Below are 57,671 nucleotides of genomic sequence, written 5' to 3' on the forward strand. Positions count from 1 at the left end.
ACCTTCGACCCTCAGAGGTCATCACCGACCTCCTGTTGCACTGACCGCCCGAAAGCGCCCCGGTCGGCCGGGGAAACTGCCCCCCGGCCCCGCGACACGCGCCTGTGACGCCTGATATCCCTGTGACGGGTGGGACGGTGTCCTAGGTTGGTGACATGGCGACCCGTACGTCTTCCCCGCCGGGTTCGCGGAGCACGTCCAGCAGCACCTCGGCACGAGGTGGGTCGAGCACCCGAGCACGGAGTACCGGCAGTTCCACCACGAGCGCGCGCAGCACCGCGCGGGGCAAGCGCCCCGCGCCCAAGCGCGCGCCCGCGAAGGGGAGGAGCTCCTCGGCCAAGCGCCCCGCGCCCCGCGCGGTGCGCTCGGGGCCGAGTCCGGTCGCCCGGGTGCTGGGGGCCGCGCTGCGCGGCATCGTCGCGCTCTGGCTCGGCATCGCCCACGGCATCGGCGCGCTGACCCGCGGCATCGGCCGCGGCGCGCGCGACCTCGACCCCGCCCACCGCCGCGACGGTGCCGGACTGCTGCTCATCGCGCTCGCGGTCGCCACCGCCGGCGCCGTGTGGTTCCAGATCGGCGGCAGCCTCATGGGCGGCCTCCAGACCGCGGTCGCCGGCTCGGTCGGCAAGCTGGGCTGGTTCGTGCCGCTCGCGCTGGTCGTCGGCGGCTGGCGCATCATGCGCGACCCCGTCGCCACGGGTCCGGCCGGCCGCCAGGTCATCGGCTGGGGCGCCCTGCTCTTCGGCCTCCTCGGCCTGGTGCACATCGCCAACGGCAGCCCGCAGCCGGTCGACGGCGACTCCACGCCGCTCCAGCAGGGCGGCGGCGCGATCGGCTACGTCGTGTCCTCGCTGCTGCTCGACCTGCTCCAGTCGCGCCTGGTCGTCGTCCCGCTGCTCCTGCTGCTCGCGGCCTTCGGCGTCCTGGTCATCACCGCCACCCCGGTCTACCAGGTGCCCGCCCGACTCGCCGACCTGCGCGATCGCGCGCTGGGGCGCCACCTCGAGGACGACGCCGCCGCCACGGGTCGCGGCCGCGCCCTCGACGACACGATCGATCCCGCGATGGGCGACCCCGCCTACGACTCCCCGGTGCTGCCGGTGCGCGAACGGCGCACCCGCAAGCGCAAGGACGCCCTCGACGTCGCCCTGGAGGAGGGCACCGAGGCGGCCGAGGGTGCCGACGTCGGCCTCGACCTCTTCGCACCCGACGAGCCCGCCGCCGACGCAGCCGCGACGCCGTCCGATCTCCCGGTCGCCTTCGAGCCCGACCTTCCGGCCGCGAAGGTCGAGCTCGAGCCGCCGCCGCACACGCCGCTGCCGCCGCGGGTGGAGCAGCTCGCGCTCTCCGGCGACATCACCTACAGCCTCCCCGACAGCGAGGTCCTCAAGCCCGGCTCGCCGCACAAGGCGCGGTCCAAGGCCAGCGACGAGGTCGTCGGCCGGCTCACCCAGGTGCTCGACGAGTTCGGCATCGACGCCCAGGTCACCGGCTACACCCGCGGCCCGACCGTCACCCGCTACGAGGTCGAGCTCGGCGCCGGGGTGAAGGTCGAGAAGATCACCGGCATCCAGAAGAACATCGCCTACGCGGTGGCCTCGGCCGACGTCCGCATCCTCAGCCCCATCCCGGGCAAGTCGGCGGTCGGTGTCGAGATCCCCAACCTCGACAAGGAGATCGTCTCCCTCGGCGACGTGCTGCGCTCGAACACCGCCCGCTCCGACCACCACCCGATGGTCGCCGGGCTCGGCAAGGACGTCGAGGGCGGCTTCGTGGTCGCCAACCTCGCCAAGATGCCGCACCTGCTGGTGGCCGGCGCCACCGGCTCGGGCAAGTCGAGCTTCATCAACTCGATGATCACCTCGGTGCTCATGCGGGCCACGCCCGACGAGGTGCGCATGATCATGGTCGACCCCAAGCGGGTCGAGCTGAACGCCTACGAGGGCGTGCCGCACCTCATCACCCCGATCATCACCAACCCGAAGAAGGCCGCCGAGGCGCTGGCCTGGGTCGTGCGCGAGATGGACCTGCGCTACGACGACCTGGCCAACTTCGGGTTCCGCCACGTCGACGACTTCAACAAGGCCGTGCGCGCGGGCAAGGTCGAGGTGCCGCCGGGCAGCGAACGCAAGCTCGAGCCCTACCCCTACCTGCTGGTCATCGTCGACGAGCTCGCCGACCTCATGATGGTCGCCCCGCGCGACGTCGAGGACGCCGTCGTCCGCATCACCCAGCTCGCCCGTGCGGCCGGCATCCACCTGGTGCTGGCCACCCAGCGCCCGAGCGTCGACGTCGTCACCGGCCTGATCAAGGCCAACGTGCCGAGCCGGCTGGCGTTCGCGACCTCCAGCCTCGCCGACAGCCGGGTCATCCTCGACCAGCCCGGCGCGGAGAAGCTGGTCGGTCAGGGTGACGGTCTCTTCCTGCCGATGGGCGCCTCCAAGCCGATCCGCGTGCAGGGCTCGTGGGTCACCGAGGCCGAGATCGCCCAGGTGGTCAAGCACTGCAAGGCCCAGCTGGAGCCGAGCTACCGCGAGGACGTCACCGCCCCGGCGAAGTCCGACCGGGTGCTCGACGACGACATCGGCGACGACCTCGAGCTGGTGATCCAGGCGATAGAGCTGATCGTCTCCACCCAGTTCGGGTCGACCTCCATGCTCCAGCGCAAGCTCCGCGTGGGCTTCGCCAAGGCCGGACGCCTCATGGACATCCTCGAGAGCCGCGGCGTGGTCGGTCCCAGCGAGGGCTCCAAGGCCCGCGACGTCCTCATCAAGCCCGACGAACTCGACTCCGTCATCGCGACCCTCCAGGGGGAGATGTGAACATCGAGGTGCGCCGCAACACCGCCGTCGCCGGCGGCGTCGGCATCGCCGCGAGCGTCGTGGCGCTCGCCTACCTGCTCCGTGCGCTCCAGGACGGCTCGGCGCGCGACTGGATCCTGCTGGTCGTGCTCGCGGCCATCGCCGTCGTCTACCTCCAGTCGCTGTGGGACGCGCGGACGCCGCTGTTCGTCGCCGACGAGGTCGGCGTGCGCATGCGCACCGGCAAGGAGTGGCGCGGGCTGGCCTGGACCGACATCGAGGCCGTCGAGGTGCTGCGGCGCCGCGGCTGGCGCGACGGCGCGCTCGACGTGCTGCCGCGCGGACCGGTCGAGGACGCCGACCCGATCTCGATCCCGCTCTCGCTGGCCACCCGCATCGGCGGCATCGAACCCGCACCGGGCAGCGACCGCGTGGCCGCGCTCGTCGAGGGTCTCAACGCCCTGGCCGACGGGCACGCCGAGGTCGCCGAGATCGAGGGCTACGAGTACGTCGACGAGGACGAGTGGGCCGCCGCGCACGACGAGCCCTCGCTCGAGGATGCCGGCGTCCACCTCGACGAGCTCCCCGACGCGACGCCGGGCGGGGCTGCGGCGTTCTCCCGCCCGCTGCCCGCGGCACCCGTCAGCGAGGACCTCCCGGGCGCCCCCGAGCCGACCCGTGTCTTCCGGCCGCTGCTCGACCGGGTCACCAACGCGCTCGCCGAGCGCCGGCCGCGCCGTCCTCTTGCCGAGCCCGCGGTCGAGCCGGCCACCGGTCCGGCGCCCGCGCCGTTCGTGGGCGTGGCGGCCCCGGTCTCCGTCGGCGGTGCTCCCGTGGTGGCGATGCTCAGCGCCAGCCCGACGCCGAGCCCGCTGCGCGCACCGATCGTGGCCGTCCGCGCCGAGGTCGCCAGCGACCTGGCCCGACTCGACCTCGTCGAGGGTGCCACCGCGCTCGCCCCGCAGGCACGCGAGGACGACGACGAGCGCCGTCCCGCCCTGCCCGAGGCCCGCGAGCTGCGGCGTCCCGGCAGCATCGACCTCGTCGAGGACACCCTGCTGTGGAGCCAGACCGCCTCCGCGGCGTCGGCCGCATTCGTCGACGCTGAGGACGCCGACGCCGGGGACGTCGTCCCCGAGGCCGAGCCGGCACCGGTGCGCACGCCGATCATCGGCCCGCAGCTGGCGGCCGCCCGCGCGCGCCTCGAGCTCAGCGTCGACCAGCTGGCCGAGCGCACCCGCATCCGCCCCCACGTCATCGAGTCGATCGAGATCGACGACTTCGGCCCCTGCGGCGGCGACTTCTACGCCCGCGGCCACCTGCGCACCCTCGCCCGGGTGCTGGGCCTGGACGCCGCCCCGCTCGTCGCCGCCTACGACGACCGCTACGCCGACGCCCCGATCGACCCGCGCCGGGTCTTCGAGGCCGAACTGGCCGGCGCCGCCATCCGCGGCACCCGCGGCGGGCCCAACTGGTCGGTGCTCATCGCCGGGGTCATGGTGGTCGTGCTCGGCTGGTCGATCATGCGGCTGGTCACCGACGCCCCGACGCCGGTGCGCGAGCCGCTCGGCGCCTTCGCCCCCGCCGGCAGCACCGCCGGCGGCACGGGCGGCTCGGTGCCCGTCGTCCTCACCGCCGCCGGCGGCGGCGCCCGGGTCTGGGTGCGCGACGCCGAGAACAAGCTGGTCTTCCGCGGCACCCTCGCCTTCGGCGAGACCAAGGTGCTGCGCGGCGTCGCCCAGCCGGTGCGGGTGCAGTCCAGCGACGGCTCCCTCGAGGTCACCGTCGACGGCACCGACCACGGCGCCCTCGGGCGCACCGGACGTCCTGCTCAGGCCACCTTCGTGGCGTCCGACTGAGCAGGTGGAGGACCCCCGCGCCCCGGGGTGACTCGATGATCGGCCCGGTCGACCGCCCTCGACCGGGCCGATCCCATGTGCGGAACCGGCCCTCAGGGGTTTCGCCCTGCGGTGCACGGGGCGTCATACTCGGAGGCGATCATGACGAAGACGAGTGAGAGCGCCCCCCTGTCGGTGGCGATGGTGACCCTGGGCTGCGCCCGCAACGAGGTCGACTCCGAGGAGTTGGCCGGGCGGTTGGAGGCCGGGGGATTCCGCCTCGTCGACGACCCCGCCGACGCCGACACCGTCGTGGTCAACACCTGCGGCTTCGTCGAGGCCGCCAAGAAGGACTCCGTCGACACCCTGCTGGAGGCCGCCGACCTCAAGGTCGAGCACGGCGGCCGGGCCCAGGCCGTCGTCGCCGTCGGGTGCCTCGCCGAGCGCTACGGCCACGAGCTGGCCTCCTCGCTGCCCGAGGCCGACGCCGTCCTCGGCTTCGACGACTACCCCGACATCGCCGCCCGGCTGCGGTCCATCGTCGCCGGCGAGCAGCACCAGGCCCACACCCCGCAGGACCGTCGCCTGCTGCTGCCGATCACCCCGGTCGAGCGGTCGCTCTCCGACGCCGCCGTGCCCGGCCACGCCTCCGGGCCCGCGAGCGTGCGGCGCCGGTTGGACGCCGGCCCGACCGCCGCGCTGAAGCTGGCCAGCGGCTGCGACCGACGCTGCACCTTCTGCGCCATCCCGAGCTTCCGCGGCGCGTTCGTCAGCCGCCGTCCCACCGACGTCGTCGCCGAGGCGCGCTGGCTCGCCGAGCAGGGGGCACGCGAGCTGTTCCTCGTCAGCGAGAACTCCACCTCCTACGGCAAGGACCTCGGCGACATCCGCCTGCTGGAGACCCTCCTGCCGGAGCTGGCCGCGGTCGAGGGCGTCGCCCGCGTGCGGGTCTCCTACCTGCAGCCCGCCGAGACCCGCCCCGGCCTGATCGAGGCCATCGCCACCACGCCGGGCGTCGTCCCGTACTTCGACCTCAGCTTCCAGCACGCCTCGGCGTCCGTGCTGCGCCGCATGCGCCGCTTCGGCGACCCCGACTCCTTCCTCGGCCTCCTCGAGCAGGTGCGCGCGCTGGCCCCCACCGCCGGCGTCCGCTCCAACGTGATCGTGGGCTTCCCCGGCGAGACCGAGGAGGAGTTCGCGACCCTGTGCGACTTCCTCGTGGCCGCCCGCATGGACGTCACCGGCGTGTTCGGCTACTCCGACGAGGACGGCACCGAGGCCGCCGGGTTCGAGGGCAAGCTCGACGACGACGAGATCCGTGCCCGCACCGAGCACGTCTCCACCCTCGTCGAGGAGCTCAACGCCCAGCGGGCCGAGGAGCGCATCGGCGAACAGGTCGAGGTGCTCGTCGAGAGTGTCGACGCCGGTGAGATCGTCGGCCGCGCCGCACACCAGGGCCCGGAGGTCGATGGCACCACCATGCTCCTCGACGCCCCCGAGGCTCGGGTGGGTGACATCGTGGCCGCCGTCGTGGTCGCCACCGACGGCGTCGACCTGATCGCGGAGGTCGCGCGCCAGTGAGCGAGCGCAGCGAGCGAGCGATCAGATGCGTCGTCGCGACCGGAGCGCCAGCGGAGGTGACGCGATGACCACGCCCGCCTCGCCGGCCAAGCCCTCGAACCTCAACGTGCCGAACGCGCTCACCACCCTGCGCATCGTGCTCGTGCCGTTCTTCGGGTGGGCGCTGCTCGTCGACGGCGGCGAGAACGCCGTCTGGCGGGCGATCGCCTACCTGATCTTCGCCGTCGCGATGATCACCGACAAGATCGACGGCGACCTCGCCCGCAAGCACGGCCTGGTCACCGACTTCGGCAAGATCGCCGACCCGATCGCCGACAAGGCGATCACCGGGATGGCCTTCATCGGCCTCTCGATCGTCGGCGACATCTGGTGGGTGGTCACCATCGTGGTGCTGCTGCGGGAGTGGAGCGTGACGCTGCTGCGGCTCTCGATCCTCCAGCGCGTCGTCATCGCGGCCAAGGACCTCGGCAAGCTCAAGACGACCGTGCAGGGGCTCGCCCTCGGCGGGCTCACGCTGCCCTGCCTCGACCCCGACCTCCCGGGCTGGCTCGACCTGCCCGGGCAGATCACCTACTGGCTCGCGCAGGGTCTCCTCGTGATCGCCGTCGTGCTGACGCTCTGGTCGGGCTACGAGTTCTACCGCGACGTGTGGCGCCAGCGCCGCGAGCTGCGCGCCGCCTGACCGACCCTTTCACCGCAGTCCCTTCACCGCCGCGCGGCGGTCTCGTGGCGGTCTCGCCCCTGCGGGGGTGGCCCGATTGTCGGTGGCCCTGTCTAGGGTGCTGCCCGAGGGCGGAGGACGCCGTCCTCGTCTCGGAAATCTCGGAAGGGTCAGTTCGTGCCTCGTCACTCTCGGGTGAGGCCGGGCATCGCGGCGTCCGTCGCGCTCCTCGGTCTCGGTGTCCCCACGCTCGCCGTCACCACGGTCGCCGGGCCGGCGCACGCCGCCGCACGGGTGACCGTCAACCTCCTCAACATCAACGACTTCCACGGTCGCATCGACGCGAACACCACGAAGTTCGCCACCACGATCGAGCAGCTCCGTGCGGCCGCGGGGGAGGCGAACACCCTGTTCCTCTCCGCCGGCGACAACATCGGCGCCTCGCTGTTCGCCTCCTCGGTGCAGCAGGACACCCCGACCCTGCGGGTGCTCGACGCGCTCGATCTCGCGACCTCCGCGGTGGGCAACCACGAGTTCGACCGCGGTGCCGACGACCTCACCGGACGCGTCTCCGACACCGCCGACTTCGACTACCTCGGCGCGAACGTCTACCGCACCGGCACCACCACGCCCGTCCTGCCGGAGTACCGCACCTTCGAGGTCGCCGGTGTCACCGTCGGCGTCATCGGCGTGGTCACCCAGGAGACCCCCACGCTCGTCTCGCCGGCCGGCGTCGCCGGACTCACCTTCGGCGACCCGGTCGCGGCGGTCAACCGGGTCGCGACGAAGCTCTCCGACGGCGATGCAGCCAACGGCGAGGCCGACGTCCTGGTCGCCGAGTACCACGAGGGTGCCGGTGCCGGCACGCCCGACGGCGCGACCCTCGAGCAGGAGGTCGCCGCGGGCGGCGCGTTCGCCGACATCGTCGAGAAGACCTCGCCGCTGGTCGACGCCATCTTCACCGGGCACACCCACAAGGAGTACGCCTGGGACGCGCCCGTGCCCGGTCAGGCCGGCCGTACCCGCCCGGTGCTCCAGACGGGTTCCTACGGCGAGAACATCGGCCAGATCGAGCTCAGCGTCGATCCCGACACCGGGCAGGTCGCCTCCTATACCTCCCGCAACGTGCCCCGCGCGAGCACCGAGGACCTCACCTTCCCCCGGGTCGCGGCCGTCAAGACGATCACCGACGCCGCGCTCGCGAACGCCGCGGCCGTCGGCAACACCCCGGTGGGCAGCATCGCCGACGACATCACGACCGCCTACAGCGGCGGCGGCTACACCGCCGACGGCTACACCGGCGGCACCCGCGACGACCGCAGCCGCGAGTCCGCGCTCGGCGACCTCGTGGCCGACGCGCTGCGCGACGGCGTCCGCGACTTCGCGACACCCGATCTCGGCATCACCAACTCCGGCGGCCTGCGGGCCGAGCTCTTCTACGCCGGTGACGTCACCTCCAACCCGGCCAACACCGACGGCGTGGTCACCTACGCGGAGGCCAACGCGGTGCTGCCGTTCAACAACACCGTGGCGCTGGTGAAGCTCACCGGCGCTCAGCTGCGCGCCGTCCTCGAGCAGCAGTGGCAGCCCGCCGGCTCCTCGCGGCCCTATCTCCAGCTCGGCCTGTCCGACAACGTCCGGGTGACCGCCGATCCCACCGCCCCCGCGGGCTCGCGCATCACCTCGGTGCGCATCGACGGCGCGCTGCTCGACCCGGCCCGCACCTACACCGTCTCGACCCTGTCGTTCCTGGCCGCCGGCGGCGACAACTTCACCGCCTTCGCCGACGGCGACGCGGTCGACACGGGGCTCCTCGACGCCCAGCTGTGGCGCGACTACCTGGCCGACCACCCCTCGCTGGCACCGGACTTCGCCCGCCAGCAGGTGTTCGCGACCGGTCTGCCGACCGCGGTCACCGCCGGCGCCCCGATCACCGGCACCATCGGCATCGGCGAGACCGCCGCCCCGGTCTTCCCGATCAATGCCAAGACCCTCGACCTGACCTCCCTCGGCGCGCCGTCCACCACGGCGCTGCGTCCCTACCTTGTCAAGGGTCGCCAGGTGATCGAGCTCCCCGAGGTCGCCGTCACCGACGGCATCGCCACCCTCGACCTCACCGCGCCGGCCGACCTGGCCGGCACCTGGCAGTTCGGCGCCGTCGCCGTCCCGACCGGCACCGTCGTGGGGGCGGAGCTCCCGGGTGGTTCGACGAGCTCGATCCTCGTGGGCGTGCAGCCGGCGACGATCCGTGCCGACCGGTCACGGGTCACGGTACGGGTCCGCGTCACCGGCGACGGCGAGCCGGCCACCGGCAAGGTCGTCATCCGGGGCAACGGCAAGGAGCGCACCGTCCGGCTCGTCCAGGGCAGGGTGAAGGTCGCGATCGGCCGCTACGCGACCCCGGGCGTCAAGAGGATCGTCGTGCGCTACCTCGGCTCCGACACCGTCGAGCCGAGCAGGCTCGTGGTGAAGGTCAAGGTCCGGCGATGAGCGCACGCCGGGTGACCCTCCTCGGATCCTCGCTCGGCGTGACGGTGGCCCTCGGACTGGGGCTCTCGAGCCTCGGGCCGGGGGCTGGCCGTGCCGCGGCGACGACCGTCGTCCCCATCGCGTCCGTCCAGGGCGTGGGGGACACGACGCCGCTGGCCGGGCAGACCGTGACCACCACCGGTGTGGTGACGGCCGCCTATCCCGACGGCGGGCTGTCGGGGTTCTACCTCCAGACCGCAGGGGTGGGCGGTCCCCGCACCCCCGACGCCGGCGCGGCCTCCGACGGGCTGTTCGTCTACCAGCCGGCGAACGCCGGACCGATCGCCGTGCGCCCCGGCCAGCAGGTCGAGGTGACCGGCCGGGTCGGCGAGTACGCGGGGCAGACCCAGATCACCGTCGCCGCCGGAGGCGTCGTGGGCCTCCCAGCCGACCAGCAGGTCGAGCCGATCACGCTCTCCCGCTGGCCGGCGAACGCCGCCGAGCGGGAGTCCCTCGAGGGCCTGCTCGTCCGCCTCGACGAGCGCTTCACCGTCGCCGACACCTACACCACCGACCAGTACGGCGAGATCGGACTGGCTCTCGGCGAGCGGCCCCTGATCCAGCCCACCGACGCTGCCCGCCCCGGGTCCGCCGCTGCCGCCGAGATCGCGGCCGACAACGCCCGGCGCGGGATCGTCCTCGACGACGGGGCGTCGCTGAACTACCTGGCGTCGGCGAACCAGGCTCTCAGCCCGCCGTACGTCTCCACGACCCGGCCGGTGCGGGTCGGGGCGCCGGCCCGGTTCACCGCCCCCGTGATCTGGGCGCAGGGCGGTTCTCCGAGCGCACCCACCTACCGGCTCCAGCCGACCGCCCGGGTCGTCGGCCCCGACTCCTCAGGTTCGCCCATCGACGTGGTCGACACCCGCACCCCGGCGCCCGATCGGGAGCGGCTGACCGTCCGCGGCGTCCCCGGGGTGACGGTCGCCTCCTTCAACGTGCTCAACTACTTCACCACCCTGGGCGACGCCGACGACGACAACGTCGGTGACGGGCCGGCCGGCGCGCAGTGCACGCCGTACCGCGACCGCACCGGCGACGGCACGAGCGTCGCGGGCGGCTGCCTCCAGCGCGGCGCCTGGGACCCCTCCGACCTCGCCCGCCAGCAGCGCAAGATCGTCCACGCGATCAACGCATTGGGGGCCGACGTCGTCGGACTGATGGAGATCGAGAACTCGGCGCGGCTGGGGGAGCAGCCGGACGAGGCCCTGCAGACCCTGGTCGCCGCCCTCAACGCCGAGGCGGGTGCCGGAACCTGGGCCGCGGTCCCCTCCAGCACCGACCTGCCCGACGCCGCCACCCGCGATGTCATCACCAGCGCGATGATCTACCGGCCGGCAGCCGTCACGCCGGTCGGCCGCTCCCGGGCGCTCGGTGACCAGAGCGGCGACGACCAGGCGTTCGGCAACGCCCGCGAACCGATCGCGCAGGCCTTCACGGTGCCGGGCGCGGCGGCGCCGTTCCTCGTCGTCGTCAACCACTTCAAGTCGAAGGGGTCGGCCGGTCCCTGGCCCGGGGATGCCGACACCGGCGACGGCCAGGGCGCCTCGGTGGAGTCCCGCGTCCGCCAGGCGACCGCCCTGCGCGACTGGGTGCCGACGGTCCAGGCCGATACCGGGGCACGCGCCGTCCTGCTCGTCGGCGACTTCAACTCCTACGCCGAGGAGGACCCCCTCCAGGTGCTCTACGGCGCCGGCTACCACGACGCGGAGCAGGTCGCGCCCGGCGATCGGGAGTACTCCTACGTCTTCGGGGGCCTGTCGGGCTCCCTCGACCACGTGCTCGTCAACGACGCCGCGCTCGCCTCACTCACCGGCGCCGACATCTGGAACATCAACTCCGGCGAGTCGGTGGCGCTGGAGTACAGCCGATGGAACAACCACGGCACGGACTACGACGACCCCGGACCGTACCGCTCCTCCGACCACGACCCGGTGGTCGTCGGGCTCGACCTCGACGAGCGTGCGGCAGCGACGCTCCAGCTCCGGGCGGTGCCACCGGTGCTGGTCGCCGGCCGCACCCCGGCCACCGTGCTGGTGCGGGTCATCGGCGCGGCCGCACCCTCCGGCACCGTCACGGCCACCCGCTCCGACGGCGGGGCGGTCTCGGCGGGCGTGCGACGCGGATTCGCCGTCCTGCGGCTGGGAGCCGTTCGCGAGCCGGGCACCGTATCGGTCGAGGTGCGCTTCTCCGGCGACCAGCGACTGCGTCCGGCCACCGGCAGCGTCACGGTACGGGTCGTGGGTCGGCCGCCGAGAGGCTGAAGGCGGCGCGCACCAGCGCCAGATGGGAGAAGGCCTGCGGGAAGTTGCCGATCATGCGGCCCTGCACCGGGTCGTACTCCTCGGCCAGCAGGCCCACATCGTTGGTGAGGCCGCACAGGCGGTCGAAGAGGCGCCGGGCGTCGTCGTGACGCCCGGCGCCGGCGTAGGCGGAGACGAGCCAGAACGAGCACGCCAGGAAGGGATGTTCGTCGCCGGCCAGGCCGTCGACCCCCGACGTCGTCCGGTAGCGCATCACCAACCCGTCGCGCAGGAGGTCCTCCTCCACGGCGGCGATGGTGCCGAGCATCCGTGGGTCGTCGCCGGGAAGGAGCCCGTACCAGGGCAGCATCAGCAGGGAGGCGTCGACCTCGGTGGTGTCGGGATGCTGCACGAAGGTCTGGCGCGCGGTGTCGAAGCAGCGGGTCATGATCTCCTCGTGCACCGCATCGCGGATCTCCCGCCACCGCTCCACGGGGCCGGGCAGTCCGTGCTCCTCGACGGCGGTCACGGCCCGGTCGAAGGCCACCCACACCATGGCGCGGCTGTGGGTGAAGTGGCGCAGCGGTCCGCGGATCTCCCAGATGCCGTGGTCGGGTTCGCGCCAGTGCCGGGTGAGGTCCTCGACCAGCGCCCGCTGGAGCGCCCAGGCGTTGCCGTCGGGGTCGTCGCCGGTCGCGCGCAGCTGGGCCATCGCCTCCATGACCTCGCCCAGGACGTCGAGCTGGCGCTGATCGACCGCGCCGTTGCCGACCCGCACCGGACGTGAGCCCAGATAGCCCGGCAGATGGTCGAGCTCGTGCTCGGGGAGCCGCCGGCGTCCGTCGATGCCGTACATGATCTGCAGGTCCTCGGGATCGCCGGCGACAGCCCGCAGCAGCCAGTCGCGCCACAGGCGCGCCTCGTCGCGGTAACCGGCGTCGAGCAGCGCGCCGATGGTGAAGGCGGCGTCGCGCAGCCAGCAGTAGCGGTAGTCCCAGTTGCGTTCCCCGCCGGGATCCTCGGGCAGCGAGGTGGTCGGGGCGGCCACGATGCCGCCGGTGGTCTCGTGGGTCATCATCCGCAGGGTCAGCAGCGAGCGGCGGACGAGGTCGGCCTGCGGGACGGCGGGATGGACGCGACCCAACCAGCTCTCATCGTCGGCCACCGTCTCGGCGATCCGGTCAGTCAGCGGGTCGAGCGGTCCCTCGAGCGCCCAGTGCGAGGGCAGCCACTGGAGCACGAACAGCAGCTCCTCGCCCTCGGCGACCTCGAACTCGTCGGCGTGGGTGTGGTCGACGGCCCGGGGGAGACGCGGTCCGCGCAGCAGCAGCCGGTCGGGGCCCGCGATGGCGGTGATGACCTCCTCCTCGCCGAACCGTTCGCGCCGCACCCACGGTCGTACCGCCCCGTAGTCGAAGCGCACCCGCCACTCGTGGCGCACTCGTACCCGCCCGCGGACCCCGCGCAGCACCCGGACGACGTCGGCCCGGCCGTCGCCGCGCGGCATCAGGTCGGTGAGCGTCACCGCGCCGTCGTCGGTCTCGAAGGTGGTCTCCAGCACCCCGGACTCCCCGAGGTAGCGCCGCGTCGTCCGGTAGGTGCCGATGGGTTCGAACTGCCAGTGCCCGTGCTCGTCGGTGCCGAGCAGCCCGGCGAAGCAGGCGGCGGAGTCGAAGCGCGGCAGGCACAACCAGTCGATCGATCCGTTGCGACCGACCAGGGCCGCGGTGTGCCGATCACCGATGAGCGCGTAGTCCTCGATGGGCAGTGCCATGCTCGCGACAGTACGGGGACGCCCCCGGAGCGGGACCGACCGGAGCATGATCCTCAGGTCGCGACACGTCGGAGCCGATAACGACGGCGGGAAGTTCGGGGCCTCCGGTAGCGTTGGGGCCAGAAGTTGAGTCAGGGAGGTCTCGCATGGTGCTGTTCCGTCGAATGCTCGGCGACGTGCTCCGCGATCAGCGCATGCAGCGCGGCATGACGCTGCGCGAGGTCTCGGCGGAGGCTCGGGTCAGTCTGGGCTACATCTCCGAGATCGAGCGCGGTCAGAAGGAGGCCTCCTCCGAGCTGCTCGCCTCGCTGTGCTCCGCCCTCGACGTGCCGCTCTCCGACGTCCTGCGCTCGGTCTCCGACGCCGTCGCGATCGAGGAGGCCGCGCTGGCCGACGCGCTCGCCGCCGCCACGCCGATCCCCGTGGCCCGTGCCGCCGGCGCCGGTCCGGTCGTCGCCTCGGCCGCCTGAGCGAGGCCGCTCCCGCGCCGTCCCGTCCACGACGCGGACGCTCCAGGTGCCTGCGTGGACGCATCGGGGTCTCACAGGTTGACCCAAACCCCTGGTCCGGACGCCGTCCATGGGGTGCACTTCTCCCATGAGGCATGGGGGGTGGGGGACGGCTGCGCGCGCCTGCGTGGTCGTGCTCGTGGTGATCGCGACCGTGACGATCGGCATCGGAGGTCGCGTCCTCGCGCCCTCGGCGCCCTCGGCGGCGCCTGACCCGAGCGGCGCCCGGGCGAGCGTGATCGGCGCCGCGGCGCTCACCAGCGACGGCGGCGCCGCCGGACGCCGGTCGACCGTGCGGGTCGCCGGGCGCGAGCTGCCGGCCTACCGCCTCGAGCGCGACACCCCCCGCGTGCGGGTGGCCCCGGCGCGGTACCGCGCGGTGCGGATCGCGGCGCCCATGGTGCGCCGTGCCCTGGCCGGTACTCCGGACGCCGCCGCGGTCCAGGCCGGAGCGACCCCGTCACGCCTCGCCGTGCCCGGACCCGACGGTCGTACCCACGTGTTCGCGGTCGCCGAGGACTCCGTCCTCGAACCGGCCCTGCAGGCCCGGCATCCCGAACTGCGCACCTACGCCGGTCGTGAGGTCGGCCGGCCGGGGGTCACGGCGCGGTTCGACGTGACGCCGATGGGCTTCCACGCCGTCGTCCGCGACCCCTCCGCGCGCGGGTCGTGGCAGATCGATCCGGCGACCAACACCCGCGGTGAGACCACGCATCTGGCCTACTACCGCTCCGCAGTGCCGGCTGCCGCGACGCCGCTGCGCGAGCCCGGACCGGTGGCAGGGGCGACCTCTGCCGACACCCCGGCCCTGCGGACGACGGCGGGGGCCGCGGTCGTGCGGCGCACCTACCGGCTCGCGCTGCTCACCGACCCCGCCTACGCCGCCTACTTCGGCACCGAGAACGTGCTGGCGGAGAAGGTCACCCTGATCAACCGGGTGAACGAGATCTACAACGACGACTTCGCCATCAAGCTGGTCCTCGTCGACGGCACCGAGAAGCTCAACCTCGACACCCCGGCGAAGTTCTCCGGCGCGAACGGGCCGTGCGGCGCCTCCCCCTGCTTCCGCTCCTCCAGCGAGCCGGTCAGCGAGGGGTGCACCGACAAGCTGCTGACCCGCAACGACTTCGTGCTCGGCCAGCTCATCGGCGACGACGAGTTCGACATCGGCCACATCGGCCTGGGCGTCGACGGCGGCGGCCTGGCCGGCGTCGGCGTCGTCGGCGAGAGCGACCGGGCCGAGGGCTGCACCGGTCTGACCACGCCCGACGGCGACTTCTACGCCGTCGACTACGTCGCCCACGAGATGGGGCACCAGTTCGGCGCCAACCACACCTTCAACGGCACCCAGGGTGCCTGTGCCGGCGGCAACCGCAACGCCGCCACCTCGGTCGAGCCCGGGTCGGGTTCCTCGGTGATGGCCTACGCCGGCATCTGCGGTCAGGACGACCTCCAGCCGCACACCGACCCCTACTTCTCCCAGCGCACGATCACCGAGGTGACCGCCCGTGCCCTGTCGGCGGCGACCACCTACAGCGAGCGGCAGAGCATCGCGCTGACCGGCTTCGACACCTCCGGCGAGCGGATCACCCTCTCCTACCCGGGGGCGAGCCCGGTGAGCCTGACCTTCGGCTCGACCTACACCGCCACGGGCATCGCCGACGCGGTCGCCACGCTCACCGGACGCCGTCCGAGCGTCACCGGCTACGACGGCGGCACCATCGCCTCAGGTACCGGCTTCACCCTCGACTTCGCCTCCGCCGCGCGCGGCGTCGACCTCCAGCGGGTGACGGTGAGCTCGGCGAGCACCGGGGTGAGCGGCTCGACCGGCGTGCTGCGCAACGGCGGCCCGGGCACGAACGGTGGCACGGCGGAGACGACGGCCAACCACGCGCCGTCGGTCACCGCGCCGGCCGACGCCACCCTCCCGATCCGCACGCCCTTCACCCTCACCGGCAGCGGCGGCGACGTCGACGGCGACCCGCTGGTCTACCTGTGGGAGCAGAACGACGTCGGTTCGACCAACGGCATCGCGCTGTCGAGCAACAGCAAGACCCGCGGCCCGCTGTTCCGGGTCTTCGGGACGCCGGCCGACGTCTCGGACGCCGACGCGCTGACGTACCACTCGCCGGGTGAGAACCAGGCCTCGACCAGCCCCTCGCGCACCTTCCCCGATCTCGCGCAGGTGATCGCCGGATCGACGAACGCCGCGACCGGCTCGTGCCCGACGGTCTCCGGCACCTCCGCGCTCACCGGTGCCGTCCGCGACTGCTACTCCGAGTTCCTGCCGACCTCGGCCTACACGACGCCGTTGCACTTCCGGCTCACCGCGCGCGACCGGTCGCCCCTGGGCGGCGGCACGCAGTCCGACGACGTCACGCTCACCGTCGGCAGCGCCGGCCCCCTGCTCGTCACCTCCCAGGCCACGAGCGGCACCACCATCCCCGGTGGGACCACCCAGACGATCACCTGGGACGTCAACGGCACGTCGGCGGCCGCCTACGCCCCGCAGGTGCGCCTGCTGCTCTCCACCGACGGCGGCCTCACCTTCCCGACCGTGCTGGCCGACGCCACGCCCAACGACGGCAGCCAGGCCGTCACCATCCCCGGGATCGCCACCAGCCGCGCCCGGATCATGGTGCAGGCCGTCGGCAACTACTTCTTCGCCGTCAACAGCGCCGACTTCGCCATCGACGCATCCGTGCGGGTCGGGGCGATCGCCGACCGCACCGTGCAGTACGACGACCCGCTGGGCGGCACGCGCGACGTCGTCGTCACCCGCGACAGCGGACCGGGCAGCGCGCTCTCGGCCACCGTCAGCGGGCTGCCCGGTCTCACCGTCACCGCCGGTGCTGCCAGCGGATCCCAGCGCACCTTCACCCTCGGCGGGGTCGCCGACGCGCCTCCCGGCACCTACCAGGTCACCCTCACGGCCACCGACGGCACCGACACCGGCAGCGGCACCTTCCAGGTCGTCGTGCGGGCCGAGGACGCCACCGCCCGCTACACCGGCCCCACCACCGCCGCGGGCGACAGCCCGGTGCCGATCACCCTCGCCGCGGTCATCGGCCAACCCGACGACGGGTCGCCGGGCGATCTGACGACGGCCCGGGTCTCCTTCGTCGACCGTCAGACCGGCACGGTGCTCTGCTCGGGCACTCCCGACGGGGCGGGCGACGTCTCCTGCGCCGCGTCGCTCGCCCACAGCGGCACGATCAGCCGCACCCGCGTGGGCGTCGTGGTCGGCGGGTCGTTCCTGCGCGACGACACCGCGGACGACGCCACGGTCGCCGCCGGTCCGGCGGGCAGCGACTTCACCGCGCCGGAGACGACCCTGAGCTCCTCCGACGTCGTCGACGGGGGCTTCTCGCTGGCGGCCTCGACCACCTTCACGGTGGGCAGCGACGCCGACACCGCGAGCGTCGCCTGCACGCTCGACGGTGCCTCGGTCGACTGCTCCGACGGCACGATCGGGCTGATGGGGCTGCGTCCGGGCACCCACCTCCTCACCGCCACCGCGACCGACGCCTCCGGCAACGTCGACCCGACCCCGGCCACCGTCCGCTGGGCAGTGGCCCAGCGCAGTTCGGCCCTCACGCGCACGACGGGCGGCTGGACCCGCGTCCGCGACCGACGCGCCTACGGCGGAGCGGTGCTCGCCACCGCGCGCGCCGACCGCCGACTGGGCCTGGCCGTACGGAACGCCACCCGCATCGCGCTGGTCGTCACGAAGCTGCCGAAGGGCGGCACCATCGAGGTGCGCCTCGGCTCGCGGCGTCTGGGCGTAGTGTCGACCGCCGGCTCCGCGGTCGCGCGGCGCGTGATCGTCGTGCTGCCCGCGCTGGCCGCACCGGCGTCGGGGACGCTCGTGCTGACGACCCGCACCGGGCGCACCGTCCGGGTCGAGGGCGTCGGGGTGCTGACCGGCTGAGGGCACGTCGCGTTCGGATCTCGCGCGTCCGGGTCTCGCGCGGTCGGATCAGGCGCGGTCCGACGCCGCGCGGTCAGGTTTGGCAGGTCAGGTCTGGCAGGTCAGGTCTGGCAGGTCGGACAGAAGTACACGGTGCGTTCCTGCCGGGCCGGGCCCTGCTGCTCGACCCGGATGCGCCCGCCGCAGCGGCGGCACGGCGACCGGTCGCGGCGGTAGACCCAGTGGCGTTCACGCTCGCGCAGGTCGCCGGTGGTGCTCTGCACCGCCCGCTCCTTGTTGAGGTCGAGCATCTGCCGACCGCGGCGCAGCATCCGCGGGAGCCGGTCGCCCACCTCGCCGACCGCCCGCATCGGATGCACGCCGGAGACGTAGAGCAGCTCGGCGACGTACATGTTGCCGAGTCCGGCGAGGTTGCGTTGGTCGCGCAGCGCCTCGCCGACGGGGCGCTCGGGGTCGGCGAGCAGGCGGCGCAGGGCCTCCTCCTCATCCCAAGCGCCCAGCAGGTCGGGTCCGAGGTGCGCGGTGAGCGCCGGCTCCTCGCCGCGCGGCACGAGTTCGACCACGCCCAGGGTGAACCCTACGGCGACGACCCCGGGCACCTCGAGGACGACGCGGGCCTGCTGCGGCGAGCGCGACCAGCGTTCCCCGGGCCGGAACACCCGCCAGGACCCCTCCATCCGCAGGTGGGTGTGCAGGGTCCACGACGAGGCGCCCGGCGCGGTGGCGCCGATGCGGGTGAGCAGGTGCTTGCCGTAGGACGCCGTGCCCTCGACCACCGCACCGGAGAGGTCGACGGTGGCGTAGGCGGGCACCCGGAAGTCGGTGCGCGTGAGGGTGCGGCCCGTCAGCGCGCGGTCGAGCAGCCTGGCCGCGCGGTAGACGGTGTCGCCCTCAGGCACCCCGGCCCTCCCGATCGCCGAGCCGCAGGCCGCGCGGGGTGGTGACGAACCCGGCGGCGTCCAACGCCAGGCGCAGGGGGCTGCCCTGGGTGCCGAGCAGCGGGACGCCGTCGACCTTCTCGACCGTCAGCCGACCGAGCGCACCGCGGCGGGCGGCCTCGGCCAGCGCCTGCGCGGCGGGGGTGAGCCGCTCGAGGTCGTCGGTCCAGCTCAGCAGCGTGCGGCCGCCCCGTTCGACGTAGAGGGTGAGGACGCCGTCGACGAGCACCACGGTGGCTCCGGCCTTGCGCCCCGGGCGATGCCCCTCGCGTCCCTCGGCGTCGGCGCCGGGTCGTTCGGGCCAGGGCAGGGCCGCGCCGTACGGGTTGGCCGGGTCGGTGGCCGCCAGGGCCAGGGCGGCGGGCTTGGCGTCGGCCGGCAGGTCGGCGAAGGTGCGGAGCCGGTCGACGGCACCGGCGGTGCCGAACTGGGCGGCGCCCAGCCCGGCGACGAAGTAGCCGCGTCGGCAGCGCCCGGACTCCTCGAAGGCGCTGAGCACCTTGTACACCGCCGCGAACCCGCCCTCGACCCGTTCGGCGACCACGGCGCCGCGGGTGAGCACGCCGTGCCGGTCGAGCAGGCGCTCGGCCGTCGCGTGCGCGCGGCGGGTGGGATCGGTGTCGACCTCGGGCAGGAGGGTCCAGCGCCCCGCGCTCTCCGGCGGCCCGGTGCGCACGGCGCGCAACCCGCCGCGTCCGGTGGTCGAGGCCATCCGCGGGCGCGGCGGCGGTCGGCGGGTGCGGTGCGCGGGGGTGCCGCCGCGCAGCAGCGCCCGCAGCGGCACGAGGGTGTCGTTGCCGACGTGGCCAGCCCAGACGAGCTCCCACAGTGCCGCGCTGAGCTCGGCATCGGTGAGGGCCGGGCCGGCCGCCTCGATCTGCTGGGCGACCTGGCGGAAGAAGAATGCGCCACCGGAGTCGAGCGCCTCGAGCACCGAGCGGGCGGCGGCGCTGAGGTCGTCGAGCGGCGTCGGCACCGGCAGCGTCAGCGGCGCCTGGTCGGCCAGATGCAGCGAGACCCAGCCGTCGGAGCCGGGCAGGGTGCCGTGCCCGGCCCAGACGATCTCGCCGGTGGCGGTGAGCTCGTCGAGGAAGGCGGGCTCGTAGTCGCGCACCCGGCTCGCCAGCACCAGCGACTCCAGCGCCGAGGCCGGCACCGGCGCCCCGGCGAGCTGGTCGACGGCGGCCAGGACGCCGTCGACGCCCCACCAGCCGCGACCGCGACGGCCCGTGCCGCCGGCCGCGGGCGCGCTGTCGACGATCTGCTGCCAGGCGGGCAGGAAGCGGGCCAGCGCCTCGGGTTCGACCGGCTCGACCTCCTGACGCAGCCGCGCCAGGCTGCGACGCCGCAGCCGGCGCAGCACCTCGGCGTCGCACCACTCGGTGCCGGTGCCGTGGGGCCGGAACTCGCCGTCGAGGAGGCGGCCGGTGGCGGCCAGCCGCTGGAGGGTGTGGCGCACGACGGCGGTGCCCAAGCCGAGGCGTGCCGCGACGTCGTCGGCGGTGAAGGGACCGTGGGTGCGGGCGTAGCGCGAGACGAGGTCGCCGAGGGGGTCATCGACCGGCTCGGTGAAGGCGTCGGGGGTGCCGGGCGGCACCGGGACGCCGAGGCCGTCGCGCAGGCGGCCGACGTCCTCGACCGCCGCCCAGCGCTCCTCGCCCGCGAGGCGCACGAGCACCGCGCGCCGGGCGGCGGCGAGCCCCTCGAGCCAGGAGCCGACATCGGCGCCCTCGACGCTGCGCTCGGCGACCTCGAGGGCGGTCAACGGACCGAGGAGGCGCAGCAGGTCGGCGGCGCCCTCGGCATCGCGGGCGCGGCGGTCGGCCGCGGTGCGTTGGAGCTCGGCCTCGATCTCGGCCAGCACCTCGGGATCGAGCAGCTCGCGCAGCTCGGCGCGCCCGAGCAGTTCGGCGAGCAGCCCCTGATCGAGGGAGAGGGCGGCGGCGCGTCGCTCGGCGAGGGGGGAGTCGCCCTCGTAGAGGAACTGGGCGACGTAGCCGAACAGCAGGGTGCGGGCGAACGGGGACGGCGAGGTGGTGGCGACGTCGGCGATCTGCACCTCGCGGCGCTCGATCCGCTTCATCAGCGTCAGCAACGAGGGCAGGTCGTAGACGTCCTGGAGGCACTCGCGGACCGCCTCGAGGATGATCGGGAACGACGGGTAGCGGGCGGCCACCTCGAGCAGCGCGGCGGCGCGCTGACGCTGCTGCCACAGCGGTGAGCGGCGGCCGGGGTCGCGGCGCGGCAGCAGGAGGGCACGCGCCGCGCACTCGCGGAAGCGGGCGGCGAAGAGCGCCGAGCCGCCCACCTCGGCGGTGACGATCTGCTCGATCTCCTCGGCCTCGAAGGCGATGATCTCGCCGGTCGGCGGCTCGGCGTCGGTGTCGGGGATGCGGATGACGATGCCGTCGTCGGAGGCCATCGCCTGCCCGTCGACGCCGTACCGCTCGCGCAGGCGCGCGTTGATCGCCAGCGCCCACGGCGCGTGCACCGGGGTGCCGTAGGGGGAGTGCACGACCAGGCGCCAGTCGCCGAGCTCGTCGCGGAAGCGTTCGACCACCAAGGAGAGGTCGCTCGGCAGCACCCGGGTGGCCTCGGCCTGCTCCTCCAGGTAGGCCACGAGGTTGCCGGCCGCGAACTCGTCGAGGCCGTGGCTGCGGGCGATGGTCTCGGCCTTGCGGCGCGGCAGCCCGGCGAGCTCGCGGGTGAAGGCGCCGATGGCCTCGCCGAACTCGGCCGGACGACCGGGTGCGTCGCCCTTCCAGAACGGCAGCCGCCCGGGGATGCCGGGCGCGGGTGTCACCAGCACCCGGTCGTGGGTGATGTCCTCGATGCGCCAGCTCGTGGCGCCGAGAGCGAACACGTCGCCCACCCGGGACTCGTAGACCATCTCCTCGTCGAGCTCGCCGACGCGGCGTCCGGGGCCCTCGCCGCCGGCGAGGAAGACCCCGAAGAGGCCGCGGTCGGGGATCGTGCCGCCGCTGGTGACGGCGAGCCGCTGGGCGCCCGGCCGACCGGTCAGCGTGCCGGTGACGCGGTCCCACACGATGCGGGGCCGCAGCTCGGCGAACTCGTCGGAGGGGTAGCGGCCCGCCAGCAGGTCGAGGGTGGCCTCGTAGGCCGAGCGCGGCAGCTGGGTGAACGGCGCCGCCCGCCGGACGACGTCGTAGAGCTCGTCGACCGACCAGGCGTCCATCGCGGTGGCGGCCACGACCTGCTGGGCCAGGACGTCGAGGGGGTTGCTCGGCACCCGCAGCGACTCGATGCCGCCGCTGCGCATGCGCTGTACCGCGACCGCGGTCTGCGCCAGATCGCCACGGTGCTTGGGGAACAGGACGCCGCGTGAGGTCTCACCGACCTGGTGGCCCGCGCGTCCGACCCGCTGGAGCGCACTGGCCACGCTCGGCGGCGACTCGATCTGCACGACGAGGTCGACCGCTCCCATGTCGATGCCGAGCTCGAGGCTGCTGGTGGCGACCACGGCCGGGAGGCGGCCGCGCTTGAGGTCGTCTTCGATCAGCGCGCGCTGCTCCTTCGAGACCGAGCCGTGGTGGGCCTTGGCGATGACCACCTCGGCGCCCGAGCTCTGACCCGACTGCCCCATCGCGGCAGCGGGCACGGCTGCTGCCGTCACGCCGGACGGCTCGAGGCCCGCCCGCCGGGTGGCGATCTCGTTGAGCCGTGCCGTCAGCCGTTCGGAGAGCCGTCGGGAGTTGGCGAAGACGATCGTCGACCGGTGCTCGTCGATGAGGTCGACCACCCGCTCCTCGACATGCGGCCACAGCGAGGTGGCGCGGGTGGGCTCGTCGTCGGCGAAGGGATCGGCGAAGGGATCGTCGAACGGATCGTCGGCACTCCCGCCCGCCGAATCGGCCGCGCCCGCAGGCGGCAGGCTCTCGGGCGCCGGCGGCGGTGAGGTCATGTCCTCGACCGGGACGACGACGCGCAGGTCCCACGACTTCTCGGCCGGCGGGGCGACGATCTCCACGGGCGCCGACCCGCCGAGGAACCGGGCGACCTCCTCGAGCGGGCGCACGGTGGCCGAGAGCCCGACCCGCTGCGCAGGGGCGTCGAGCAGGGCGTCGAGGCGTTCGAGGCTCAGGGCGAGGTGGGCCCCGCGCTTGGTGCCGGCCACGGCGTGCACCTCGTCGAGGATCACCGTCTCGACGCCGCGCAACGCCTCGCGCGCCTGCGAGGTCAACATGAGGAACAGCGACTCGGGTGTGGTGATGAGGATGTCGGGCGGCTTGGTGCTCAGGCGCCGCCGGTCGGCCGCGGAGGTGTCGCCCGACCGGACGCCGACCTCGACCTCGGGCACGCGCACGCCCAGCCGCTCCGCGGTGGCCCGGATGCCGACCAGCGGTGCGCGCAGGTTGCGCTCGACGTCGACGGCCAGCGCCTTGAGCGGGGAGATGTAGAGGACACGGCAGCGGCGGCCGGCGGCGTCGTCCTGCTCGCGCCGACGCGGGGGAGCGCTCAGCAGCCGGTCGAGGGACCACAGGAACGCGCTGAGGGTCTTGCCCGACCCGGTCGGGGCGACGACGAGCGCATGCCGGCCGGCGCCGATCGCCTCCCAGGCCCCCGCCTGGGCGGGCGTCGGCTCCGCGAATGCGGCGGCGAACCACGTGCGCGTGGGTTCGCTGAACCGGTCGAGGGCCGCGGGGCCGGTCGGGGTGGGCATGCCCCCATCTTGTCCGACGCCACCGACACTGCCGGCGACGAATCCTGGTGGCGCACTGTCGGCGGCGCCGCCTAGGGTCCTGCGACGTGACTCCCGGCATCGATCCCGCGGCCCCCGTCGTCTCGGCGCGCGGCGTGCGCAAGTCCTTCACCACCAAGGACGGCGCCGTGGTCGAGGCCGTGCGCGGCATCGACGTCGAGGTGCGGCGCGGCGAGGCCTTCGGGTTCCTCGGCCCCAACGGCGCCGGCAAATCCTCGACGATGCGCATGGTCGGCGCCGTCTCCCCGGTCAGCGCGGGCGAGCTGCGCATCCTCGGCCTCGACCCGGCCGTCGACGGGCCGCGCATCCGCGCCCGGCTGGGGGTCTGCCCGCAGGAGGACACCCTCGACAACGAGCTCAACGTGCGCGACAACCTCGTCATCTACGCGCGCTACTTCGGCCTCTCCCGCGCCGTCGCCCGCGAACGCGCCGACGAGCTGCTGGAGTTCGCCAACCTCACCGACAAGGCGCGCGCGAAGGTCGAGGAGCTCTCCGGCGGCATGAAGCGGCGGCTCACCATCGCCCGCAGCCTGGTGAACCGGCCCGAGGTGCTGCTGCTCGACGAACCGACCACCGGGCTCGACCCCCAGGCCCGCCACGTGCTGTGGGACCAGCTCTTCCGGCTCAAGCAGTCCGGCGTCACGCTTGTCCTGACCACCCACTACATGGACGAGGCCGAGCAGCTCTGCGATCGGCTCGTCGTCATGGACAAGGGGCTCATCGCCGCCGAGGGCGCCCCGCTCGACCTCATCCGCACCCACTCCAGTCGCGAGGTCGCCGAGCTGCGGTTCGCGCCCGGCCAGCAGGACGCCGCACTCCCGGGCGTCGAGGCCGCCGTCGCCGGCCTACGGGCGCGGGTCGAGGCACTGCCCGACCGTGCGCTGGTCTACGCCGACGACGGCGAGGCGGTGCTCGGCGCCGTCCACGACGCCGGCGTGCGGCCCGCTGCCACTCTCGTGCGCCGCGCGAGCCTCGAGGACGTCTTCCTCCGCCTGACCGGACGCACCCTTGTCGACTGAGGCCCGCACCCCGCCGTCGGCGGCGCTCGGCGCGGGCGTCGCGCTCGCCCGCCAGGCCGACTACTGGCTCACCGTCGCGCGCCGCACCTGGCGGGCCACGGCGGTGTCGAGCTTCCTGGCGCCGCTGTTCTACGTGGTGGCGCTCGGCGTCGTCCTCGGCGGCTTCATCGAGGCCGATCCCGATCAGCTCGAGGGGGCCTCGACCTACCTGGCCTTCCTGGCGCCGGGACTCGTGGCCGGCCACGCGATGCAGTTGGCCGTGGGGGAGACCACCTACCCGGTGCTCGGCATGTTCAAGTGGAACCGCGTCTACGACGCGATGCTGGCCACGCCGCTCACCCCGACCGACGTCGCCCGGGCCCACCTCACCTTCGTCGTGGCGCGGGTCGCCCTCGCGTGCGCGGTCTACGACGTCGTGCTGGCGCCGTTCGGGGTCTACGAGAGCTGGTGGGGCCCGATCCTCGCCCTCGGCGCCCAGACCCTCACCGGCGCGATGTTCGCCACGCTGGTCTACGGCTACTCCTGCCGCATCACCTCCGAGGCGGCGTTCGGGGTGCTGTTCCGGCTCGGGGTCTTCCCGCTCTTCCTCTTCTCCGGTGCGTTCTTCCCGATCGAGAACCTCGGCACGGTCGGCGCCTGGGTCGCGCGGCTGACCCCGCTGTGGCAGGGCGTCAGCCTCTCGCGCATGTGCTGCCTGGACACCCTCGACGCCCCCACCGCACTGGCCAACCTCGCCGTGCTGCTCGCGATCACCGCCCTGGGCTGGCGCTGGGCCGTCACCGGGCTCGAGCAGCGGGTGGCGCGATGAGCGAGCGGAGCGAGCTCAGGGGCAACGCTCTCGTCGCGACCGGAGCGCCAGCGGAGGTGACGCGATGAGCGAGCGCAGCGAGCTCAGGGGCAACGCTCTCGTCGCGACCGGAGCGCCAGCGGAGGTGACGCGATGAGCGAGCGCAGCGAGCGAGTCATCGGATGCCTCGTCGCGACCGGAGCGCCAGCGGAGGTGACGCGATGAGCGACCTGTTCACCCCGCGTGGGGAGGACGCCGATGCCGACGTGCTGTCCCCGTGGGCGGCGACCCGGCTGATCGTCGAGCGCAACTACATCACCTACCGGGCGGCCTGGAAGCTGTTCGTCACCGGCTTCCTCGAGCCGGTGCTCTACCTGCTCTCCATCGGCATCGGCGTGGGTGCGCTGGTCGAGCGCATCGACTACCACGGCCTCTCCCTGCCCTACGCGGAGTTCGTCGCGCCGGCGATGCTGGCCACCTCCGCGTTCAACGGTGCGCTGCTCGACAGCACCTACAACGTCTTCTTCAAGCTGCGCTACGACAAGCTCTACGACCAGATGCTGGCCACCCCGCTGCGCACCGGCGACATCGCGCGCGGCGAGATCATCTGGGGGCAGCTGCGCGGCGGCGTCTACGCGGCGGTGTTCCTGCTCGTGATGCTGGCGCTCGGCCTCATCGGGTCGTGGTGGGCGGTGCTGGCGCTGCCCGCCGTCCTGCTCATCGGGTTCTCCTTCAGCGCGGTCTTCATGGCCCTGACGACCTGGCTCACCTCCTGGCAGGACTTCGACAAGATCACGCTGGTGCAGGTGCCGCTCTTCCTGTTCTCGGCCACCTTCTTCCCCGTCACGGCCTACGACGCCTGGCTGCGGTGGACCGTCGAGTGCACCCCGCTCTACCGCGCCGTCGTCCTGTGCCGCGAGCTGACCACCGGAGCCGTCGGCATCGGCTCGGCGGTCTCCGTGGTCTATCTCCTGGCGATGGGGGTCGTCGGGTTCGCGGTCACGCGGCGGCGCCTCGACGGTCTGCTGATCACCTGACCGTCCGGATCGCGACCCTCCGCGGCAGGATCCGGCGCTGCGCGCTCGGGCGGTCCGCTGCCAGGATCGGCCCATGATCGAACCCGACACCAAGGACTGGACCTGGGTCCTCGAGCGCCCCTGCCCCGAGTGCGGCTACGTCGCCGGCAGCGTTGCGCCCGAAGCCCTCGGCGCGGCGATCCGTGCCAACGCCGCGGCCTGGCGCCAGGTGCTGTCGGGTCCGGCGGACGTCGTCCGAGCGCGGCCGCGCCCCGACGTCTGGTCGCCGCTGGAGTACGCCTGCCACGTGCGCGACGTCGACGAGATCTTCGCCGCCCGGGTGCGCGCCATGCTCGCCGACGGGGGCGATGAGCCGGTGCGCTTCGCCAACTGGGACCAGGACGCCACGGCCGTGGAGAAGGACTACGCCTCCGCCGACGCCGCGACCGTCGCCGACGAGCTGGACGCCGCCGCCGACGACCTCGCCGCGCTCTTCGACTCCCTCGGTGCGCCCGGGGGAGTCTGGGAGCACCGGGGCCTGCGCAGCGACGGCAGCGCCTTCACCGTCGCCTCGCTCGGGGCCTACTACCTCCACGACGTCGTGCACCACCTGCACGACGTGGGCGTCGGCGCCGAGGCGTGAACCGGTGGCGGTGCGCGCAGTGTCGGCGGGGTCGGCCATGATGGGCGGGTGCGGCACACGGAGTTCTGGCAGCGTCTCGAGGCCGCCCTCGGCAGCGGCTACGCACGCTCGTGGGCGCAGATGTTCGTGATGGCCGACCTCGGCGGGCGCACCGCCCAGCAGGCGCTCGACGCCGGCGAGAGCCCGAAGGACGTCTGGGCCGCGGTCTGGGCGGCGCTCGAACTGCCCGCCAGCGAGCGCTGATGGCGCTCTCCCCGCCGGACGCGCTCGACCGCGAGGCCGTGCAGCGGCGCACGGTGCGGGTGCTCGCGCTGGCCCAGGCCGTCGGCGCCGTCGGCGTGACGATCGGCATCACCACCGCGTCCCTGCTGGCGCGCGACCTCTCGGGCTCCGACGCGCAGGCCGGGCTCGCGCAGACCGCCCAGGTCGCCGGTGCCGCGATCGCCGCGTTCGCGCTGGCTGCGGTGATGGGCGCGCGCGGACGCCGCGTGGGCCTCACCGGCGGCTACGTCGTCGGTGCCGGGGGCGCGCTGCTCGCGGTCGTGGCCGGTGCGGTCGGGTCGATGCCGCTGCTGCTCCTCGGTGCCCTCCTGCTCGGCGCCACCACGGCCGCCAACAGCTCGTCGCGGTATGCGGCCACCGATCTCTCCGCGCCGGAGAGCACCGGGCGCGACCTCTCGACCGTCGTCTGGGCCACCACCATCGGCGCCGTCGCCGGACCCAACCTGTCGGGCCCTGCGGGCTCGCTCGCCGACGCCGTCGGCCTGCCCGAGCTCACCGGGCCCTTCCTGCTCGGCAGCGTCGGCATGCTGCTCGCGGCGGTGCTGCTCGCCGTCCTGCTGCAGCCCGATCCGCTGCTGCTCGCCCGACGACTGGCGGAGGCGTCGGAGCACGACGTCGCCGGCGTCGGGGGCCCGCCGCGGTCGGGTTACCGCGAGGCCGTGCGGGTCATGGCGCGTCGTCCCGTGCTCGCCTGGGCGGCGCTCGGCATGGCCGCCGCCCACGCCTCGATGGTCGCGGTCATGGTCATGACACCGCTGCACATGAAGCACGGCCACACCGACCTGCGCCTCATCGGCCTGGTGATCAGCCTGCACGTGCTCGGCATGTACGCCTTCGCCCCGATCGTCGGGCGCCTGGTCGACACCCTGGGGGAGGCGCCGGTGCTGCTCGCCGGTGCCGTCCAGTTGGCCGTTGCGATGCTGGTCAGCGCCCGGGCGCCGATGGGCGGGTCGTGGCAGATCGTGGTGGGTCTCCTGCTGCTGGGCACCGGCTGGTCGTTCGCCACCGTGGCCTGTTCGACCCTCGTCACCCGGCATGCGCCGCTCGAGGTGCGCACCACGGTGCAGGGTTCCACCGATCTGCTCATGGGACTCTCGGCCGCTGCGGCCGGAGGTATGGCCGGGGTCGTCGTCGACCTCGCCGACTTCGACGGCCTCGCCCACCTCGCCCTGGTGCCGGTGGCATGCGTGGCGCTCGCCGGCGTCCTGGCGGCGCGGTCGGCGCGCGCCGATGTGGCCGCACCTGGCAGGGTCTCCCCATGACCACCAGCGCCACGCGAGCCGATATCGCCGTCATCGGCGGCACCGGCTTCTACTCCTTCCTCGCCGACTACGACGAGATCGAGGTCGAGACGCCGTACGGCGCACCGTCGGCGCCGATCGCGGTGGGCGAGGTCGCCGGACGCCGGGTCGCGTTCCTGCCGCGGCACGGCAAGCACCACGACTTCCCGCCGCACGCCATCCCGTACCGCGCGAACCTGTGGGCGCTGCGCTCGCTCGGCGTCCGCCAGGTGCTGGCGCCGTGCGCGGTCGGCGGGCTGCGCCCCGAGGTGGCGCCCGGCGACGTCGTGGTGCCCGACCAGCTGGTCGACCGCACGCACCGTCGCATCAACTCCTTCGTCGAGACCGGTGCGGTGCACCTGCCCTTCGCCGACCCCTACTGCGCCGGCGTCGGCGGCGCCGTGCTCGCAGCCGACCCCGCAGGCGTGAAGGACGGCGGCACGATGGTCGTCATCGAGGGCCCGCGGTTCTCGACTCGCGCCGAGTCGCGCGACTACGCGGCGTCCGGCTGGACCCTCATCAACATGACAGGTCACCCGGAGGCTCCGCTCGCCCGCGAACTGCGCATGTGCTACGCCGCGATCGCACTGGTCACCGACATGGACGCCGGTGCCGAGAGCGGGCACGGCGTGGGCCAGGAGGAGGTCTTCGCGCTGTTCCGCGCCAACCTCGAACGGCTCACGGGGCTGCTGACCGGCGCGATCGAGCGGCTCCCCGACCCGAGCGGCTGCACCTGCTCCACCTGGGCCGAGGGTCTCGAGCTGACCTACGAGGTCCCGGGCGCGTGAGGATCCTGCTCACCGGCGCCGCCGGATTCATCGGCTCCGCGATCCGTCGCATGGCCGAGGCCGAGGGCGTCGAGGTCGTCGGCGCCGACCTCATGCTGCCCGCCGCCCACGGTACGAGCGAGCCGCCGCCGGGCATCCACCGCCTCGACGTGCGCGAGCCGGACGGCTGGGCCGAGCTCCTCGAGGGTGTCGACGCCGTGTGCCATCAGGCGGCCATGGTCGGGGCGGGCGTCACGGTGGCCGATCTGCCCGCCTACGCCGGCCACAACGACCTGGGCACGGCGGTGCTGCTCGCCGCGATGAGCGCCGCCGGCGTCGATCGGCTCGTGCTCGCCTCCTCGATGGTCGTCTACGGCGAGGGCCGCTACGCGTGCGCCGAGCACGGCGATCAGGTGCCCGCTCCGCGAGCCCGAGCGGCGCTGGAGGCGGGCGACTTCGAGAACCACTGCTCGGTCTGCGGCGCCGTGCTGGCCTGGGCGCTCGTCGACGAGGACGCCCTGCTCGACCCGCGCTCCAGCTACGCGGCGAGCAAGCTCGCGCAGGAGCACTACGCCCGTGCCTGGGTGCGCCAGGCCGACGCCGCGGCGGTCGCCCTGCGCTACCACAACGTGTACGGGCCGGGCATGCCGCGCGACACCCCGTACTCCGGCGTGGCCGCGATGTTCCGCTCCTCCCTCGAGCGCGGCGAGCCGCCGCGCGTCTACGAGGACGGCGCCCAGGCCCGCGACTTCGTGCACGTCGACGACGTCGCCCGCGCCAACCTCGCGGCCCTGCGGGCGGTCGTGGCCGCCGACCCCGCCCACTGGGCGGCCTACAACGTCGCCTCGGGCAGCCCGGTCACGATCCGCGAGGTCGCCGAACTCGTCGGCGCCGGCACCGGCTCAGGGGTGGCGCCGCTGGTCACCGGCCAGTACCGGCTCGGCGACGTCCGGCACATCGTGGCCTCGCCCGAACGGGCGGCCCGCGAGCTCGGATTCCGGGCGGCGATCAGCCCCGCCGAGGGGCTGCCCGCCTTCGCCACCGCGCCCCTGCGCGCCTGAGGCGATCGTTACCAGCTGGTGTAGAGCAGCTGCTGCACCAGCACCGCGGTGAGCACCTGCCCGGCCAGCGCCCACCCGCGCAGTCGGGGCGGCAGTGCGGCGCACGCGATGGTCAGCCACGGCATGAACGGCAGCCAGATGCGCTCGACCTCCGCCTTGCTCATGCGCGACAGGTCGGCGAGCACGATCGAGGCGACGGCGGCGCCGACGAGCAGCACCAGGGGACGTTCCAGCACGCGGCGCCGGGCGCCCACCTCCGCCAACCCGGCCGCCACCACCGGCCCCATCGAGATCAGCAAGGCGGCGAGGTTGCCCCACATCCAGTACGACGCGGGCCGGATCGAGGCGATGCCGTCCCAGTAGCGCCGGCTCAGCACGGGGTAGGCCTCCCACCAGGCGAAGCCGCCGACGGCGAAGCCGACCACGACGGCCAGGGCCGCGAGCGCTGTGGGTACCAGGGGCTTCCAGCTGCGGGCAGCGGCGAGGACGGCGAGGGCCAGCAGGCCGAGCAGCGGGAGGCCGTAGGACATCATCACCGCGGCCCCGAAGAGCAGTCCGGCGAGCACCGACCAGGCGAGCCGCCGTCGTCCGTGCGCTCGGCAGGCGAGTGCCAGGCACGCCAGTGCCCACGCGGCGACAGCGCCGAAGAGACCGTCGGCGCTGACGGCCATGAACACCACCGCCGGGGTCAGCACCAGGAAGGGCGCGGCCCGCCGGGCGACGTCCTCGATGCCGAGGGCCCGCAACGCGACGAGCACCGCGGGCGCGGTGGTGCAGGCGAGCACCGTGACGACGACCCCCGCGGCGAGATCGCCGCCCAGCCCCAGGCGCACCAGGCCGACGAAGAACAGGAGGGCGAGCGGGGGATGGCCGGCCACGTGGGTCGGCCAGTTGTCGGGGGAGTCCAACGGGATGTGGTCGATGTAGATGTCGAGGAGGTGCCCGATCCCGCCGACCTCGCGGGCGGTCCGCAGGTACTCCCCGGAGCTGCCGAGCACGCGGGAGAGCCCGTCGGTGCCGTCGACGAGGGCGAGGGAGAGAGCCCAGCCCAGGCAGAGCGCGTAGCCCGCGAGGAGCAGGACGCCGAAGGGCAGCTCGTCCGCGCGTCGCCACAGCCAGCGCCCACCGAGGACGCCGATCAACAGCGCCGGCACGGTGCCGGGCCCCAGCAGCTTGGGCTCCCACATGCCGTGCAGCGGCGGGATCGCCCGATCGGGGAGGGACGACGCGCTGCGCGCCCACACCTGCCAGTCGAACAGCGGGGGGACGGCGAATGCGAGGAGCACGAGGAGGAGGGCCGCCGCGAACCCCGCGATCGGGATCCGGAGGGGGGAGTGCCGCATGCCCCGACCCTAGGCGCGACACCCCGGCACCGCGCCAGCCGCCGGACCCGGGTGTCACCGATCCGTAAGGTCGGGGCGGCCGCCGCCGCTGACGTGGCGTCTACGGTGGCGAGGTGCACTCCCCGCCCCAGCCTCCGGCCTGCGACCTCGTCCTGCCCTGCCGCGACGAGGGGCCGGCGCTCCGGGCCCTGCTGCCGCGCGTCCCCGCGCCCTTCCGGGTGATCGTGGTCGACAACGGCTCCTCCGACGACACCGCCGCGGTGGCCGAGGCGGCTGGCGCCCGGGTGGTGCGTGAGGAGCGGCCGGGCTACGGATCCGCGGTCCACGCCGGCCTCGAGGCCGCCACCGCCGACTACGTGGCGGTCATGGACGGCGACGGCAGCTTCGATCCCGACGACCTGCTGCGCCTGCTCGACGACGTCGTCGCCGGGCGCGCCGAGCTCGCGGTCGGACGACGCCGTCCGGTCGCCCGCGGGGTGTGGCCCTGGCACGCCCGGCTCGGCAATGCGCTGGTGGTCGGATGGTTGCGCCGCCGGATCGGCTTCCCGGCCCACGACATCGCGCCGATGCGGGTCTCGCGTCGCGACGCCATGCTCGACCTCGGCATCGAGGACCGTCGCTTCGGCTACCCCGTCGAGCTGATGCAGCGCGCCGTCGCCGCCGGCTGGCGGGTGCGCGAGCACGACGTCGCCTACCACCCGCGTGCCGAGGGCACGCGCTCGAAGGTGTCGGGGTCGGTGCGCGGCACCGTGCGCACGGCCCGCGACTTCTGGCGGGTGCTCGCGTGATCGCCACCGCCGCCCGGATGCTCGTGGTCGCCAAGGCGCCGGTGCCGGGGCGGGTGAAGACCCGGCTGGCCGCCGGTGTGGGCGACGAGGCGGCGGCCGGTCTCGCCGCCGCCGCCCTGGCCGACACCCTCGCGGCGGCGACCGCCGCGGTGGGGGCGGTGCGGTGCGTGCTCGCCCTCGACGGCGACCTCGCCGACCCCGCCGTCGTCGACGGGCCGCTTCTGGCCTCGCTCGTCGAGGGCTGGCGTGTCGTGCCGCAGGTCGCGGGCGACCTCGGCGTGCGTCTGGCCGCCGCCCACGCCGCGTGCGGGCCCGGGCCCGTCGTCCAGGTCGGCATGGACACCCCGCAGGCGACCCCCGACGACCTCCTCGCCGTCGCGCGCGGACTGGCCGAGGACGACGCCGTGCTCGGGCCGGCCGTCGACGGCGGCTGGTGGGTGCTCGGCGTCCGCGATCCACGGGTCGCCGCCGCGCTCGTCGACGTGCCGATGTCGACGCCGACGACCGGTGCCGACACGCATACCGCCCTGCTCGCCGCAGGATGGCGGGTCGGCACGGCCGCGACCCTCGACGACGTCGACACCGCCGACGACGCCGCCCGCGTCGCCGCTCTCGCACCCGGCAGCCGGTTCGCCCGGCGCTGGCACGAGGTCGCGGGGGTGCGGCGATGACCGCTCGCGACGCCTCCTTCTCCGAGGTCTTCGGTGCGGCGCTGCGTGGCGCCCCGTGCCGCGTGGTCGGGCTCGAGGCGGTCGCACAGGCGCTCCCGGTGGCCGATTGGACCCGGGAGATCGACCGTGCCGACGCGCACCTGCTCGACCTGTGCGAGGGCCCGACCATCGACATCGGCTGCGGGCCGGGCCGGTTGGCCGCGGGCCTGGCGGCAGCGGGTCACATCGTGCTCGGCATCGACGTGGTGCAGGAGGCGGTCGACCAGACCCGCTCGCGCGGTGCCGCCGCGCTGCGCCGCGACGTCTTCGACCCGCTGCCCGGGGAGGGTCGTTGGGCCACGGCCCTCCTGGCCGACGGCAACGTCGGCATCGGCGGCGACCCCGTCGCGTTGCTGCGGCGGGTGCGGGAGATCCTCGACCCCCGCGGCCGCGTGGTCGTCGAGCTCGCGGCCCCAGGTGTCGAGGAGCGGGTCGTCTGGGCCCGTCTGGAGGGCCGTGACACGGTCAGCCGCCCCTTCCGCTGGGCCGTCGTCGGCGTCGACGGCATCGCCCACGTCGCGGCCGGCGCCGGTCTGGCCGTCCGCTCCCGCAGCGCCTTCCTCGGGCGATGGTGCGCCGTCCTCGAACCCCTGGAGGCAGTCCGATGAGCACCACCGAACGACCGCGGTCGCGCCCGCCGCTGCGCCCGCCCACCGAGTCCGACTTCTCCCATCGCCTGCGCGGTGCCGTGGTCACCGCCCGGGTCGGCACCTGGCTGGGGGTCTGCTTCCTCATCGCCTTCGTGACCGGTCTGATCAGCCACTACGCCCAGGAGCCGAACCAGCCGATCCCGTTCCCGACCAGCCCGGCGTGGGGCTACCGCGTCACGCAGGGGCTGCACATCATCACCGGCACCGCCGCCGTCCCGCTGCTGCTGGTGAAGCTGTGGAGCGTCTACCCGAAGCTCTTCGCCGTCCCGCCGAAGCGGGCACGCGAGCTGGCGATCGAGGTCGCCGAACGCGCCTCCATCGCCGTCCTGGTCGCCGCCGCGATCTTCCAGCTCGTCTCCGGCCTGCAGAACATCGCGCACTGGTACACCTGGCCGTTCTCCTTCCGCTCCGTGCACTACGCGGTGGGTTGGCTGGTCACCGGGGCGCTGCTGCTGCACATCGCGGTGAAGCTGCCGGTGATCCGCGGCGCCTACGCCACCCCGGTGCGCGACGACGAGCCCGCATCGCCCGGCAGCCTCGACCGGCGCGGGCTCCTGCGCGCCACCTGGGCCGCGACCGCCGTCGCGGTGCTGGCGACCGCGGGCACCACCGTGCCGTGGCTGCGGCGGGTGTCGGTGCTGGGGGTGCGCTCCGGAGACGGGCCGCAGGGGCTGCCGGTCAACCGGTCGGCCCGCGCCGCCGGCGTCACCAGCCGCGCCACCTCGGGCCGCTACACGCTCGAGGTGGTCGCCGGCGACCGCACGGTGTCGCTGACCCGCGACGACCTGCTCGCCATGACCCAGCGCACCGAATCGCTGCCGATCGCGTGCGTCGAGGGATGGAGTGCTTCGGCCGTGTGGACCGGCGTCCGGGTGCGCGATCTGCTCGACCTCGTCGACGCGCCCCGCAACAGCGACGTGCGGGTCGTCTCGCTCCAGCAGCGGGGCGCCTTCGGGATCACCCACCTGCCCGGCAACTTCGCGGACGACGACCGCACGCTGCTCGCGCTGGCCCTGCACGGCGAGCCGTTGGCCCTCGACCACGGCTACCCGGCGCGGCTCATCGCGCCGAACCGGCCCGGCGTCCTGCAGACCAAGTGGGTCACCCGGTTGGAGGTGACCGCATGAGGGCCGCGCGGTTCCTGCTGGGCGCCCTCGGGCTCGGGGTCCTCGGGTGGGGGGCGTGGCTGCTCCTCGACCAGCAGGACCTCGCCGAGCTGCGCGGCGTCGTCGTCTGGCTCGCCGGCGGCGTGGTGGTGCACGACGCCGTGCTCGCCCCGCTCACCCTGCTGGTCACGGCGGTCGGCGCGCGGGTGCTCCCGTCGTCCTGGCAGGGCGCCGGCGCCCGCGCGGTGATCGTCATCGGCACGGTCACGCTGATGGCGATCCCGGTGCTCGGCCGCTTCGGAGCCGACTACGACCCGGCCAACGCCACGGTGCTCGACCGCCCCTACGCCGCCGGGTGGGGCGCGGTCGTCGTCCTGACCCTCGTCGCGGTCGCCGCCCACGCGGGCCTGCGCCTCGGACGCCGACGCGCCGCCGACCCGGAGGCGTGAGCAGGTGGCCCGTGTGCTCGTCGTCGACGACGACCCGACCGTGCGCGAGGTCGTCGTCTCCTACCTGCGCGCCCACGGCCACGAGGTCGACGAGGCCGCGGACGGCGAGGCGGCGGTGGCGATCTTCGAGCCGCGGCACGCCCTCGTCGTCCTCGACCTGATGATGCCGGGCATGGACGGCTGGGAGGTGCTGCGCCGCCTGCGGGCGGTTCGCGACGTGCCCGTCGTCCTGCTCACCGCGCTGGGGTCGGAGGAGGACCGCGTCGCCGGGCTCGAGCTCGGCGCCGACGACTACGTCGCCAAGCCGTTCAGCCCCCGCGAGCTCGCCCTGCGCGTCGACTCGGTGCTGCGGCGGCTCGGCGAGCGCGACGCCGACGTCGCCCGCGTGCTGCGCGACGGCGACCTCGTCGTCGACACCGGCGCCCGCACGGCGCGGCTGGCCGACCGGCCGCTGGCGCTCACAGTGCGGGAGTTCGATCTGCTCGCCTTCCTGCTCGCCCATCCCGACCGGGCGTTCACCCGCGACGACCTCCTCCAGCAGGTGTGGGGATGGTCGGTGGGCGACCGGTCGACGGTGACGGTGCATGTGCGCCGGTTGCGGGAGAAGGTGGAGGACGACCCGACCCGGCCGCGACGGCTGGCGACGGTCTGGGGTGTCGGCTACCGCTGGGCGACCGGCGGGGGAGAGGAGGACGCGTGACACGCGACCAGGTGGAGATCGTGCTCGTGGCGGCCGGCGGTGCCGTGGCGGTGGGAGCGCTGGGGCTGGTGGCGGCCCGGCTGCTGCGTGCCCGGTCGCTGCGCTGGCAGCTCGTGCTGGTGGCGGTGGTCTCCGTGGTCTCCGTGCTCGTCGGCGTGCTCGGCATGGCGCGCCTCATGTTCCTGTCCAACCACGACCTCGGCGTCGTCACGCTCGTCGCCACGACCGCGGCGACCGTGGCCATCGGGGTCTCGCTGGTGCTCGCCAGCGCCGTGGTGCGGTGGTCGCTCGAGCTGCGCGACCAGGTGCGCCTCGTCGGCGGTCCTGACGGCGTGTACGGCCCTGACGACGCGGAGGGCGCGGACGACGCCGGTGCCGCGCGCGGATCGGGGGTGGCGGGGTCGGCCGGTCCCGTCGGCCCGGCCGAGTTCCAGGCGCTGGCCGTCGAGCTCGCCTCCGCCCGCGAGCGCCTCGCCGAGGCCCGGCGGCGTGAGCAGGCGCTGGAGGAGTCCCGTCGCCAGCTGGTCTCCTGGGTCTCCCACGATCTGCGCACCCCGCTCGCGGCGATGCGGGCCATGACCGAGGCGCTGGAGGACGGCCTCGCCGTCGATCCCGAGCGCTACCGCCGCCAGATCGGCAGCGAGATCGACCGCATGGTGCGCATGGTCGACGACCTCTTCGAGCTCAGCCGCATCCACGCGGGCTCCTGGCAGCTGCGACCCGAGCCGCTCTCGGTGCTCGACCTGGTGAGCGAGGCCGTCGCGGCCGCCGATCCCGTGGCCCGCACCCGCGGCGTCGTCCTGGTCGGCGACGTCGCCGACGGCGTCGAGGTGGTCGCCGATCCCGGCGGGCTGGCGCGGGTGCTGTCGAACCTGGTGATGAACGCGATCCGGCACACCGAGCGCGGCGGCCGGGTCGTCGTCAGCGCGACCGCTCGCGGCGAGCTGGTCGAGGTCGCGGTCAGCGACGGCTGCGGGGGGATCGCCCGTACCGATCTCGAGCGCGTCTTCGACGTCGGCTGGCAGGCGGGGGTCGCCCGCACCCCCGAGCGCACGGAGCCCGGCGGCCGCGGCGCCGGTCTGGGGCTCGCGATCGTGCGCGGCATCGTCGAGGCGCACGCCGGGCGGGTGAGCGTCGAGAACCGAGGCCCGGGCTGCCGCTTCCTCGTCGAGCTCCCGGGTCTGCCGGGGGTGCCGGGCCGTCCGGAGGCCGTCGCCGGCTGACCCGCCGGCTGGCCCGCCGTCGATTCGTCGGGCGCGTGCGGCGTGTCGTCGGCGTGTCGTTCGGATCGAACACGTGTTCGGGGTAGGTTGTCGTGCACAAGGCGACGTGCCGACGCCGTCTTCCCCAGCTCGGAGCACGCCTCCGGCTTCTGTCGGCGGTCTGCCCTAGCGTCCGTGAGGACGACAACGACAGACCACGACACACCACGACGGGCCCGGTGCCCGACGCACGACACGGAGGAGACACCATGGCTGGTGCAGACCGCGAGAAGGCCCTCGACGCCGCCCTCGCCAACATCGAGAAGCAGTTCGGCAAGGGCTCGATCATGCGGCTGGGCGAGGAGACCCGGGCCCCGCTGGAGATCATCCCCACGGGCGCGATCTCCCTCGACATCGCGCTGGGCATCGGCGGTCTGCCGCGCGGCCGCGTCGTGGAGATCTACGGCCCGGAGTCCTCGGGTAAGACCACCGTGGCGCTCCACGCGGTGGCCAACGCCCAGCGCAACGGCGGCCTGGTCGCCTTCATCGACGCCGAGCACGCCCTCGACCCCGAGTACGCCAAGGCCCTGGGCGTCGACACCGACGCGCTGCTGGTCTCCCAGCCCGACTCCGGTGAGCAGGCGCTCGAGATCGCCGACATGCTGGTCCGCTCCGGGGCGCTCTCCCTCATCGTCATCGACTCGGTCGCCGCGCTCGTGCCCCGCGCCGAGATCGAGGGCGAGATGGGCGACAGCCACGTCGGTCTCCAGGCCCGACTGATGAGCCAGGCGCTGCGCAAGATGACCGGTGCGCTCAACAACTCCGGCACCACCGCGATCTTCATCAACCAGCTGCGCGAGAAGATCGGCGTCATGTTCGGCTCGCCCGAGACCACCACCGGTGGTCGCGCGCTGAAGTTCTACGCCTCGGTGCGCCTCGACGTGCGTCGCATCGAGACCCTCAAGGACGGCACCGACATGGTCGGCAACCGCACCCGGGTCAAGGTCGTGAAGAACAAGGTCGCCCCGCCGTTCAAGCAGGCCGAGTTCGACATCATGTACGGCAAGGGCATCAGCCGCGAGGGCGGCCTGATCGACGTGGGCGTCGAGGCGGGCCTGATCCGCAAGGCCGGCGCCTGGTACACCTACGAGGGCGACCAGCTCGGTCAGGGCAAGGAGAACGCGCGCACCTTCCTGCGCGACAACCCCGACCTGGCCAACGAGATCGAGAAGAAGATCCTCGAGAAGCTCGGCGTCGGCCCGACCGTCGACGCCGACGACTTCTCCGAGCTCTCCGACGAGCCGATCGGCGTCGGCGACTTCTGAGCCGCCGCCCCTCCTCGATGACGGCCCGCCGCGATACCTGGCAGGACGAGCGCCCCGCGCCGTCCTGGCTCGGCGACGTCGCGGCGGGCGTCGAGGCCTGGACCGCCGCCAGCGGCCGGGGTGGGCCGGACGGCCCGGGTGGCACCGAGCGGTCCGGCGGCGTGGCACCGCCGCCGGACCCGGTCGCCGAGGGCCCCGAGGCCGACGCCGAGTCGGTGGCCCGCACCATCCTGCTCGACCAGCTCACCGGGCGAGCCCGCAGCCGTCGCGAACTGCACGACAAGCTGCGGGCCAAGAACGTGCCCGACGAGATCGCCGTCCGGCTCCTCGACCGTTTCGAGGAGGTCGGTCTCATCGACGACGCCGCCTTCGCCCGCACCTGGATCAGCATCCGCGGGGCCGACGGATCCAAGGCCCTGGCTCGTCGCGCTCTCGCCCAGGAGCTGCGACGCAAGGGCGTCGCCGACGAGGTCGTCAAGGAGGCCCTGGCCGAGGTCGACACCGACGCCGAGACCGAGGCCGCCCGTGCGCTGGTGCGACGCAAGCTGCGCAGCCTGGCGCGGGTCGACGACGCCACCGCCACCCGCCGCCTGGTCGGGATGCTCGGTCGCAAGGGGTACCCGCCCGGCGTATCGTTCGCCGTGGTCAAGGAGGAGTTGGCGGCCGCTGAACGCGATGCCCCCGACGCCGAGGTCCCCGACACCTGGTGATGATCGCCGGCCGACACCCGGTGCGCCGGGTCGACGCCGGTTGGTGCGGCCCGACAGAATGCCGACGTGGCCGACGAGCGCGAGATCCTCACCTATGACCTGTTCGGAACCGCGGTGCGCGACATCGCCCAGCAGGTGGTCGCATCCGGCTACGAACCCGACATGGTCCTCGCCATCGCGCGCGGGGGATTGGGCCTGGCGATGGGCCTGGGCTACGCCCTCGACGTGAAGAACCTCTCCGCGGTCAACGTGGAGTTCTACACCGGTGTCGACCAGCGCCTCGACGTCCCGATCATGCTGCCGCCGACGCCGGCCGCGGTCGACCTGTCGGGCCTGAAGGTGCTCATCACCGACGACGTCGCCGACTCCGGTCGCACGCTGGAGATCGTGCAGGAGTTCTGCGCCGGGCACGTGCTCGAGGCGCGCACCGCCGTCGTCTACGAGAAGCCGTGGTCGGTCGTGAAGCCCGACTACGTCTGGCGGCGCACCGACCGGTGGATCAACTTCCCGTGGTCGACCGAGCCGCCGCTGGTGAACCGCTCGCACGTCCGCGATGCCTGACCCGCTGCCGCGCATCCGGGTCACCCGCTACGTCACTCCGCTGCGGGAGGGTGGGAGCCTGCCGGGCATCGTCGAGGCCGACGACCTGGGCACCTACGTCATCAAGTTCCGCGGGGCGGGGCAGGGCGTGCGGGTGCTCGTCGCCGAGGTGGTGGTGAGCGGGTTGGCTCGTCGACTCGGCCTGCGCACGCCGCGTCTGGTGGCCCTCGACCTGGCTGCCGACATCGCCCGCTACGAGGCCGACGAGGAGGTGCAGGACCTCCTCCAGGCGAGCATCGGTCTCAATCTCGGCATCGACTTCCTGCCCGGCAGTTTCGGCTACGACGGCGGCGAGGCCGACACCACGGCCTCGGCTGCCGACGATGTGGCGGCCCGCATCCTGTGGCTCGACGCCTTCACCGCCAACGTCGACCGCTCCTGGCGCAACCCGAACCTGCTGCGCTGGCACGGCGATCTGTGGGTCATCGACCATGGCGCCTCGCTCTACTTCCACCACGCGTGGGGCGGAGGCGTCACCGACCCCGCACGCTTCGCCGCGCAGCCGTGGAACAGCGACGACCACGTGCTCGCCGCCCATCTCCCGCAGGTGCCGGCGGTCGATGCGGAGATCCGGGCGCTGTTGAGCCCCGAGGTCTTCGCCGAGATCCTCGCCGAGGTGCCCGACGAGTGGCTCGAGCCGGTGCCGGGGGCCGAGACCCCCGACGACCTGCGGCGGGCCTACGTGGCCTTCCTGACCGCTCGGCTCGGGTCGCGCTCCTGGACGCCGGGAGGCGACGGTGAGTGAGTCGTCGACCCTGCACCCCTACCAGTACGTCGTCCTGCGCTGCGTCCCGCGGGTCGATCGGGAGGAGTTCGTCAACCTCGGCGTCGTCCTCTACTGCCAGGCCGCCGATCTCCTCCAGGTCGCCTGGCAGGTCGACGAGACGCGGCTGGCCGCCCTGTGGCCGCAGCTGCCGGTCTCGGCGGTGCGTGAGGCGATGGCGTTCATCGACGGCGTGTGCGCGGGCGACGCCCGCGGTGGCGCTGCGGCGCGCCAGCCGGTCAGCCAGCGCTTCGGCTTCCTCAAGGCGCCGCGCAGCACGGTGATCCAACCCGGACCGGTGCACGGTGGCCTCAGTCATGATCCGGCCGGCGAGGTCGCGCGATTGGTGGAGGTGCTGGTCGGATGAGGTCGATCGAGGAGGTCGTAGCGTTCCTGGTCGCCACCCGGGAGGCGGCGGGTTCGCCGTCCTACGCCGAGCTCGCCCGCCGGGTCGCGGCGCTCCGGGCTGCGCGTGGTGCCGACGGGTTCGAGGCGCGGGTCAGCCGCTCCACGGTCTACGACGCCTTCGACCGCGGCCGGCGTCGGCTCGACGGGCCGCTGGTGGCCGATCTCGCCCGGGCGCTCGGGGTGCCTGACGACGAGGCAGATGCATTGCTCGCCGCCATCGGCCGCCTGCAGGGCAGCGAGGAGGCCGCTCGGGTCGCCAGCGTCGTGGTCGGCGTGCCCGACCCCGGTCCGCTGGTCGGGCGGGCGCCCGAGCTCGCCGCGATCGGCGATGCCCCGGACGGCGCCGTGGTGGTCGTCTCGGGTCTCGGCGGCATGGGCAAGTCGCACCTCGCGCAGGCCGCAGCGGCCAGGCGGGCCGCCGCATCCGGGGCCGAGGTCCTCCAGGTCGACCTGCGCGGCAACGACCCCGATCTGCCGCCGGCCGCACCGGGCGCCGTCCAGACGTCGCTCCTGCGGGCGCTGGGTCGCGGCGCCGTGCCGGCCGAGGCCGACGAGCGCACCCAGGTCCTGGCCGCGGCCCTGGCCGAGCGTGCGGTGATCGTCCTGCTCGACGACGCCGCCGACGGCGAGCAGGTGCGCGCGATCGTCCCCGACCACCGTGGTTCCGCTCTGGTGATCGTGACCGCCCGACGCCGGCTCGACCTCGACGACGCCCGCGAGCTCGTGCTCGAGCCGCTCGACGAGGACGCCGCGGTCGAACTCATCGCCGCCCAGGCGCCGGCGGCGATCGCCGGCGATCCACTGGCGGCGCGTGCGTTGGTCGAGGCGGTGAGCGGCATTCCGCTGGCGCTGACGTTGACCGCGGCGCGCGTGGCCGCGCGCCCGGAGTGGACGCTGCACGATCACGCCCGCCAGGTCGTCGACCGGATGGCGCAGGCCCGCCTCGACGAACCGCTGAGCGCCGTCCTCTCCTCTGCCTACACCGCCCTCCCGGAGGCGGAGCAACGGGCCCTGCGCCTTCTCGCCGCCCAACCGCTGGGCGACCTGGCGACGCCGGCTCTCGCGGCGCTGTGGGATCGCGACCCAGCCACCACGGACGAACTCCGCACCGGCCTCGACCGCGCGCATCTGGTGGCGGTGCGCGCCGATCGCGTCGGGCTGCACGACGTCGTCCGCGCGTTCGCGCACGACCGCGGCCTCGATGCCGACCCCCACTCGGCCCGCACGGCGGCCATCGACCGGCTCGCCGACCACCTCGTCGAGCAGGCCTGGTCGGCGCATGTCGGCCTGCACGTCGCGGGCGAGAGCTGCCTCTACGGAGCGCGTGAGGCCGACGTCGTCCCGCTCGCCGAGGACGACGCCCGCGCCTGGCTGTCCACCCATGCCGAGCAGCTGCTGACGATGGCCGCCTCGCTCGAGGGCGACCGTCCCGACGTCGTCCTCGAGCTCTCCGGCGCCCTGACGTCGTGGCTCAACGCCACGGGTCGGCATCAGGACGGCCGGTGGTTGCATGGGCACGCGGTCGCGATCGCCTCCCGCGGTGACGACCCCGTGGTGCTGGCGCGGGCCCGGTTGGCACTGGGGCACTCGCTGGCCCGCCTCGGTGATGCTGAAGCCGCGGCCGAGCAGTTCGAGGCGGCCCGTCCGGTGTTCCAGAGGACCGGCGAGACGGGAGCCGAGCGCGTGCTGCTCTCCCTGCTGGCGTTCGGGGAGTACCAGGCGGGCCGCTACGACCGCGCGGCCGCGTGGTTCGACGAAGTGGTGCTCGCCGCGAGGGCGGGCGCCAGTCCGTACGAGGAGACCATCGCACTCGGCAACGCCGGTGACTGTTGGCGAGCCGCGGGACGCCCCGACGAGGCGGCGATCCGCATCCACGAGGCGCTCCTCATCGCCGACCGTGAGGATCTGGGGATGGTGCGGGCCGCCAACCTGATCAACCTCTCCCAGGTGCTCGTGCAGCTGGAGCGGCCCGAGGAGGCGTTGGAGCGTGCGGAGGCGGGCCTGGAGGCGGCGCGTGCGTTCAGCGAGTTCCTCGTCGGCCACGCCCACCTGGCGCGCGCCGGCGCGCTGCTGGCCCTCGGTCGCTCGGCGGAGGGTGCCCAGGCGCTCGATCAGGCCGCCGCCATCGCCGAACGCCTCGGCGACCCCCAGCTCGCGGCGGAGGTCGCGGCCCTCACGGCGTCCTGAGGGCGGCGGTCGCGCGGCGGCCCGGACTTGTCAGGGGAAACTGGCACTTGGCACGGCAAGCATTGCCTGACATGTGGGAGTTTCCCCGGCTGACCGGGGAAACTCCCGCCCGGCCGCAGCCGACCGCACCCCCGCTCAGCAGCGCGCCCCCGGAGCGGCGACCGCGGCCGCAGCGTCGACGATGCCGCGTCCGTAGTAGGGGAGGAACGCGGGGGCGCGGCCCAGCAGCGGGATCCGTGCGGTGTCCTCGATGACCTGGATGACGTCGGCGGGACGCCGGCATTGGGCGAGCAGCAGGGCGGCGATGCCGGCGACGTGCGGCGCGGCCATCGAGGTGCCGCCCATCCGCGCGTAGGGCGTGGCCGTTCCGTAGCAGCCGAAGGTGAAGCCGACCGGGACGGTCGAGACGACGTCGCTGGCCGGGGTCGTCTCGCAGATGGCGCCGCTGTCGAGGCCACCGAACCCGCCCGGCGCGGCCACCGTGTCCTGCCGCAGCGTGAGATCGGGCTGGACGACGTAGCCGAGCTGGCTGAAGGGACTGGGCAGGCCGGTGCTCCCGACGGCGGTCACGCACAGCACCCCGGGAGTGTCTGCGGGCGCCGAGCACAGCGGGTAGAGCTGGAAGTTGCCGGCCGCTGCGACGACCACGGCGCCGGAGCGGACGGCGTACTCGGCGGCGGCGTGCAGCGCCGCCAGTTCTCCGGGCCCGGTGACCTCGGCTCCGGGCTCGGCTCCGAGGCTGAGGTTGATGACGTCGGCGCCGTGGTCGGCGGCCCAACGGATGCCGCTGACGACGGCGTCGATGTTGCCGGTCCCGTTGTTGAGGACCTTGACCGGCATGATGCGGACGTCGGGCGCCACCCCGGAGATCCCGATGCCGTTGTGCGTGGCGGCGCCGATGATGCCGGCGACATGGGTGCCGTGGGAGTTGATGACGATGTCCAGACCGGCCTGGTAGAGGGCGAACGGATCCATCGCGTTGCCATCGGGGTTGCGGACGCCGGTCCAGCGGCCGTCCCCGCAGCTGACGGTGGGGTCCGGGCAGCCGCCGAAGGTCGCGCCGGAGGTCAGCTGTCCCTGGAGGTCGGGGTGCTCCCGGTCGACGCCGGAGTCGACGACGGCCACGACGACTCCCCGTCCGGTGCTGCGCTTCCACGCCTGGTCGGCGCGCACGAGGTCGAGCGCCCACTGCTGGGAGCGCAGCGGGTCGGGCCGGTCGGCGCGGGCGGCCTGCGCGGGGAGGGCGGCCCGGCTCGTGCCGGTGAGACCCACGCCGAGGACGAGCGCGGCGAGCGCCAGCAGGACGGACAGGACACGGGGGAGGTGAGTGCTGGGGGACACGCCGTCCCAACGGCGCCGGCCGGGCCGGGTTACGGACGATTCCCGACCCGTGGACCGATCACAGCCGAGGCTCAGACCGGGACGAGCTCGACGGCGCCCACGGCGTAGCGCGCGAGGATGGTGCGCGCGATGACCGGGTGGGCACCCAGCGGCTCGGAGACCGCGATCGCCCCGGCCTCGAGCGCGAGCTCGGCGGCGCGGTCGGGCAGGAACCCGGGGGCGAGGAACAGCGAGGCGACGGCGATGTGACGGCGTCCCTCGGCGCGGAAGGCGCGCACGGCCTCACCGGTCGCCGGCGGGGCGGCCGAGGCGTACGCGGCGACGACCGGCAGCTTGTGGTGCGAGCCCCACACGCGTGCCAGCCGGGCGACGGCCTGGTTGGCCAGCGGGTCGCTGGAGCCGGCGGCGGCGAGCACCAGGGCATCGAGCTCACGCACCCGCGAACGGCTCAGCGCCTCGCGCATGCGCACGTCGAGGACCTCGAGGAAACAGGTCTCCAGGCCGAGGATCTCGGTGGCGCGGATCTGCAGGCCGGGGTGCCGCGCGACGGCCTCCTCGATCACCTGCGGGACGTCGACGGTGGCGTGGTAGGCCTCGGTCAGCAGCAGCGGGACGACGACGATCTCGTCGAAGCCGGCCTTCACCAGCCGGTCGACGACGGTCGTGAACGAGGGCTTGGAGAGGTCGAGGAACGCCTGCTCGATGCGCAGATCGGGCCGCATGGCGCGGGCCTCGCCGACCAGCGCCGTGATCGTCGCGGCCGAGCGGGGGTCACGGCTGCCGTGGGCCAGGGCGATCAGTGCGGGTGCTGCCATCGGTAAGTGTCCTCTCTCGGGGGGATGGGATCGACGCGCTCAGGCGTGGATCCCGCACTCGGTCTTGTTGGTGCCCGCCCAGCGGCCGCTGCGGGGGTCGTCGCCGGGGGCGACGCGCCGGGTGCAGGGGGCGCAGCCGATGGAGGGGTAGCCGTCGTAGACGAGGGGGTTGACCAGGATGCCGTTCTCGGCGATGTAGCGATCGACGTCCTCATCGCTCCAGCGGGCGATGGGGGAGACCTTGACCTTCTGCTTCTTGGCGTCCCAGCCGATGACCGGCGCGATGACCCGGTTGCGGGTCTCCGAGCGCCGCAGCCCGGTGGCCCAGGCGTCGTAGCCGGAGAGCGAGCGGGCCAGCGGCTCGACCTTGCGCAGCTTGCAGCACAGGTCGGGGTCGGTCTTGTACAGCTCGGGGCCGTACTGGGCGTCCTGCTCGGCGACCGTCTGCACGGGCGTGATGGTGAGCAGGTTGACCGGCATCGTGGCCTCGACGGCGTCGCGGGTACCGATGGTCTCGACGAAGTGGTAGCCGGTGTCGAGGAAGACCACGTCGATACCCGGGACGACGCTGGAGGCGAGGTGCGCGAGGACGGCGTCGCCCATCGAGGAGGTGACGCAGAAGCGCTCGCCGAAGGTGGCGGCGGCCCACTCGATGATGGTCGTGGCCGGCGCGAGCTCGAGCTCGGCGCCCCAGTGGCTGACGAGGTCGCGCAGCTCCTCGGGCGACCGGCCGGCGGTCTCGGTGCCGCGGTACTCGCGTGCGTTGCGGGTGGTGCTGATCATCGGGGTGCTCCCTCGCTGATGCCGGTGGCGGAGCCGCCGGGCCGGAGGATCCCCAGCAGCTTGAGGGAGAAGGCCCGCAGGCAACCGCGGCATTCCCAGGAACCGTGCGGCGAGGTGACCGAGCCGTCGGGGGCGACGATCTCGTGCGGACGCAGGTCCTCCTCGCCGCAGAACGGGCAGTGGAAGGGGACCGCGCGTCCCTCGCCGGACATCAGCGTGCTCCGGCGAGCGCGGCTTCCCCGCGCAGCAGGGCCTCGTCGGCGCGGTGCACCCACGTGGTGAACGACTCGCCCTCGGTGCGATCGGCCAGGTAGGCCGTCACGAGCGAGGAGATGTAGTCGTCGAGGCCGGCGGAGGTGACCTTGTGGGCGCGCAGCTTGCGGCCGAAGTTGGCCTGCAGGCCGGTGGCGCCGCCGAGGTGCACCTGGAAACCCTCGACCTGCTGGTCGCCGACCTGGACGAGCTGACCCTTGAGGCCGATGTCGGCGATCTGGGTGCGCGCGCAGGCGTTGGGGCAGCCGTTGACGTTGACGGTGATGGGGGAGTCGAGGTCGGGGAAGCGCTTCTCGAGCTCGGCCACCAGGTCGCGGGCGCGGTTCTTGGTGTCGACGATCGCCAGCTTGCAGAACTCGATGCCGGTGCAGGCCATCGTGTTGCGTCGCCAGTTGGAGGGCCGGGCGGACAGGCCGATCGCCTCGAGGTCGGCGATGACGTCCTCGACCCGCTCGGGGTCGACGCCGATGAGCACGATCTTCTGGTACGGCGTCAGGCGGACGCCGTCGACCGCGTGCTTCTCCAGCAGGTCGGCCAGGGCGATGAGCAGCGTGCCGGAGACGCGGCCGGCCACGGGGGCGACACCGATGTAGCGGCGGCCGTCCTTCTGCTCGTGGACGCCGATGTGGTCGCGGTGGCCGACCGGGGAGGCCGGCGACTCGCAGGTGACGAGCTCGCGGCCGAGGTACTCGTTCTCGAGCACCTCACGGAACTTCGCGATGCCCCAGTCGGCGACGAGGAACTTCAGACGCGCACGCGAGCGCAGCCGGCGGTAGCCGTAGTCGCGGAAGATCGAGGCGACACCCTCCCAGACGTCGGCGACGTCGTCGAGGGGGATCCACACGCCCATCTTCTGGGCGAGCATCGGGTTGGTCGACAGACCGCCGCCGACCCACAGGTCGAAGCCGGGGCCGTGCTCGGGGTGCACCGTGCCGACGAAGGAGATGTCGTTGGTCTCGGGGGAGACGTCGTGCGAGGGGTGGCCGGTCAGCGCGGTCTTGAACTTCCGCGGGAAGTTGGAGAAGTCCGGGCTGCCGATGAAGCGCCGGTAGATCTCCTCCAGGGCGGGGGTGCCGTCGATGATCTCGTCGGCGGCGACGCCGGCGACCGGCGAGCCGAGGAACGGGCGCGGGGAGTCGCCGCAGGCCTCGAGGGTCGAGAGCCCGCCGAGCTCGAGCCGCTCCCAGATCGCCGGGACGTCCTCGATGCGGATCCAGTGGTACTGGATGTTCTCGCGGTCGGTGACGTCGGCGGTGTCGCGGGCGTAGTCGCGGCCGATCTCGCCGAGGGCCCGCACGGTCGCGGCGGTGAGGAGCCGGCCGTCGGAGCGCACGCGCATCATGAAGAACGGCGCGTCGAGGTCCTCCTCGGGCACGGTGGCGGTCTTGCCGCCGTCGAAGCCCTCCGCGCGCTGGGTGTAGAGGCCCATCCACCGGAACCGGCCGCGCAGGTCGGCGGGGTCGATCGAGGCGAAGCCGCGCTGGGAGTAGACGTAGAGGATGCGGTCCCGCACGTTGAGCGGGTCGTCGTCCTTCTTCGACTGCTCGTTCTTGTTCAGCGGCTCGGAGTAGCCGAGCGCCCACTGGCCCTCGCCGCGCTTGGGGCGGGGGATCTCGGTGCGCTGGGCGCGCTTGGCCTGGTAGCGGAGGTCGGACATCGTGGATTCCTGGCTGGCTTCCTGGGGACGGCGGCGGGGTGGCCGCGCGGAACGGGCTGGGGGCGTCAGGACAGCCGACACATCGCGCTGCGCGTGCGGCCGAGGTCGACATGGCGGCGTACCACCAGGTGGACGTGGGTCGCGGCGCTGATCACAGGCGTCAGTCTCAAGTCGTGGACGGCCGCCTCACAAGGCGAAATCTCGTGATGTGAGAACCGTGTCCGCGATGCGGGACACCGTTCAGGTGAACTGAGCGTAAACCGGGTCTGCGCTGAGGCGCAGGTCACACTGTGCGCGGGAGCCGCCGTCCACCCGTGATCGCGGGTTCGGCCGACCGCGGCCTCGCTCATTAGGCTGAGACCATGGCCGACATCGACGCCCTCACCAGCAGTGCCTACGCCCACGCTCTCGAGGTCATCGCCTCGGTCGAGCCCCGCATCGCCGATGCCACCCGCGCCGAGCTCGCCGACCAGCGCAGCTCGCTCAAGCTGATCGCCAGCGAGAACTACGCCTCGCCCGCCGTCCTGCTGACGATGGGCACCTGGTTCTCCGACAAGTACGCCGAGGGCACCGTCGGCCACCGCTTCTACGCGGGCTGCCAGAACGTCGACACCGTCGAGGCGCTCGCCGCCGAGCACGCCCGGGAGCTCTTCGGCGCCGAGTACGCCTACGTGCAGCCGCACTCGGGCATCGACGCCAACCTCGTGGCCTTCTGGTCGATCCTGGCCCACCGCGTCGAGGGTCCGTGGCTGGAGAAGGCGGCGGCCAAGAACGTCAACGACCTCACCGAGGCCGACTGGGAGGCCCTGCGCAAGGAGCTCGGCAACCAGCGCCTGCTCGGCATGAGCCTGGACGCCGGCGGCCACCTCACCCACGGCTTCCGCCCCAACATCAGCGGCAAGATGTTCCACCAGCAGCAGTACGGCACCAACCCCGAGACCGGCCTCCTCGACTACGACGCGCTGCTGGCCAAGGCACGCGAGTTCAAGCCGCTGGTGCTCGTGGCCGGCTACTCCGCCTACCCGCGCCGGGTGAACTTCGCCAAGATGCGCGAGATCGCCGACGAGGTGGGCGCCACCCTCATGGTCGACATGGCCCACTTCGCGGGCCTGGTGGCCGGCAAGGTGTTCACCGGCGAGGAGAACCCGGTGCCCTACGCCGACATCGTCACCTCGACCACCCACAAGTCCCTGCGCGGCCCGCGTGGCGGTCTGGTGCTGGCCACCGGCGAGCTCGCCCCCTCGGTCGACCGCGGCTGCCCGATGGTGCTCGGCGGCCCGATGTCGCACGTCATGGCCGCCAAGGCCGTCGCCTTCGCCGAGGCCCGCACCGAGGACTTCCAGGCCTACGCCCACCGGGTCGCCGAGAACGCCCAGACCCTCGCCGAGGGCTTCCTCAAGCGCGGCGCGAAGCTGGTCACCGGCGGCACCGACAACCACCTCGTGCTGCTCGACGTGACCTCCTTCGGTCTCACCGGCCGCCAGGCCGAGTCGGCACTGCTCGACGCCGGCGTGGTCACGAACCGCAACTCGGTGCCCGCCGACCCCAACGGCGCCTGGTACACCTCCGGCATCCGCCTGGGCACCCCGGCGCTGACCACGCGCGGCTTCGGCGCCGAGGAGTTCGACCGCGTCGCCGAGCTCATGGTCGAGGTCCTGCGCAACACCACGCCGGGCACCACCAAGGCCGGCACGCCCTCGCAGGCCAGCTACGTGCTCGCCGACGGCGTCGCCGACCGCGTGCGCGCGGCGTCGGCGGAGATGCTCGACAAGCACCCGCTCTACCCGGGCATCGACCTGAGCTGAGCCTGGCGTCAGCGCCAGCGGTACTCCAGCTCCGGCCGGCCGGCGACCCCGTAACGGGGACGCCGGTCGGCCTGTCCGTTCTCGGCCAGATGCTCCAGGTAGCGGCGCACCGTCACGCGCGAGGCGCCCACCTGTTCGGCGGCCTCGGTCGCCGAGAGCCCCTGCGGATGCCGCCGCAGCGCGGCGACCACCTCGGCCATCGTCTCCGGGCTCATGCCCTTCGGCAGGGCGGCCCGCTGCTCGGCCCGCGCGGTGCGCAGCGCGCCGAGCAGCGAGTCGACGTCGTCCTGACCGACCTCGCCCGCACCCGCGAGCGTGCGGCGGTAGTCGGCGTACTGGCCGAGCTTGGCGCGGAACCCCGCGAAGGTGAAGGGCTTGAGCAGGTAGAGCACGACGCCCTGGGCGACGGCGTGCCGCACCACGTCGGCATCGCGCGCGGAGGTGACCGCGATGGCGTCGCACAGGTGGCCGGCCGCCCGCGCCCGCTGCAGCAGGCCCAGGCCGTGGCCGTCGGGCAGGTGCAGGTCGAGCAGCAGCAGGTCGACCGGGACGCCGTCCGCGCGCCCGCGGTCGAGGGCACGCAGCGCCGCCGCGGCCGAGCGGGCGACCCCCGCCAGTTCGAAGCCCTCCAGGCGCTCGACGTACGCCGCGTGCGCCTCGGCGGCCAGCGCCTCGTCCTCGACGATCAGCACCCGCACGGGCGTCGCGCTCACGTGGCCGCTCCGGCCAGCCGCACCCTGAACAGGGCGCCACCCTCCTCGCTGCTGCCGACCTCGAGGACGCCGCCGTGCCGTCGGGCCACCTGGGCGACCAGCGCGAGGCCGACGCCGCGGCCGCGCGGATCGTCGCCGGGGCTCACCTTGGTCGACCACCCGCGCTCGGTGACGTGCTCGATCGCCTCCGCCGAGAGCCCCGGTCCGCTGTCCTCGACGGTGATGGCCGCGGCGTCGACGGTGATCTTGACCCGGCGGCTGCCGGCGGGGCGGTCGGCGACCGCATCGAAGGCGTTGTCGAGGAGGTTGCCGATGACGGTCACGAGATCGCGGCGGCTCAGGGGCGAACCCGGCGGCAGATCGCCGTCGATCGTCAGCTCGATACCGCGCTCGGCGGCGTCGGCCGTCTTGCCGAGCAGCAGGGCGGCCACGACGGGGTCGTCGCTGGCCGCGACCATCCGGTCGGTGAGCAGTTGGGCGATCTGGAGCTCCTCGGTGGCGAAGTCGACCGCCTCCTCGGGGCGGCCCATCTCGATGAGGGAGACCACCGTGTGCAGCCTGTTCGCCGACTCGTGGTTCTGCGCGCGCAGCGAGTCGGTGAGGCGCCGGACGGCGTCCAGCTCGCCGGTCACGCCACGCAGCTCGGTGTGGTCGCGGAGCGTGACGACCGCGCCGACGTCGCGTCCTTGCCAGGTCGCCGGCGAGCTGTTGACCAGCAGGATCCGATCGCCGGCCAGGTAGAGCTCGTCGTCGGCCTCGCGGCCGCCGAGCGCGGCCTCGACGAGGCCCGGTGCCAGCCCGAGCGCGTCGAGGCGGCTCCCGGCGGCGTCGGCAGGCAGGTCGAGGAGGCGGCGGGCCTCGTCGTTGACCAGCTGCACCCGACCCTCGCCGTCGAGGAGCAGCAACCCCTCGCGGACGGCGTGGAGCACCGCGGAGTAGTACTCGTACATGCGCGCCAGCTCCTCCGCGCCCAGACCATGGGTCTGGCGATGCAGGCGGCGCGAGACGAGCGCAGTGCCGCCCAAGCCGGCGAGCAGCACCGCCAGCGCCGCCAGGCCGATCGGCACCAGATCGTCGCGCAGCGCGCGGTCGATGCGGTCGACGGTGATGCCGACCGCGACCAGGGCGACCACCCGCCCGTCGTCGTCCTCGACCGGCACCACCGCGCGCATCGAGGGCCCCAGCGTGCCGGTGTACTCCTGGGTGAAGATCCCGCCGGACGGCGCGTCGCCGACGTCGCCGATGAACCGGCGGCCGATCTGCGCCGGGTCGGGGTGGCTGTAGCGGATCCGGTCGGGTGACATCACCGTCACGAAGTCGACGTCGCTGTCGCGCCGCACCCGCTCGGCTAGCGGCTGGATGAGCCGACTCGGCTCGGCCTCGCCGAGGGCGGCGATCAGCGTGGGGGAGTCGGCCAGGGTGCGGGCGACCGCGACCGCGCGGGAGGTCGCGTCGGCGCGCACGTCGCGGCGCGCGTCGAGGGTCGCCAGGCCGATCGAGACCAGCACGAGCACGACGACCACGACGACCTGCAGCAGCAGGATCTGGCGCGCCACGGAGGTGTCGCGCCCGAAGCGAGGACGCCGGGGCATGGGCCCCATCCTCACCCGGCGGAGGTGGTCGCGACCACAACGACCACAAGGGTGACGCCGGTCACGTCGGCTCGCAGAGTTCCCCTCATGAGCACCTCACAGACGGCGGCGCCGCGGAGCCGCACCCACTACCTGTACCTCGCGGTCATCGCCGCGGTGGCGCTCGGCATCGTCGTCGGCCTGGCCGCGCCGGACGTCGCCGTCGAGCTCAAGCCGCTCGGCACCGGCTTCGTCGCCCTGATCCGCATGATGATCCAGCCGGTCATCTTCTGCACGATCGTCATCGGGGTCGGCTCGGTCGCCAGCGCCGCCCGGGTCGGCAAGGTCGGCGGCCTCGCACTGGCCTACTTCCTGACGTTCTCCACGATCGCCCTCGGCATCGGCCTGGTGGTCGGCAACCTGCTGCACCCCGGCGACGGCCTGCGGCTCACCGACGCCGTCGCCGGTGCCGGACAGGAGCAGGCGGCCGCCGGCCACGGCAGCACCACCGAATTCCTGCTGGGCATCATCCCCACCTCGATGCTCTCCTCGCTGACCTCCGGCGAGGTGCTCCAGACCCTGCTCGTCGCCCTGCTCGTCGGCTTCGCCCTCCAGCAGATGGGTGCCGCCGGCGAGCCGGTGCTGCGCGGCGTGACCGCCGTCCAGCGGGTCGTCTTCCGGGTGCTCGCGATGATCATGTGGGCCGCGCCCATCGGCGCGTTCGGCGCGATCGCCGCCGTCGTCGGCGAGACCGGCGTCGATGCGCTGCGCAGCCTCTTCGTGCTGATGGTCGGCTTCTACATCACCTGCGTGCTGTTCGTCTTCGGCGTGCTCGGCACGGTGCTGCGGATGACGACCGGCGTCAACGTCTTCCGCCTCCTGCGCTACCTGGGCCGGGAGTTCCTGCTGATCCTCTCCACGTCGTCCTCGGAGTCGGCGTTGCCGCGGCTGATCGCCAAGATGGAGCACGCGGGCGTCGACAAGGCGACGGTCGGCGTCGTCGTGCCGACCGGCTACTCCTTCAACCTCGACGGCACCGCGATCTACCTGACGATGGCCTCGCTGTTCATCGCCGAGGCGCTGGGCGACCCGCTGTCGATCGGCGAGCAGGTCTCGCTGCTGCTGTTCATGATGATCGCCTCCAAGGGCGCCGCCGGCGTCACCGGCGCCGGCATGGCGACGCTGGCCGGCGGGCTCTCCTCGCACCGCCCCGAGCTGGTGGACGGCGTCGGCCTCATCGTCGGCATCGACCGGTTCATGTCCGAGGCCCGCGCACTGACGAACTTCGCGGGCAACGCCATCGCCACCATCGTCATCGGCCAGTGGACCGGCAGCATCGACCGGGCGCAGCTCGACCGTGTGCTCGCCGGGCAGGACCCGTTCGACGAGACCACGATGATCGACGACGGGCACGGGAACGGGCACGCGGAGACGTCCGCCGCTCCGCAGCCTCGGCCGGACGCCGTCCGGGAGACGACACCGGTCGGCTGAGCCCGAGCCAGCGAGCCGGGCCGAGCCGCCACCCCGCCGGGACGACACGTCGTCCCGGCGGGTTCGTCGTTCAGAGCACCGGCATCGCGCGCTGCACCACGGCCCGCAGCTCGGCGCCGCTGGCCTCCAGGCAGCCGTAGGTGGCGTCGTAGCCCGGCGAGAGCCGGGAGGCGATGAAGAGGTCGGCGACCTCCTCGGGGGCGTACCGCACGAGCAGGGTGCCCTGGAGCAGTGCCGCCATCCGGCCGGCCAGCCGCCGGGCCGAGCGCTCGAGCCCCGAGCGGTCGCCCAGCAGGCCGCCGATGAGGGCGAGGGTGTCGTCGATCGCAGCGTCGAGCCGGGCGTCGGCGCCACGGGCGAGCCCCACCTCGGTGAGGTAGGCGTCGAGCACCTCGGGTTCGCGGCCCAGGGCGCGCAGCACGTCGAGGGCGTTGACGTTGCCCGAGCCCTCCCACACCGAGTTCAGCGGCGCCTCGCGGTAGAGCAGCGGCATGCCCGACTCCTCGACGTAGCCGTTGCCGCCCAGGCACTCCAGCGCCTCGGCGACCATCGCCGGGGTGCGCTTGCAGACCCAGAACTTCGCCAGCGGCAGGGCGATGCGCCGCAGCGCCGCCTCGTGGGCGTCGTCGGGTCGGTCGACGGCCGCAGCGAGCCGCATGGCCAGCACGGTGGCCGCCTCGGTCTCGACCGCGAGATCGGCCACGACGTTCTGCATGAGCGGCTTGTCGACCAGCAGGGAGCCGAACGCCGAGCGGTGGGCCACGTGCCAGGCGGCTTCAGAGACGGCCTTGCGCATCAGCGAGGTCGAGCCGAGCACGCAGTCCAGCCGGGTGGCCGCGACCATCTCGATGATGGTGCGCACCCCGCGACCCTCGTCGCCGATCCGCAGGGCCACCGTGCCGTCGAACTCCAGCTCCGAGGAGGCGTTGGAGCGGTTGCCCAGCTTCTCCTTGAGCCGGACGACGTCGAGGGCGTTGCGCGTGCCGTCGAGGAGCATCCGCGGCACCAGGAAGCAGGTGACGCCGTCGTCGGCCTGGGCGAGTACCAGGAAGACGTCGTTCATCGGTGCCGAGGTGAACCACTTGTGGCCGTAGAGACGGTACGAGCCGTCCTCGGGGACGGCGACCGCGCGCGTGACGTTCGCGCGCACGTCGGAGCCGCCCTGCTTCTCGGTCATGCCCATGCCGGCGAGCGCGCCGAGCTTCTCGTCGGGACGACGCAGCCCCGGGTCGTAGATGCGCGAGGCCAGGCGCGGCACCCACTCCTTGGCGATCGCCTCGTCGACGCGCAGCGCGGGCACGGCCGCGTAGGTCATCGACACCGGGCAGCCGTGGCCGGGTTCGGTGTGCGACCAGGCCATGAAGCCCGCCGCCCGGCGCACGTGGGCGTGCGGGTCGCCGTCCTCTTGGGCCTGCCAGGCGGCGGCGGCGAGACCGTGCCCGATCGCCCGCTCCATCAGCCAGTGCCAGGAGGGATGGAAGTCGACCTCGTCGACGCGGACGCCGTACCTGTCGAAGGGCCGCAGCACCGGGTGGTGCTCGTTGGCGAGCATCCCGTGCTCGCGGGCCTCGGCCGACCCGGCCTCGGCGCCGATGCCGACCAGCGAGTCCAGCACCTCGGCGGACCCGTGGCGCAGCACGGCCTCGCTGAGGGCACGGTCGGCGGTCACCACGTTGTGGCCCACCAGCGGCGGCGCCTGGTTGGTGCTGCGGCGGATCTCCTGACGCGACGGCCGGGACTCGCGCTCACCTCCGGGATGGGGGGTCGTCATGCGGTTACGGTACGACGCATGGCGGATCAGCGGACGACGGCGCTCGCGGCGTCGCTCTCCGAGATCGGGGCCGCCGCCCTCGAGCGACTGCGGCGCCTGGCCCGTCTGGCGTGGCGGCTGGTCGTCGCCACGGTCGACTCCTGCCTTCAGCACCGGGTCACCGGGCTGGCCGCGGAGGCGGCGTTCTTCGCGGTGCTCTCGGTGCCGCCGCTGATCTTCGCGCTCGCCGGCGCCATCGGGTACGTGACCGCGCAGTTCTCCGCCGATCAGGTCGCGCAGATCCAGCAGTCGATCCTCGACCTCAGCGCCCGCTTCCTCACCGACTCCGCGGTCGACAAGGTGATCGCGCCGACGATCGCCGACGTCCTCCAGGGCGGTCGCTTCGACGTGATCTCGGTCGGTTCGGTGCTCGCGCTGTGGTCGGGCTCGCGTGCCCTGAACGTCTTCATCGACACCATCACGATCATGCACGGCCTCGGCGGCGTGCGCGGCATCCTCAAAGCGCGCGCGCTGTCGTTCGGCCTGTACCTGCTGGCGATCGTCACCGGCGTCGTCTCGATCCCGCTCGTGGTCGCGGGCCCCTCGCTGGTGCGCGGCTGGCTGCCCGACAGCGCCGAGGTGCTGATGGCGTTCTACTGGCCGCTGGTCATCGCCCTGTGCGTCTGCTTCCTGGCCACGCTCTACCACGTGTCGGTGCCGGTGCGCACCGCGTGGCGCTACAACCTGCCCGGAGCGTGCTTCAGCCTGCTGGCCTGGGTGGTGGGCTCCTACCTGCTGCGCTGGACGCTCACCGTCACCGCCTCGGACTCCCGCTCGGTCTACGGCCCGCTGGCCGCACCCATCGCCGTGCTCACCTGGCTCTACCTCGTCGCGATCGCCGTGCTGATCGGGGCCGCGGTGAACCGAGCCTTCGAGACCGTGCTGCCGCCGTCCTCGCCCGCCGCCCGCCGCCGGGCCGACGGCGCCGCCGTCGCGCCGATGCCCTAGATTGCGGCCGTGGCCGACGACTGGAGCGCCCCCGCGCCGGGCGGCAACCGCGGGCGGGTCATGCTGCCCGAGGTCGTGAGATCGCCGTGGTGGCAGCTGGCGCGCCGGGTGCTGCTGGCCACCGCGATCCTCGTCGGCACGGTGCTGCTGGTCTGGTTCGACCGCGCCGCCTACCGCGACAACAACGACCCGACGGGCACGGTCGACCTCGTCGACGCGATCTATTACACGACCGTCACGCTCAGCACGACCGGGTACGGCGACATCGCCCCGGTCGCCGACCACGCGCGGATGATCAACGCGTTCATCATCACCCCGGCCCGCATCGCCTTCCTGGTGTTGCTGATCGGCACCACCTTGGAGGTCCTGGCCAACCAGGGCCGCGACATGTTCCGAGTCGCTCGTTGGAGGAAGCGCATGGCCCACCACGTCGTGGTCATCGGTTACGGCACGAAGGGCCGCAGCGCGGTCGAGACCCTGATCAACAACGGCCTCGAGCGGGAGGCGATCGTCGTCGTCGACCCCACCGCCACCGCCCTCCAGGACGCCCACGCCGACGGGCTCGCGGTCGTCACCGGCGACGCCACCCGTCGAGAGGTGCTGCGCCGCGCGGGCGTCGCCACCGCCGACCAGGTCATCATCACCACCGCCCGCGACGACTCCAACGTGCTGGCCACCCTCACCGTGCGCCAGCTCAACCCCGACGCCTGGATCGTCGCGGCCGCACGCGAGCAGGAGAACGTCTCGCTGATGAAGCAGTCGGGCGCGAACTCCGTGATCACCTCCAGCGACGCCGTCGGCCGGCTGCTGGGCCTCTCCTCGATGTCGCCCTCGCTCGGCACGGTCATGGAGGACCTCCTCACCTACGGCGAGGGCCTCGAGGTCGCCGAGCGCGAGCTGCTCGTCACCGAGGTCGGCAAGCAGCCCCAGTCGCTGCCCGACCAGGTCATCGCGGTGGTCCGCGACGAGCGGGTCTACCGCTACTTCGACCCCGTGGTCACCCAGCTCGCCCGCGGCGACCGGCTCATCGTCGTCCGCCCCGCCCGCGAGCTGCCCTGGGCGCCCCGCCCCGGCACCCACAACGAGGACGCCGCGATCGACGAGTGAGTGCCCGGCCTGGTCAGTGGTCCGCGTGCTCTGCGA

46 protein-coding genes (1 of these 46 running past the window's edge) are annotated in these 57,671 nt (G+C 73.6%); 33 read left to right on the forward strand and 13 right to left on the reverse strand.

The window, feature by feature from the left end:
* The first annotated feature begins 155 nt into the window (after positions 1–155).
* From ABD671_RS11700 to ABD671_RS11725, 6 genes are all read left to right on the forward strand, one after another.
* Complete coding sequence (locus ABD671_RS11700) at positions 156–2,822, forward strand: DNA translocase FtsK (RefSeq protein WP_344733551.1); 2,667 nt, start codon at positions 156–158, stop codon at positions 2,820–2,822.
* On the forward strand, positions 2,819–4,660 hold the full coding sequence (locus ABD671_RS11705; RefSeq protein WP_344733552.1) for a helix-turn-helix domain-containing protein: 1,842 nt from the start codon (positions 2,819–2,821) through the stop codon (positions 4,658–4,660). The genes ABD671_RS11700 and ABD671_RS11705 overlap by 4 nt, the downstream gene beginning before the upstream one ends.
* A 168-nt stretch (positions 4,661–4,828) precedes the next feature.
* Complete coding sequence (rimO, locus tag ABD671_RS11710) at positions 4,829–6,220, forward strand: 30S ribosomal protein S12 methylthiotransferase RimO (protein WP_344733672.1); 1,392 nt, start codon at positions 4,829–4,831, stop codon at positions 6,218–6,220.
* 64 nt (positions 6,221–6,284) lie between these two features.
* Positions 6,285–6,902 carry a CDP-diacylglycerol--glycerol-3-phosphate 3-phosphatidyltransferase gene (gene pgsA, locus ABD671_RS11715; RefSeq protein WP_344733553.1) on the forward strand — a complete coding sequence of 206 codons (618 nt, stop codon included), beginning with the start codon at positions 6,285–6,287 and terminating at the stop codon, positions 6,900–6,902.
* 156 nt (positions 6,903–7,058) lie between these two features.
* On the forward strand, positions 7,059–9,371 hold the full coding sequence (locus ABD671_RS11720) for a bifunctional metallophosphatase/5'-nucleotidase (protein ID WP_344733554.1): 2,313 nt from the start codon (positions 7,059–7,061) through the stop codon (positions 9,369–9,371).
* Positions 9,368–11,674 (forward strand): ExeM/NucH family extracellular endonuclease, encoded by a 2,307-nt coding sequence (locus ABD671_RS11725; protein ID WP_344733556.1) that lies wholly within the window; start codon positions 9,368–9,370, stop codon positions 11,672–11,674. The genes ABD671_RS11720 and ABD671_RS11725 overlap by 4 nt, the downstream gene beginning before the upstream one ends.
* Here the strand turns inward: ABD671_RS11725 and ABD671_RS11730 are convergent.
* Positions 11,637–13,427 (reverse strand): glycoside hydrolase family 15 protein, encoded by a 1,791-nt coding sequence (locus ABD671_RS11730; RefSeq protein ID WP_344733557.1) that lies wholly within the window; start codon positions 13,425–13,427, stop codon positions 11,637–11,639. The genes ABD671_RS11725 and ABD671_RS11730 overlap by 38 nt on opposite strands.
* A 146-nt stretch (positions 13,428–13,573) precedes the next feature.
* Between ABD671_RS11730 and ABD671_RS11735 the strand changes: the two genes are divergently transcribed.
* On the forward strand, positions 13,574–13,897 hold the full coding sequence (locus tag ABD671_RS11735) for a helix-turn-helix domain-containing protein (protein WP_344733558.1): 324 nt from the start codon (positions 13,574–13,576) through the stop codon (positions 13,895–13,897).
* A 127-nt stretch (positions 13,898–14,024) separates the two neighbouring features.
* Positions 14,025–17,867: a reprolysin-like metallopeptidase gene (locus ABD671_RS11740; RefSeq protein ID WP_344733559.1), complete on the forward strand. Its 3,843-nt coding sequence runs from the start codon at positions 14,025–14,027 to the stop codon at positions 17,865–17,867.
* Positions 17,868–17,968: 101 nt separating this feature from the next.
* Here the strand turns inward: ABD671_RS11740 and ABD671_RS11745 are convergent, their stop codons facing one another.
* On the reverse strand, positions 17,969–18,766 hold the full coding sequence (locus ABD671_RS11745; protein ID WP_344733560.1) for a DNA-formamidopyrimidine glycosylase family protein: 798 nt from the start codon (positions 18,764–18,766) through the stop codon (positions 17,969–17,971).
* Complete coding sequence (locus ABD671_RS11750; RefSeq protein WP_344733561.1) at positions 18,759–23,486, reverse strand: ATP-dependent helicase; 4,728 nt, start codon at positions 23,484–23,486, stop codon at positions 18,759–18,761. Before ABD671_RS11750 ends, ABD671_RS11745 begins: the two co-directional genes overlap by 8 nt.
* An 86-nt stretch (positions 23,487–23,572) precedes the next feature.
* On the opposite strand from ABD671_RS11750, the gene ABD671_RS11755 reads away from it, so the two are divergent.
* The 8 genes from ABD671_RS11755 to ABD671_RS11790 all read left to right on the forward strand — a co-directional run bounded on the left by ABD671_RS11755 (position 23,573) and on the right by ABD671_RS11790 (position 30,380).
* Positions 23,573–24,544, forward strand: a complete 972-nt coding sequence (locus tag ABD671_RS11755; protein ID WP_425574913.1) for an ABC transporter ATP-binding protein — start codon at positions 23,573–23,575, stop codon at positions 24,542–24,544.
* Entirely contained in the window at positions 24,534–25,352 is an 819-nt protein-coding gene (locus tag ABD671_RS11760; protein WP_344733562.1) for an ABC transporter permease, read from the forward strand. The genes ABD671_RS11755 and ABD671_RS11760 overlap by 11 nt, the downstream gene beginning before the upstream one ends.
* A 200-nt stretch (positions 25,353–25,552) precedes the next feature.
* Positions 25,553–26,368 carry an ABC transporter permease gene (locus ABD671_RS11765; protein WP_344733563.1) on the forward strand — a complete coding sequence of 272 codons (816 nt, stop codon included), beginning with the start codon at positions 25,553–25,555 and terminating at the stop codon, positions 26,366–26,368.
* Between the two features lie 73 nt (positions 26,369–26,441).
* Positions 26,442–26,990 (forward strand): DinB family protein, encoded by a 549-nt coding sequence (locus ABD671_RS11770; RefSeq protein WP_344733564.1) that lies wholly within the window; start codon positions 26,442–26,444, stop codon positions 26,988–26,990.
* 48 nt (positions 26,991–27,038) lie between these two features.
* Entirely contained in the window at positions 27,039–27,233 is a 195-nt protein-coding gene (locus ABD671_RS11775) for a DUF3046 domain-containing protein (RefSeq protein ID WP_344733565.1), read from the forward strand.
* Positions 27,233–28,534, forward strand: a complete 1,302-nt coding sequence (locus ABD671_RS11780; protein WP_344733566.1) for an MFS transporter — start codon at positions 27,233–27,235, stop codon at positions 28,532–28,534. Before ABD671_RS11775 ends, ABD671_RS11780 begins: the two co-directional genes overlap by 1 nt.
* A complete protein-coding gene (locus tag ABD671_RS11785) occupies positions 28,531–29,340 on the forward strand; it encodes an S-methyl-5'-thioadenosine phosphorylase (RefSeq protein WP_344733567.1) in 810 nt (269 codons plus the stop codon). The genes ABD671_RS11780 and ABD671_RS11785 overlap by 4 nt, the downstream gene beginning before the upstream one ends.
* Entirely contained in the window at positions 29,337–30,380 is a 1,044-nt protein-coding gene (locus tag ABD671_RS11790) for an NAD-dependent epimerase/dehydratase family protein (protein WP_344733568.1), read from the forward strand. The genes ABD671_RS11785 and ABD671_RS11790 overlap by 4 nt, the downstream gene beginning before the upstream one ends.
* An 8-nt stretch (positions 30,381–30,388) precedes the next feature.
* On the opposite strand, the gene ABD671_RS11795 is transcribed toward ABD671_RS11790, so the two are convergent.
* Positions 30,389–31,723: a hypothetical protein gene (locus ABD671_RS11795; RefSeq protein ID WP_344733569.1), complete on the reverse strand. Its 1,335-nt coding sequence runs from the start codon at positions 31,721–31,723 to the stop codon at positions 30,389–30,391.
* A gap of 113 nt (positions 31,724–31,836) precedes the next feature.
* Here ABD671_RS11795 and ABD671_RS11800 point away from each other — a divergent pair, with 113 nt between their 5' ends.
* The 13 genes from ABD671_RS11800 to ABD671_RS11860 all read left to right on the forward strand — a co-directional run bounded on the left by ABD671_RS11800 (position 31,837) and on the right by ABD671_RS11860 (position 43,321).
* The gene (locus tag ABD671_RS11800; protein WP_344733570.1) at positions 31,837–32,511 is read left to right on the forward strand and encodes a glycosyltransferase family 2 protein; all 675 of its coding nucleotides are present in this window, start codon (positions 31,837–31,839) and stop codon (positions 32,509–32,511) included.
* Positions 32,508–33,182, forward strand: coding sequence for a TIGR04282 family arsenosugar biosynthesis glycosyltransferase (locus ABD671_RS11805; RefSeq protein ID WP_344733571.1), 675 nt, complete (start codon positions 32,508–32,510; stop codon positions 33,180–33,182). The genes ABD671_RS11800 and ABD671_RS11805 overlap by 4 nt, the downstream gene beginning before the upstream one ends.
* Positions 33,179–33,829, forward strand: coding sequence for a methyltransferase domain-containing protein (locus tag ABD671_RS11810; protein ID WP_344733572.1), 651 nt, complete (start codon positions 33,179–33,181; stop codon positions 33,827–33,829). Before ABD671_RS11805 ends, ABD671_RS11810 begins: the two co-directional genes overlap by 4 nt.
* On the forward strand, positions 33,826–34,998 hold the full coding sequence (locus ABD671_RS11815) for a molybdopterin-dependent oxidoreductase (protein WP_344733573.1): 1,173 nt from the start codon (positions 33,826–33,828) through the stop codon (positions 34,996–34,998). The genes ABD671_RS11810 and ABD671_RS11815 overlap by 4 nt, the downstream gene beginning before the upstream one ends.
* Positions 34,995–35,426 carry a hypothetical protein gene (locus ABD671_RS11820; RefSeq protein WP_344733574.1) on the forward strand — a complete coding sequence of 144 codons (432 nt, stop codon included), beginning with the start codon at positions 34,995–34,997 and terminating at the stop codon, positions 35,424–35,426. Before ABD671_RS11815 ends, ABD671_RS11820 begins: the two co-directional genes overlap by 4 nt.
* A gap of 4 nt (positions 35,427–35,430) precedes the next feature.
* A complete protein-coding gene (locus tag ABD671_RS11825; RefSeq protein ID WP_344733575.1) occupies positions 35,431–36,126 on the forward strand; it encodes a response regulator transcription factor in 696 nt (231 codons plus the stop codon).
* On the forward strand, positions 36,123–37,349 hold the full coding sequence (locus tag ABD671_RS11830) for a sensor histidine kinase (RefSeq protein WP_344733576.1): 1,227 nt from the start codon (positions 36,123–36,125) through the stop codon (positions 37,347–37,349). The genes ABD671_RS11825 and ABD671_RS11830 overlap by 4 nt, the downstream gene beginning before the upstream one ends.
* A 248-nt stretch (positions 37,350–37,597) precedes the next feature.
* Positions 37,598–38,653: a recombinase RecA gene (recA, locus tag ABD671_RS11835; RefSeq protein WP_344733577.1), complete on the forward strand. Its 1,056-nt coding sequence runs from the start codon at positions 37,598–37,600 to the stop codon at positions 38,651–38,653.
* 17 nt (positions 38,654–38,670) lie between these two features.
* The gene (locus ABD671_RS11840) at positions 38,671–39,363 is read left to right on the forward strand and encodes a regulatory protein RecX (protein WP_344733578.1); all 693 of its coding nucleotides are present in this window, start codon (positions 38,671–38,673) and stop codon (positions 39,361–39,363) included.
* Between the two features lie 66 nt (positions 39,364–39,429).
* A complete protein-coding gene (locus ABD671_RS11845) occupies positions 39,430–39,924 on the forward strand; it encodes a phosphoribosyltransferase (RefSeq protein ID WP_344733579.1) in 495 nt (164 codons plus the stop codon).
* The gene (locus ABD671_RS11850; RefSeq protein WP_344733580.1) at positions 39,917–40,708 is read left to right on the forward strand and encodes a HipA family kinase; all 792 of its coding nucleotides are present in this window, start codon (positions 39,917–39,919) and stop codon (positions 40,706–40,708) included. The genes ABD671_RS11845 and ABD671_RS11850 overlap by 8 nt, the downstream gene beginning before the upstream one ends.
* Complete coding sequence (locus ABD671_RS11855; protein ID WP_344733582.1) at positions 40,701–41,093, forward strand: DUF3037 domain-containing protein; 393 nt, start codon at positions 40,701–40,703, stop codon at positions 41,091–41,093. The genes ABD671_RS11850 and ABD671_RS11855 overlap by 8 nt, the downstream gene beginning before the upstream one ends.
* On the forward strand, positions 41,090–43,321 hold the full coding sequence (locus ABD671_RS11860; protein WP_344733583.1) for a tetratricopeptide repeat protein: 2,232 nt from the start codon (positions 41,090–41,092) through the stop codon (positions 43,319–43,321). The genes ABD671_RS11855 and ABD671_RS11860 overlap by 4 nt, the downstream gene beginning before the upstream one ends.
* A 135-nt stretch (positions 43,322–43,456) precedes the next feature.
* Here the strand turns inward: ABD671_RS11860 and ABD671_RS11865 are convergent, their stop codons facing one another.
* The 5 genes from ABD671_RS11865 to ABD671_RS11885 all read right to left on the reverse strand — a co-directional run bounded on the left by ABD671_RS11865 (position 43,457) and on the right by ABD671_RS11885 (position 48,190).
* Entirely contained in the window at positions 43,457–44,662 is a 1,206-nt protein-coding gene (locus ABD671_RS11865) for a S8 family serine peptidase (RefSeq protein ID WP_344733584.1), read from the reverse strand.
* 71 nt (positions 44,663–44,733) lie between these two features.
* A complete protein-coding gene (locus ABD671_RS11870; RefSeq protein WP_344733585.1) occupies positions 44,734–45,477 on the reverse strand; it encodes a sirohydrochlorin chelatase in 744 nt (247 codons plus the stop codon).
* Between the two features lie 39 nt (positions 45,478–45,516).
* The gene (locus ABD671_RS11875; protein WP_344733586.1) at positions 45,517–46,260 is read right to left on the reverse strand and encodes a phosphoadenylyl-sulfate reductase; all 744 of its coding nucleotides are present in this window, start codon (positions 46,258–46,260) and stop codon (positions 45,517–45,519) included.
* The gene (locus ABD671_RS11880) at positions 46,257–46,472 is read right to left on the reverse strand and encodes a hypothetical protein (RefSeq protein WP_344733587.1); all 216 of its coding nucleotides are present in this window, start codon (positions 46,470–46,472) and stop codon (positions 46,257–46,259) included. The genes ABD671_RS11875 and ABD671_RS11880 overlap by 4 nt, the downstream gene beginning before the upstream one ends.
* Entirely contained in the window at positions 46,472–48,190 is a 1,719-nt protein-coding gene (locus tag ABD671_RS11885) for a nitrite/sulfite reductase (RefSeq protein ID WP_344733588.1), read from the reverse strand. The genes ABD671_RS11880 and ABD671_RS11885 overlap by 1 nt, the downstream gene beginning before the upstream one ends.
* A 362-nt stretch (positions 48,191–48,552) precedes the next feature.
* On the opposite strand from ABD671_RS11885, the gene ABD671_RS11890 reads away from it, so the two are divergent.
* Positions 48,553–49,995 (forward strand): glycine hydroxymethyltransferase, encoded by a 1,443-nt coding sequence (locus ABD671_RS11890; RefSeq protein WP_344733589.1) that lies wholly within the window; start codon positions 48,553–48,555, stop codon positions 49,993–49,995.
* Positions 49,996–50,003: 8 nt separating this feature from the next.
* Here ABD671_RS11890 and ABD671_RS11895 read toward each other — a convergent pair whose 3' ends face one another.
* Together ABD671_RS11895 and ABD671_RS11900 are read right to left on the reverse strand one after the other, a co-directional pair.
* A complete protein-coding gene (locus ABD671_RS11895; RefSeq protein WP_344733591.1) occupies positions 50,004–50,708 on the reverse strand; it encodes a response regulator in 705 nt (234 codons plus the stop codon).
* The gene (locus tag ABD671_RS11900; protein WP_344733592.1) at positions 50,705–52,300 is read right to left on the reverse strand and encodes a sensor histidine kinase; all 1,596 of its coding nucleotides are present in this window, start codon (positions 52,298–52,300) and stop codon (positions 50,705–50,707) included. Before ABD671_RS11900 ends, ABD671_RS11895 begins: the two co-directional genes overlap by 4 nt.
* 87 nt (positions 52,301–52,387) lie before the next feature.
* On the opposite strand from ABD671_RS11900, the gene ABD671_RS11905 reads away from it, so the two are divergent.
* Complete coding sequence (locus tag ABD671_RS11905; protein WP_344733593.1) at positions 52,388–53,770, forward strand: cation:dicarboxylate symporter family transporter; 1,383 nt, start codon at positions 52,388–52,390, stop codon at positions 53,768–53,770.
* Positions 53,771–53,840: 70 nt separating this feature from the next.
* Here the strand turns inward: ABD671_RS11905 and ABD671_RS11910 are convergent, their stop codons facing one another.
* Positions 53,841–55,541 (reverse strand): acyl-CoA dehydrogenase family protein, encoded by a 1,701-nt coding sequence (locus ABD671_RS11910; protein WP_344733594.1) that lies wholly within the window; start codon positions 55,539–55,541, stop codon positions 53,841–53,843.
* An 18-nt stretch (positions 55,542–55,559) separates the two neighbouring features.
* On the opposite strand from ABD671_RS11910, the gene ABD671_RS11915 reads away from it, so the two are divergent.
* Together ABD671_RS11915 and ABD671_RS11920 are read left to right on the forward strand one after the other, a co-directional pair.
* Positions 55,560–56,528: a YihY/virulence factor BrkB family protein gene (locus ABD671_RS11915; RefSeq protein ID WP_344733595.1), complete on the forward strand. Its 969-nt coding sequence runs from the start codon at positions 55,560–55,562 to the stop codon at positions 56,526–56,528.
* A 60-nt stretch (positions 56,529–56,588) separates the two neighbouring features.
* Positions 56,589–57,635 (forward strand): potassium channel family protein, encoded by a 1,047-nt coding sequence (locus ABD671_RS11920; protein ID WP_425574914.1) that lies wholly within the window; start codon positions 56,589–56,591, stop codon positions 57,633–57,635.
* A gap of 13 nt (positions 57,636–57,648) precedes the next feature.
* On the opposite strand, the gene ABD671_RS11925 is transcribed toward ABD671_RS11920, so the two are convergent.
* Positions 57,649–57,671, reverse strand: partial view of a YibE/F family protein gene (locus tag ABD671_RS11925; RefSeq protein WP_344733597.1) — the 3' end only. Its footprint extends 1,162 nt past the window's final position; only the last 23 of its 1,185 coding nucleotides appear in the window; the start codon falls outside the window, past its right edge; the stop codon is at positions 57,649–57,651.

Source organism: Nocardioides fonticola, assembly GCF_039536805.1.
Classification (GTDB): domain Bacteria; phylum Actinomycetota; class Actinomycetes; order Propionibacteriales; family Nocardioidaceae; genus Nocardioides; species Nocardioides fonticola.

Bases quoted from the DNA above. Each gene is read 5' to 3' on its own strand.
- ABD671_RS11730 (WP_344733557.1), bottom strand. From the start codon at position 13,427: ATGGCACTGCCCATCGAGGACTACGCGCTCATCGGTGATCGGCACACC.
- ABD671_RS11700 (WP_344733551.1), top strand. From the start codon at position 156: ATGGCGACCCGTACGTCTTCCCCGCCGGGTTCGCGGAGCACGTCCAGC.
- ABD671_RS11880 (WP_344733587.1), bottom strand. From the start codon at position 46,472: ATGTCCGGCGAGGGACGCGCGGTCCCCTTCCACTGCCCGTTCTGCGGC.
- ABD671_RS11885 (WP_344733588.1), bottom strand. From the start codon at position 48,190: ATGTCCGACCTCCGCTACCAGGCCAAGCGCGCCCAGCGCACCGAGATC.
- ABD671_RS11890 (WP_344733589.1), top strand. From the start codon at position 48,553: ATGGCCGACATCGACGCCCTCACCAGCAGTGCCTACGCCCACGCTCTC.
- ABD671_RS11815 (WP_344733573.1), top strand. From the start codon at position 33,826: ATGAGCACCACCGAACGACCGCGGTCGCGCCCGCCGCTGCGCCCGCCC.
- recA (WP_344733577.1), top strand. From the start codon at position 37,598: ATGGCTGGTGCAGACCGCGAGAAGGCCCTCGACGCCGCCCTCGCCAAC.
- ABD671_RS11780 (WP_344733566.1), top strand. From the start codon at position 27,233: ATGGCGCTCTCCCCGCCGGACGCGCTCGACCGCGAGGCCGTGCAGCGG.
- ABD671_RS11860 (WP_344733583.1), top strand. From the start codon at position 41,090: ATGAGGTCGATCGAGGAGGTCGTAGCGTTCCTGGTCGCCACCCGGGAG.
- pgsA (WP_344733553.1), top strand. From the start codon at position 6,285: ATGACCACGCCCGCCTCGCCGGCCAAGCCCTCGAACCTCAACGTGCCG.
- ABD671_RS11840 (WP_344733578.1), top strand. From the start codon at position 38,671: ATGACGGCCCGCCGCGATACCTGGCAGGACGAGCGCCCCGCGCCGTCC.
- ABD671_RS11920 (WP_425574914.1), top strand. From the start codon at position 56,589: ATGCTGCCCGAGGTCGTGAGATCGCCGTGGTGGCAGCTGGCGCGCCGG.
- ABD671_RS11875 (WP_344733586.1), bottom strand. From the start codon at position 46,260: ATGATCAGCACCACCCGCAACGCACGCGAGTACCGCGGCACCGAGACC.
- ABD671_RS11910 (WP_344733594.1), bottom strand. From the start codon at position 55,541: ATGACGACCCCCCATCCCGGAGGTGAGCGCGAGTCCCGGCCGTCGCGT.
- ABD671_RS11905 (WP_344733593.1), top strand. From the start codon at position 52,388: ATGAGCACCTCACAGACGGCGGCGCCGCGGAGCCGCACCCACTACCTG.
- ABD671_RS11900 (WP_344733592.1), bottom strand. From the start codon at position 52,300: ATGCCCCGGCGTCCTCGCTTCGGGCGCGACACCTCCGTGGCGCGCCAG.
- ABD671_RS11795 (WP_344733569.1), bottom strand. From the start codon at position 31,723: ATGCGGCACTCCCCCCTCCGGATCCCGATCGCGGGGTTCGCGGCGGCC.
- ABD671_RS11740 (WP_344733559.1), top strand. From the start codon at position 14,025: ATGAGGCATGGGGGGTGGGGGACGGCTGCGCGCGCCTGCGTGGTCGTG.
- ABD671_RS11725 (WP_344733556.1), top strand. From the start codon at position 9,368: ATGAGCGCACGCCGGGTGACCCTCCTCGGATCCTCGCTCGGCGTGACG.
- ABD671_RS11735 (WP_344733558.1), top strand. From the start codon at position 13,574: ATGGTGCTGTTCCGTCGAATGCTCGGCGACGTGCTCCGCGATCAGCGC.
- ABD671_RS11870 (WP_344733585.1), bottom strand. From the start codon at position 45,477: ATGGCAGCACCCGCACTGATCGCCCTGGCCCACGGCAGCCGTGACCCC.
- ABD671_RS11810 (WP_344733572.1), top strand. From the start codon at position 33,179: ATGACCGCTCGCGACGCCTCCTTCTCCGAGGTCTTCGGTGCGGCGCTG.
- ABD671_RS11750 (WP_344733561.1), bottom strand. From the start codon at position 23,486: ATGCCCACCCCGACCGGCCCCGCGGCCCTCGACCGGTTCAGCGAACCC.
- ABD671_RS11770 (WP_344733564.1), top strand. From the start codon at position 26,442: ATGATCGAACCCGACACCAAGGACTGGACCTGGGTCCTCGAGCGCCCC.
- ABD671_RS11820 (WP_344733574.1), top strand. From the start codon at position 34,995: ATGAGGGCCGCGCGGTTCCTGCTGGGCGCCCTCGGGCTCGGGGTCCTC.
- ABD671_RS11850 (WP_344733580.1), top strand. From the start codon at position 39,917: ATGCCTGACCCGCTGCCGCGCATCCGGGTCACCCGCTACGTCACTCCG.
- ABD671_RS11765 (WP_344733563.1), top strand. From the start codon at position 25,553: ATGAGCGACCTGTTCACCCCGCGTGGGGAGGACGCCGATGCCGACGTG.
- ABD671_RS11785 (WP_344733567.1), top strand. From the start codon at position 28,531: ATGACCACCAGCGCCACGCGAGCCGATATCGCCGTCATCGGCGGCACC.
- ABD671_RS11915 (WP_344733595.1), top strand. From the start codon at position 55,560: ATGGCGGATCAGCGGACGACGGCGCTCGCGGCGTCGCTCTCCGAGATC.